The sequence below is a fragment of the Phaeacidiphilus oryzae TH49 genome (genome assembly GCF_000744815.1).
Classification (GTDB): domain Bacteria; phylum Actinomycetota; class Actinomycetes; order Streptomycetales; family Streptomycetaceae; genus Phaeacidiphilus; species Phaeacidiphilus oryzae.
Genome location: NZ_JQMQ01000004.1, coordinates 847,997 through 894,342, shown reverse-complemented (window position 1 = coordinate 894,342; position 46,346 = coordinate 847,997). Strand labels below are relative to the sequence as shown.

At 70.0% G+C, this 46,346-nt stretch carries 47 protein-coding genes and 3 pseudogenes (1 of these 50 cut by a window edge); 32 read left to right on the top strand and 18 right to left on the bottom strand.

Going from position 1 to position 46,346, the window contains the following annotated elements; all coding sequences use genetic code 11:
* Positions 1-388: 388 nt before the first annotated feature.
* The 3 genes from BS73_RS40275 to BS73_RS38080 all read right to left on the bottom strand — a co-directional run bounded on the left by BS73_RS40275 (position 389) and on the right by BS73_RS38080 (position 1,452).
* Complete coding sequence (locus BS73_RS40275) at positions 389-772, bottom strand: DUF6192 family protein (protein WP_051939309.1); 384 nt, start codon at positions 770-772, stop codon at positions 389-391.
* A complete protein-coding gene (locus tag BS73_RS40270) occupies positions 747-1,130 on the bottom strand; it encodes a DUF6192 family protein (RefSeq protein WP_161789641.1) in 384 nt (127 codons plus the stop codon). The genes BS73_RS40275 and BS73_RS40270 overlap by 26 nt, the downstream gene beginning before the upstream one ends.
* Before the next feature lie 184 nt (positions 1,131-1,314).
* Complete coding sequence (locus BS73_RS38080) at positions 1,315-1,452, bottom strand: hypothetical protein (RefSeq protein ID WP_161789639.1); 138 nt, start codon at positions 1,450-1,452, stop codon at positions 1,315-1,317.
* Positions 1,453-1,601: 149 nt separating this feature from the next.
* Here BS73_RS38080 and BS73_RS04275 point away from each other — a divergent pair, with 149 nt between their 5' ends.
* The 7 genes and pseudogenes from BS73_RS04275 to BS73_RS40625 all read left to right on the top strand — a co-directional run.
* A complete protein-coding gene (locus BS73_RS04275) occupies positions 1,602-1,982 on the top strand; it encodes a YybH family protein (protein WP_051939307.1) in 381 nt (126 codons plus the stop codon).
* A 176-nt stretch (positions 1,983-2,158) separates the two neighbouring features.
* Positions 2,159-2,961, top strand: a protein-coding gene (locus BS73_RS35845) for an IS5 family transposase (RefSeq protein WP_200886642.1) whose coding sequence is annotated in 2 segments (ribosomal slippage) — positions 2,159-2,491 and positions 2,494-2,961 — 801 coding nt in all. Because the reading frame shifts where the segments join, the coding sequence is not laid out codon by codon here.
* A gap of 1 nt (position 2,962) precedes the next feature.
* A complete protein-coding gene (locus BS73_RS38075; protein ID WP_161789637.1) occupies positions 2,963-3,124 on the top strand; it encodes an ATP-binding protein in 162 nt (53 codons plus the stop codon).
* 627 nt (positions 3,125-3,751) lie between these two features.
* Positions 3,752-4,276 (top strand): MarR family winged helix-turn-helix transcriptional regulator, encoded by a 525-nt coding sequence (locus BS73_RS35840; protein ID WP_200886623.1) that lies wholly within the window; start codon positions 3,752-3,754, stop codon positions 4,274-4,276.
* A 56-nt stretch (positions 4,277-4,332) separates the two neighbouring features.
* A complete protein-coding gene (locus tag BS73_RS04250; protein ID WP_084703786.1) occupies positions 4,333-6,138 on the top strand; it encodes a chloride channel protein in 1,806 nt (601 codons plus the stop codon).
* Between the two features lie 73 nt (positions 6,139-6,211).
* Positions 6,212-6,613, top strand: coding sequence for a hypothetical protein (locus BS73_RS37050; protein ID WP_152617502.1), 402 nt, complete (start codon positions 6,212-6,214; stop codon positions 6,611-6,613).
* 539 nt (positions 6,614-7,152) lie between these two features.
* Positions 7,153-7,254, top strand: a pseudogene (locus BS73_RS40625) (transposase); the annotation flags it as partial.
* A 7-nt stretch (positions 7,255-7,261) separates the two neighbouring features.
* Here the strand turns inward: BS73_RS40625 and BS73_RS04235 are convergent.
* The 4 genes from BS73_RS04235 to BS73_RS04220 all read right to left on the bottom strand — a co-directional run bounded on the left by BS73_RS04235 (position 7,262) and on the right by BS73_RS04220 (position 11,466).
* A complete protein-coding gene (locus BS73_RS04235) occupies positions 7,262-7,846 on the bottom strand; it encodes a dihydrofolate reductase family protein (RefSeq protein ID WP_037569817.1) in 585 nt (194 codons plus the stop codon).
* 649 nt (positions 7,847-8,495) lie between these two features.
* Positions 8,496-9,317 (bottom strand): hypothetical protein, encoded by an 822-nt coding sequence (locus BS73_RS04230; protein ID WP_037569265.1) that lies wholly within the window; start codon positions 9,315-9,317, stop codon positions 8,496-8,498.
* Between the two features lie 10 nt (positions 9,318-9,327).
* The gene (locus tag BS73_RS04225; RefSeq protein ID WP_051939304.1) at positions 9,328-10,731 is read right to left on the bottom strand and encodes an AbiJ-related protein; all 1,404 of its coding nucleotides are present in this window, start codon (positions 10,729-10,731) and stop codon (positions 9,328-9,330) included.
* A 75-nt stretch (positions 10,732-10,806) separates the two neighbouring features.
* Positions 10,807-11,466 carry a helix-turn-helix transcriptional regulator gene (locus BS73_RS04220; protein WP_037569264.1) on the bottom strand — a complete coding sequence of 220 codons (660 nt, stop codon included), beginning with the start codon at positions 11,464-11,466 and terminating at the stop codon, positions 10,807-10,809.
* A 1,091-nt stretch (positions 11,467-12,557) separates the two neighbouring features.
* Between BS73_RS04220 and BS73_RS04215 the strand changes: the two genes are divergently transcribed.
* Both BS73_RS04215 and BS73_RS04210 read left to right on the top strand, forming a co-directional pair.
* Entirely contained in the window at positions 12,558-12,752 is a 195-nt protein-coding gene (locus BS73_RS04215; protein ID WP_037569261.1) for a hypothetical protein, read from the top strand.
* 5 nt (positions 12,753-12,757) lie between these two features.
* Entirely contained in the window at positions 12,758-13,504 is a 747-nt protein-coding gene (locus BS73_RS04210) for a helix-turn-helix domain-containing protein (RefSeq protein WP_235215300.1), read from the top strand.
* 581 nt (positions 13,505-14,085) lie between these two features.
* Here the strand turns inward: BS73_RS04210 and BS73_RS04205 are convergent.
* The 5 genes from BS73_RS04205 to BS73_RS35825 form a co-directional block, all read right to left on the bottom strand.
* Positions 14,086-14,787, bottom strand: coding sequence for a hypothetical protein (locus tag BS73_RS04205; protein ID WP_051939303.1), 702 nt, complete (start codon positions 14,785-14,787; stop codon positions 14,086-14,088).
* Between the two features lie 205 nt (positions 14,788-14,992).
* Positions 14,993-15,295 carry a hypothetical protein gene (locus BS73_RS04200; RefSeq protein WP_152617501.1) on the bottom strand — a complete coding sequence of 101 codons (303 nt, stop codon included), beginning with the start codon at positions 15,293-15,295 and terminating at the stop codon, positions 14,993-14,995.
* The gene (locus tag BS73_RS04195) at positions 15,241-16,359 is read right to left on the bottom strand and encodes an AlbA family DNA-binding domain-containing protein (protein WP_084703753.1); all 1,119 of its coding nucleotides are present in this window, start codon (positions 16,357-16,359) and stop codon (positions 15,241-15,243) included. The genes BS73_RS04200 and BS73_RS04195 overlap by 55 nt, the downstream gene beginning before the upstream one ends.
* 658 nt (positions 16,360-17,017) lie before the next feature.
* Positions 17,018-17,779, bottom strand: coding sequence for a hypothetical protein (locus BS73_RS04185; RefSeq protein WP_037569253.1), 762 nt, complete (start codon positions 17,777-17,779; stop codon positions 17,018-17,020).
* Positions 17,776-18,282: a TNT domain-containing protein gene (locus BS73_RS35825; RefSeq protein ID WP_161789635.1), complete on the bottom strand. Its 507-nt coding sequence runs from the start codon at positions 18,280-18,282 to the stop codon at positions 17,776-17,778. The genes BS73_RS04185 and BS73_RS35825 overlap by 4 nt, the downstream gene beginning before the upstream one ends.
* A 575-nt stretch (positions 18,283-18,857) precedes the next feature.
* On the opposite strand from BS73_RS35825, the gene BS73_RS04175 reads away from it, so the two are divergent.
* The gene (locus BS73_RS04175; RefSeq protein WP_037569249.1) at positions 18,858-19,295 is read left to right on the top strand and encodes a hypothetical protein; all 438 of its coding nucleotides are present in this window, start codon (positions 18,858-18,860) and stop codon (positions 19,293-19,295) included.
* A gap of 232 nt (positions 19,296-19,527) precedes the next feature.
* Here the strand turns inward: BS73_RS04175 and BS73_RS04170 are convergent, their stop codons facing one another.
* Positions 19,528-20,367, bottom strand: coding sequence for a helix-turn-helix transcriptional regulator (locus tag BS73_RS04170; protein ID WP_037569811.1), 840 nt, complete (start codon positions 20,365-20,367; stop codon positions 19,528-19,530).
* Between the two features lie 203 nt (positions 20,368-20,570).
* On the opposite strand from BS73_RS04170, the gene BS73_RS04165 reads away from it, so the two are divergent.
* A complete protein-coding gene (locus BS73_RS04165) occupies positions 20,571-21,323 on the top strand; it encodes an SDR family NAD(P)-dependent oxidoreductase (RefSeq protein ID WP_037569247.1) in 753 nt (250 codons plus the stop codon).
* 901 nt (positions 21,324-22,224) lie between these two features.
* A protein-coding gene (locus BS73_RS04150) for an IS5 family transposase (protein WP_407674960.1) occupies positions 22,225-23,018 on the top strand; the annotation gives its coding sequence in 2 pieces (ribosomal slippage) (positions 22,225-22,567 and positions 22,567-23,018; 795 coding nt in all).
* 4 nt (positions 23,019-23,022) lie between these two features.
* Here the strand turns inward: BS73_RS04150 and BS73_RS04145 are convergent.
* Positions 23,023-23,751 (bottom strand): DUF2625 domain-containing protein, encoded by a 729-nt coding sequence (locus BS73_RS04145; protein WP_037569243.1) that lies wholly within the window; start codon positions 23,749-23,751, stop codon positions 23,023-23,025.
* Positions 23,752-23,975: 224 nt separating this feature from the next.
* Here BS73_RS04145 and BS73_RS04140 point away from each other — a divergent pair, with 224 nt between their 5' ends.
* On the top strand, positions 23,976-24,518 hold the full coding sequence (locus BS73_RS04140) for an MOSC domain-containing protein (protein ID WP_037569241.1): 543 nt from the start codon (positions 23,976-23,978) through the stop codon (positions 24,516-24,518).
* 222 nt (positions 24,519-24,740) lie between these two features.
* Here BS73_RS04140 and BS73_RS04135 read toward each other — a convergent pair whose 3' ends face one another.
* Positions 24,741-25,367, bottom strand: a complete 627-nt coding sequence (locus BS73_RS04135) for a TetR/AcrR family transcriptional regulator (protein ID WP_037569239.1) — start codon at positions 25,365-25,367, stop codon at positions 24,741-24,743.
* A 100-nt stretch (positions 25,368-25,467) separates the two neighbouring features.
* Between BS73_RS04135 and BS73_RS04130 the strand changes: the two genes are divergently transcribed.
* Positions 25,468-26,121 (top strand): CatB-related O-acetyltransferase, encoded by a 654-nt coding sequence (locus tag BS73_RS04130; RefSeq protein WP_037569237.1) that lies wholly within the window; start codon positions 25,468-25,470, stop codon positions 26,119-26,121.
* A gap of 189 nt (positions 26,122-26,310) precedes the next feature.
* On the opposite strand, the pseudogene BS73_RS38070 reads toward BS73_RS04130, so the two are convergent.
* A pseudogene (locus BS73_RS38070) lies at positions 26,311-26,643 on the bottom strand (transposase); the annotation flags it as partial.
* Positions 26,644-27,845: 1,202 nt separating this feature from the next.
* Between BS73_RS38070 and BS73_RS04110 the strand changes: the two are divergent.
* From BS73_RS04110 to BS73_RS04100, 3 genes are all read left to right on the top strand, one after another.
* Positions 27,846-28,184: an indolepyruvate ferredoxin oxidoreductase subunit alpha gene (locus tag BS73_RS04110; RefSeq protein ID WP_037569228.1), complete on the top strand. Its 339-nt coding sequence runs from the start codon at positions 27,846-27,848 to the stop codon at positions 28,182-28,184.
* Complete coding sequence (locus BS73_RS04105; RefSeq protein WP_051939299.1) at positions 28,181-29,149, top strand: amidohydrolase family protein; 969 nt, start codon at positions 28,181-28,183, stop codon at positions 29,147-29,149. Before BS73_RS04110 ends, BS73_RS04105 begins: the two co-directional genes overlap by 4 nt.
* Positions 29,150-29,292: 143 nt before the next feature.
* Positions 29,293-30,123 carry an IclR family transcriptional regulator gene (locus tag BS73_RS04100; protein WP_084703749.1) on the top strand — a complete coding sequence of 277 codons (831 nt, stop codon included), beginning with the start codon at positions 29,293-29,295 and terminating at the stop codon, positions 30,121-30,123.
* Between the two features lie 80 nt (positions 30,124-30,203).
* Here BS73_RS04100 and BS73_RS37045 read toward each other — a convergent pair whose 3' ends face one another.
* Positions 30,204-30,974, bottom strand: coding sequence for a 2-keto-4-pentenoate hydratase (locus BS73_RS37045; protein ID WP_051939297.1), 771 nt, complete (start codon positions 30,972-30,974; stop codon positions 30,204-30,206).
* Between the two features lie 455 nt (positions 30,975-31,429).
* Here BS73_RS37045 and BS73_RS04090 point away from each other — a divergent pair, with 455 nt between their 5' ends.
* The 11 genes and pseudogenes from BS73_RS04090 to BS73_RS04035 all read left to right on the top strand — a co-directional run bounded on the left by BS73_RS04090 (position 31,430) and on the right by BS73_RS04035 (position 42,691).
* Complete coding sequence (locus BS73_RS04090; protein ID WP_051939295.1) at positions 31,430-32,917, top strand: aldehyde dehydrogenase; 1,488 nt, start codon at positions 31,430-31,432, stop codon at positions 32,915-32,917.
* A 155-nt stretch (positions 32,918-33,072) separates the two neighbouring features.
* A complete protein-coding gene (locus BS73_RS04085) occupies positions 33,073-34,071 on the top strand; it encodes an NAD(P)/FAD-dependent oxidoreductase (RefSeq protein ID WP_037569227.1) in 999 nt (332 codons plus the stop codon).
* Positions 34,072-34,180: 109 nt separating this feature from the next.
* Positions 34,181-34,963 carry a 2-keto-4-pentenoate hydratase gene (locus BS73_RS04080; RefSeq protein WP_037569225.1) on the top strand — a complete coding sequence of 261 codons (783 nt, stop codon included), beginning with the start codon at positions 34,181-34,183 and terminating at the stop codon, positions 34,961-34,963.
* Between the two features lie 325 nt (positions 34,964-35,288).
* The gene (locus BS73_RS39170; protein WP_235215282.1) at positions 35,289-35,759 is read left to right on the top strand and encodes a 2-keto-4-pentenoate hydratase; all 471 of its coding nucleotides are present in this window, start codon (positions 35,289-35,291) and stop codon (positions 35,757-35,759) included.
* Positions 35,760-35,783: 24 nt separating this feature from the next.
* A pseudogene (locus tag BS73_RS04070) lies at positions 35,784-36,005 on the top strand (tautomerase family protein); the annotation flags it as partial.
* A complete protein-coding gene (locus tag BS73_RS04065; RefSeq protein ID WP_051939293.1) occupies positions 36,002-36,742 on the top strand; it encodes an alpha/beta fold hydrolase in 741 nt (246 codons plus the stop codon). The pseudogene BS73_RS04070 and the gene BS73_RS04065, both read left to right, overlap by 4 nt.
* The gene (locus BS73_RS04055) at positions 36,739-37,293 is read left to right on the top strand and encodes an aromatic-ring-hydroxylating dioxygenase subunit beta (RefSeq protein WP_051939291.1); all 555 of its coding nucleotides are present in this window, start codon (positions 36,739-36,741) and stop codon (positions 37,291-37,293) included. The genes BS73_RS04065 and BS73_RS04055 overlap by 4 nt, the downstream gene beginning before the upstream one ends.
* 33 nt (positions 37,294-37,326) lie before the next feature.
* Positions 37,327-38,607 carry an aromatic ring-hydroxylating oxygenase subunit alpha gene (locus tag BS73_RS04050; RefSeq protein ID WP_037569222.1) on the top strand — a complete coding sequence of 427 codons (1,281 nt, stop codon included), beginning with the start codon at positions 37,327-37,329 and terminating at the stop codon, positions 38,605-38,607.
* Positions 38,608-38,708: 101 nt separating this feature from the next.
* A complete protein-coding gene (locus BS73_RS04045; protein ID WP_037569220.1) occupies positions 38,709-39,773 on the top strand; it encodes a DODA-type extradiol aromatic ring-opening family dioxygenase in 1,065 nt (354 codons plus the stop codon).
* A 25-nt stretch (positions 39,774-39,798) separates the two neighbouring features.
* Positions 39,799-41,166 carry an aldehyde dehydrogenase family protein gene (locus tag BS73_RS04040; protein WP_037569219.1) on the top strand — a complete coding sequence of 456 codons (1,368 nt, stop codon included), beginning with the start codon at positions 39,799-39,801 and terminating at the stop codon, positions 41,164-41,166.
* 52 nt (positions 41,167-41,218) lie between these two features.
* Positions 41,219-42,691: an aldehyde dehydrogenase family protein gene (locus tag BS73_RS04035; protein ID WP_084703747.1), complete on the top strand. Its 1,473-nt coding sequence runs from the start codon at positions 41,219-41,221 to the stop codon at positions 42,689-42,691.
* A gap of 219 nt (positions 42,692-42,910) precedes the next feature.
* On the opposite strand, the gene BS73_RS04030 is transcribed toward BS73_RS04035, so the two are convergent.
* Positions 42,911-43,291 carry a winged helix-turn-helix transcriptional regulator gene (locus BS73_RS04030; RefSeq protein ID WP_037569218.1) on the bottom strand — a complete coding sequence of 127 codons (381 nt, stop codon included), beginning with the start codon at positions 43,289-43,291 and terminating at the stop codon, positions 42,911-42,913.
* Positions 43,292-43,437: 146 nt separating this feature from the next.
* On the opposite strand from BS73_RS04030, the gene BS73_RS04025 reads away from it, so the two are divergent.
* The 4 genes from BS73_RS04025 to BS73_RS04010 form a co-directional block, all read left to right on the top strand.
* Positions 43,438-44,766, top strand: a complete 1,329-nt coding sequence (locus BS73_RS04025) for an amidohydrolase family protein (protein WP_037569217.1) — start codon at positions 43,438-43,440, stop codon at positions 44,764-44,766.
* A 348-nt stretch (positions 44,767-45,114) separates the two neighbouring features.
* Positions 45,115-45,888, top strand: coding sequence for an SDR family oxidoreductase (locus BS73_RS04020; RefSeq protein WP_037569216.1), 774 nt, complete (start codon positions 45,115-45,117; stop codon positions 45,886-45,888).
* 76 nt (positions 45,889-45,964) lie between these two features.
* Positions 45,965-46,285 carry a nuclear transport factor 2 family protein gene (locus BS73_RS04015; RefSeq protein ID WP_037569215.1) on the top strand — a complete coding sequence of 107 codons (321 nt, stop codon included), beginning with the start codon at positions 45,965-45,967 and terminating at the stop codon, positions 46,283-46,285.
* Positions 46,286-46,339: 54 nt separating this feature from the next.
* A protein-coding gene (locus tag BS73_RS04010; protein ID WP_235215279.1) for a MerR family transcriptional regulator crosses the window boundary here: on the top strand, positions 46,340-46,346 show its beginning. 836 nt of this gene lie beyond the right edge of the window; the window shows 7 of its 843 coding nt (coding positions 1-7); it begins with the start codon at positions 46,340-46,342; the stop codon falls past the right edge of the window.

Genomic DNA, 46,346 nt, shown 5'->3' with positions numbered 1-46,346 from the left:
GACCAAGACCATCCCAGAGGGGTGGCCCATCCGCGAGGATGCGCCGGATCCGGGGATGTTCGTCTTCGAGCGGACTAGGCTGGGCGGGTCTCGCGTCGAGACCGTGGGCGGCCGAGTCCGCAAGAGCCGCACCTAGTCGCCCGAAGCCGGCGGCGGTCTAGCGTTCCCGGACCCCGAACCGGCGCGAGACCCCACACCCTTGGTACACAGCCCGGGCATGGGGTCTCACCTGCGCACGCTCCACCAGCCGAGGGCGTGACGTGCTCAGCCGGCGATCCGTCGCACCACGTGCACACCACACCCAACGAGCACGACCCGTGAACGTCACGTAGGTGTCATCAACCAGCCCACCGGCATCAGCGCCCGAAGAGCCACGGCTCGCGTCGCCTCAGCAGCGTGCTTCAACGCGCCAGGAAGAAAAACACCTACTAAGCCGGGCGACGTTCTCGTGCACGACCGCCCGCTCCTCGTCGGTGACCGTGCGCTCGACCAGGCCCGGAACGCTTCTGGCGGCGCTGGCCACGAATGCGTGGCAGGCCCCGACCAGGTCGAGGAACTCGATGGTGTGCTCGACCTGGCGGACCGCGGGGGCGATCGGGTGAGTGCGTTGGAAGTCCTCGTGGGCTTGCCGGCCCCGTTCGACCTGGGCCCGGTTGACCATCTGCCGGGCCCGGCCGTCCGTCAGCGCCTTGAACGCGACATGCGGGCGGTGCAGCAGGTCCGCGGCGGCCTGCGCGGCCACCTGCTCATCGTGGGCGAGCTCGCGGATCACCTGTGCCTTCGCCTGGGCGGGTACCTCCGCCGCGACCTGGGGGGCGGCGCAGGAGGTCGCGGGCCACCTGCGCGGCCACCTGGTCGTCGACCGCGAGCTCGTGGATGGCCTTGACCTTCTCCACCGGCGTCTCCGGGCGGCGGGCGCGGTAGTCGGCGCGGCGGGCCGCGCTGTCCGGTGTCCACCGTCTGCGGCCGGTCCGCTCGTCCAACGGCGGGGCGTCGATCGTCTCGAACCGCTCGGCGTCATCGCCGACCGCGGCCCAGGATGCGGTGGATGTAGAAGGGAATGTGCGTGCGCGTGCCCGCGGCCAGCGCGAGGCGGTCCACCGCCGGTCCTTGATCGTGTTGTAGGGCACGCCGATGTCCTCGGACAGGCGGTGCAGCGAGCGCAGCCAGGCGGCCCGTCGGGTCAGCGGGGAACCGCTGGACCTGCCCGGGCCGCAGATGTAGCAGCCTGCCTGGTGCGCATGGCTGCGGGACGAAATCAACCATGGCGGTTGCCTCACCGCCCCGTACGAGGAGCAGCTGGTGGAAGTCCGGTCAGCTCGCGGTGCGGGTGACCGACTCTTTCAGGCGGCGGCGCAGGGCGCCGTACGTCAGGACCTCGATGCCCAGCCACGGGCGGTCGGGGTTGCGGTAGGCGATGTCGATGACGTCGTGCTGTCCAACTTTGACCATGGCGAGTCCTGACTCTACCTCGCCGCGCGAGCCCCCTGGCGGGGATCGTGGAGGCATCGCCGTGCGCTGCCGGCCTGTGCCCCTGACGCACGCGGCGCGCTCGGACATCCCTGCCGCGACGGACACACACCAGGTAAGGACCCATCCCTGTGAAGACTGCGATCACTGATCCCGCACGGCTGCCCGGCGCGTTCGAGCAGGCCCTGAACGGCGGTGACGTCGAGGGCGTGCTGGCCTTGTTCGCCCCTGGGGCCACCATGCGCACGCCGGCCGGCGAGATCATCGTCGGCCATGAGGCACTGCGCCGGGAGATCAGCGGGACCATCGCCGCCCGTGGACGGCTCACCAACATCCCCCGGCATACCCTGGTCGGCGCCGGAACCGCGCTGCTGGTCACCGACTGGACCCTCGAAGTCACCGCCCCCGACGGCGAGCGTGTCGCCCCGACCGGCACCACCGCCAATGTCGCGTGCCGGGGCGCCGACGGCTGCTGGCGGTTCGCCGTGCTCAACCCCCGCGGCACGGCCTGAGCGCGAAACGCGCCGGCCCCCGGCCGGTGGTGGTCCGTCCCGTCAGCAGCGGCCGGACGGACCACCCGGGGTTCCGCGGCACCACTGGGGCTGCCAGGCACCGCTGCCGTCACCACCAGGGTGGTTAGAAAGTCATCTCATTTGGTGGGTTGGGTAGGCTGTCGGTCGTGGTGGGGATCGTTGAGCGGCTGGTGCCGGATGAGTTGTGGGAACTGTTCCAGCGGGTGGTCCCGGCGGCGCCGACGCGACCTCAGGGCGGGGGCCGGCGGCGGCATGGTGACCGGGAGGTGCTGGCCGCGATCGTGTTCGTGGCGACGTCGGGGTGCACCTGGCAGCAGCTCCCGTCGGCGTCGTTCGGGCCCTCCGGGGCGACGGCCCACCGCCGCTTCGCCGAGTGGTCCAAGGCCCGGGTGTGGGCCAAGCTGCACCGCCTGGTCCTGGACGAACTCGGCGCGCGCGGCGAGCTGGACTGGTCCCGGTGCGCGATCGACTCGGTGAACATGCCGACCCTGAAAAAAAAGGGGACCTGACGGGTCCGAATCCTGTGGATCGGGGCAAGTACGGCTCGAAGGTCCACTTGATCACCGACCGGGCCGGTCTGCCCCTGGCCGTCGCGATCTCGGCGGCGAACCTGCATGACAGCCAGGCCCTCATCCCCTTGGTCAAGGGCATCGCGCCGACCCGCTCCCGCCGCGGCCGAAGGCGCCGCAAACCACAGAAGCTGCACGCCGACAAGGGCTACGACTACGACCACCTGCGGCGATGGTTACGCCAACGAGGAATCACCCCGCGCATCGCCCGCAAGGGCGTCGAATCATCCCAACGACTCGGCCGCCACCGATGGCCCGTCGAACGCACCATGGCCTGGCTCGCCGGCTGCCGCCGCCTCCACCGCCGCTACGAACGCAAAGCCGACCACTTCCCGGCCTTCACCAGCATCGCCTGCACCCTCATCTGCTACCGCAGACTCACCAAATGAGATGACTTCTAAGCGGTTGGAGGACTTCGACTTCGACAAGAACCCGAACGTCACCCCGGAGGTCGTCGCCGACCTCAAATCGCCCGGCTGGGTCCGCGACGGCCGGCCCCTGGTGCTGATCGGAGGGAAGGGCCAGGTAATCCGGGTCGTTCATGCCTGCTAGGTCCGCGGTGAGCACGCGGCGGGCCTGTTGCCACATTTCTTGGCTCCAGCCCGGGCCTGTCGGGCCGCCGCCGGCCGCTGCGGCGGGAGCCAGTCTCCGGCCCAGCGGAAAGTCCCAGGCAGCCAACGTCTCAGCGCGATCCCAGCTGGGTCGGCGCATGTCCGCGGTCCCTCGGCGCGCTTTCAGCTGCTGGCCTTGCCGGGGACTGGATCGCCGCTGTTGCGGGGCAAATGGGCCAGGGCTGCGGTGAGTGACCCGCGCTGGGCTGCTGAGAGCTCACCGAGGCGTGCCGTCTGGGGTACTCGGGCGAGCGCTAGAAGGTCGTGTGCAGCCCACCAACCGACGCCGGGCAGCGCGCGCAGGAGTGCCCCAGTCTCCATGGTGGCCGCTGCCTCCTCGCCGTGGGCAGCGGCCAGGAGAGCTCGGGTCACCGCTGGGGTGCCGTCGGCCGCGATGCGGGCGAGAAGCATCTCCTGGGCGCGGTGGATGCCGGTTGGCGGGGGCGTGAAGTCACGGCTGCACGGCATGGGCGCTCACCTTCCGTAGGGCATCGGGATGCGACCGGAACTTGCATTGATAGCTAAACACTACTGCTAAGCAAGTATTGTCGCATGCAATACTCATGCCATGGAGAGCATGCGGCCAGACCCCATCCCGACCGAGTCGGCAGCGTCACCACGGTCGACGCCCGACTCCGCACAGGTCCAAGTGTTCCAACAGGCGACCCGCGATCTCATCGGTATCGCTCTGCGCAGCCTGGAAGAGGCGGGTGACGGCGTCCCCCTGTCCCAGATGCGTCTCCTTCTCGCCCTGTGGGACCTGGGACGATGCCCCTCATCGCAAGTAGCCGCTGCCCTGGGCCTGGCGGCATCGTCCGTCACGCGCCTCGCGGACCGCTTGGCCGCCTCCGGCTTGCTGGAACGCGGCAGCCTCCCGGACAGCCGTCGCGTCGTAACCCTGGAGCTGACCGCACTCGGCCGTGAGCAGGTCGCACGAGTCCTGGAATGGCGTGAGCAGGAGCTGAAGCGCGTTCTGGGTGCTCTGAGTCCTCAGCAACGGGCAGCAACCGCCGATGGCCTGCGCTGCCTGCATCGCGCGGTGGCTGGTGACGCCGGGGCATCCCCGTTCGCCGCCGGGCCGGTGCCGCTGTGAGCGTGGAGCATCAGCAGCGTGCACCGCACCTGGGCGACTTCACGGTCCAGCCGCGCATGCTGAAGATCACGGCTTGGGCGCTGCCGGTCGGTGGTGCGGGCGCGCTCGCTGCCCTCGGTCTGCTTCGGCTGATCGGCCTGGTCACCAACCTGGTCTTCTACCAGCGCTGGAGCACCGCAATGATCGCCCCGGGGCGGGTGCACCACCCCTGGTGGCTCGTGCTGGGCGCGCCGATGGCCGGCGGGCTGATCGTCGGCCTCATGGCCCGCTTCGGGTCGGAGAAGATACGTGGCCACGGTATGCCCGAAGCCATCGAGTCGATCCTGACAGGCGGCAGCACCGTGCAGCCCAAGGTGGCCGTCCTCAAGCCGGTCTCGGCCGCGGTCAGCATCGGCACCGGCGGGCCGTTCGGCGCCGAGGGGCCGATCATCATGACCGGCGGGGCGATCGGCTCGATCCTCGCCCAGCTTCTCCATCTGACCGCGGACGAACGCAAGACCCTGCTTGTCTCGGGGGCCACGGCCGGGATGGCAGCCACCTTCAACTCCCCGCTCGCTGCCGTGCTGCTGGCGGTGGAATTGCTCCTGTTCGAATGGCGGCCGCGCAGCTTCGTCCCGGTCGTGGCGGCTGCGGCGGTGGCGACCATCTGTCGTGGGTTCCTGCTCGGCCGCGCTCCCGTGTTCCAGGTCACCCTCCCACCCACCGGTTTGCATCTGCCCCCACAGGTGGAGATCCTTGCCGCGGTGTGCGGGCTGAGCGGCGGCGCTTTGGCGGCGGCAGCGACATGGCTGGTGTATCGCTCGGAGGACGCTTTCGCCCGGCTTCCTATCCACTGGATGTGGTGGCCGGCTATCGGTGGCGCCGTCATCGGACTCGGCGGAATGATCCAGCCCCGCGCCCTCGGGGTCGGCTACGACGTGATCGACCAGCTCCTGACCGGCCACGCCACAACCGGGCTGATTGCTGGCATCCTCGTCGTCAAGACCCTCATCTGGGCGCTCTCCCTGGGGTCGGGCACCTCCGGCGGCGTACTGGCTCCCGTCTTCATGATCGGAGGTGCACTCGGTGCCGCTGAGGGCATGTTCTTCCCTCATGTGATGGGCGGATTCTGGGCCATGCTAGGCCTGGCTGCAGTGGTCGGCGGGGTGATGCGTTCCCCCCTGACCGGGGTGGTCTTCACGCTCGAACTCACGCACGCATGGGCCGCGCTGCTCCCCGTACTGATTGCCTCCACCGGCGCCTACGCGCTTTCCGCCCTCATTCTCAAGCGCTCCGTGCTGACCGAGAAGATCGCCCGCCGCGGCCTCCACCTGACCCGGGAGTACTCCACCGACCCGCTGGAGACGTTCTTTGTCCATGAGGTCATGCGACCCGCAACCGTCCTGGGCGAGGACAGGCCGATCGACCGGGCCCTGCTGGACCGCCTGAGCAAGGTCGGCGCAGCCGCCCGGCTGATCCCGGTCACGCGGCTCGACGGCACGCCAGTCGCCTTCACGACCGCACACGATCTGACGGAATATCACGCCAGTCACCCAGAGAAGGGACGGGTGACCGACGCCGCCCGCCCGCTCCAACTCGCCCTCGCCCCGCACGACACCCTGCGAGAGGTCGCCTACCGCTTCGCCGAACTCGGCCTGAGCAGCGCCCCGGTCCTCGCTCCTGCCGATCGCCCCCGTGTGGTCGGTGTCATCACCCTCCCCGACCTCCTGCACGCCCGCCTGCACGACCTCACCGAAGAACACCGCCGCCAACGCCTCATCCCGCGCCGCCAGCACACACCCACCCCGCGCCCGGCGTCCACCGACGCGGCCCCAGCCCGACCCGGGCGGGCAGACTCTGCAGATCTACCCGACCCGGCCTAGGCCACCACGCGTCGATGCCGTTCAGCATCGACATGCACTCGCGGCCCTCTCCCACCGAACTGGAGCACCCCGAATGCCGACCGGTTCCCGCAGCCTGGCAACCCAATTGCGCACCGCCCAGCTCCTCGGCGACTGCGACATCCTCGTTGCCTTGATTCACCCTCGCGTGCACTGGCATCGCCCAGGAGCCACTACGGGCATCCGCGGCAGCCGTGACGAAGCCGCCCGATGCCTCCTGGCCGCCCCGACGACAGGAGTGACGGTGGAGGAGACCTTCGCTTTTCCTGCCGCCGTGGTGCTCGCGCTGCGACCGTCCCAAGATTGCGCCGACGATGTCGTCGTCTACCGGGTCTATCACCACAATCTCGCCCTGGTCACCGCCATCCACGACTACAGCGGTCGCGCGAACGCTCTGAAAGCTGCCGAGCAGGGGTCGTCGTACGCCTGCTACGGCGCCCTGCGAGCAGGCGGCTGACCACCAATGGCCCGTGGCAAATCCCTTCGCCCTGAGAGAGCTAGACCTGTCCGGGGGTGCTCGCGCTGCGCGCGCGGCCGCGCGCGCTCCTGTTCCCCCAGGGCCTCCTCGGCCGCTTGCAGAGCCTGAGTATGCAGCTCACTCAGCAGCGGATTGCTCAGCACCCGGCGCCGGTCCAGTTGGCGAAAGAGGGCGGCCCTGCGATGGCGGCCTTCTGCGACGGCGGTCCAGGCGACCGAGTCGAGCGCGGGCCCGAGGTTGAGGACTCCCTTACGCAAGTCGTGGAGCTCGATCGAGCGGTGGTCGGTCCGCTCGGCTGCCTCAACGTCCCCGCCGGCGACCAGGTGCGCGAGCAGGGTTGCCAGGCCCCAACCGAATCTCGCTCCGGCGAACAGGTCTTTCTCATGGGAGCGCCGCGCTCATTCTTACGCAGTGTCTCACTCCAGGCCTCCCCATAGACGGCAATTCAGCCGAAGAGTGGGTTCCCGCCATCGACAGTTTGATGAGAAATTCTGAGTAGGTGTTTTTCTTCCTGGCGCAAGGAGCAGGGCAGCATGATCCGCCGCTACATCATCTGGCGAAACAAGCACACCCAGGACGAGCGCCTACGCGAGGTCGTCAACAGGGCGAACGTCGCCTGATACGGCACTAGCGGCGGGTGTAGTGCGCGATGATCACGCCTTTGGGGGTAGCTACGCTGCCGGTCAGATCGAACTCGGTCAGCGGGGCGGGGCCGTCGAACAGCCGCAGGCCGCTGCCCAGGGTCAGCGGGTGGATCAGCAGCATGTACTGGTCGATCAGCCCAGCGGCGTGCAGGCTCTGGACCAGGGTGGCGCTGCCATTGATCGACAGGTCGTTGCCCGGCTGGGCCTTCAGCTCGGCCACCACCTCGGCCGCCTCACCTCGCAGCAGGACCGAGTTCTCCCAGGCGCCGGCATCCGGCAGTGTCCTGGACACCACATACTTCCTGGCCGCGTTCATGTGCTTGGTGAACGGGTTGCCGTCAGCCCGGCGCCCCCACGCGGTGATGAAGTCCTCCCAGGTCCGGCGGCCGAAGAGCATGTCCCCGGGCTTGCCCATCTCCTTGGCGAGCTCACGCCCCATGACCTCGTCGTTGTACTGCGGCCCCCACCCACCGTGCACAAAGCCGTTACGGGTGTCCTCGTCCGGACGTCCGAGCCCCTGCACGACGCCATCGAGGGTGACGAACATCCTGGCCGTGATCGAACGCATCGACTCTTCCTTCCACGCCTTGGCCATCAGAGCAGCCCGGGTCGTCTGCGGCTCCGCCGTCCGGAAAACCGCTGCACCCAAGCAGACCGGCAGGTCCCACGAAAATCATCGGCCTCCGGCGAGTTCGGTACGGGAACGGCCCGCCGTCAGCAGGGCGAACGTTGCCTGATGCGGCACTAGACCAAGACCATCCCAGAGGGGTGACCCATCCGCGATGATGCGCCGGATCCGGGGATGTTCGTCTTCGAGCGGACTAGGCTGGGCGGGTCTCGCGTCGAGACCGTGGGCGGCCGAGTCCGCAGGGGCCGCACCTAGTCGCCCGAAGCCAGCGGCGGTCTAGCGTTCCCGGACCCCGAACCGGCGCGAGACCCCACACCCTTGGTACACAACCCGGGCATGGGGTCTCACCTGCGCACGCTCTGCACCGTGATCTCCACCGCAACCGCCTCTCCTCCGGGAGACTACGGTGGCCTCGCCTTGATCATCATCCCGGGTTCGACTCGGTTGCCTGCTCTCGTTTCTCACCGACCTTTGGGGACGGTCCGAGGCCGGACTGCTCTCCGTTCTCGGCTACAGCCGCGCTCCGAATTCACCTACGCAGCCACCAGGATCCGCGAATGCGCGGGGCCGCACACACGGGCGGCCCTGCTCACATCTCGTCGAAGAGGAACTTGCCGACCACGCCATCGCCCTGAAAAGAGCTCAGGTTCATCGTGATCGGTTGGAGCGCCACCTCGTCCGCAGTGGGCTGGGCAGCGAGCGCCGTACGGTCCTGCGGGTGGCCGACGATGAAGAGCGGGGCAGCCGACCAGGTCACCCCGTTCAGCCAGCGCACCCAGTTTGGGCGCAGCACCCGGTGGTCGAAGCCGCCTGCGGGGCCGAGCCAGGCGACCGCGGACAGCCGGGAGTTCAGCGGCAGATACAGCGCGCGCCGGCCCTGGGCGTCCCGGCGCAGCTGCGGGACGTAGCTCCAGGCGCGATCGTTCAGAATGAATCGGGGCGCCTCTGGGGGGCTGTGCAGGATCCGCCAGCGCCATGTTTCGATTAGTTCCAGTCCGTTGGCGAGGGCCTCCAGTCGGACCATGTGCACCGCGTCGCCGGAGACAGCCGGCTGGCCCGCCTCGAGCCGCCACCGGTTGATCGCTTCTTGGAAGTCTGGGTGCCGCACCCCGGCCATCGCCGCGTACACCACCAGCCAGGAGCGGTCCTCCGCCGTGTCCGTGCCGCGCTGCAGTCGGCCTACCGCGCCCGGGAGCCTTGGTTCGACGACGTCCCATACCGCGTCGACGACGTCGGGGTCACCGCCCGGCGCGGGGGCCTGCAGCCGGTACATCTTCGAGCGCCAGCCGATGGCCTCGGCCTTGGTCCCCCGTGCCGTGTCCCATTCCTTCCGCCGCCACCAGACTTCCGCATCCCGCAGCCCCGGCCGGCCGGAGACATCGCCGAAGCCGCCGATCAGCGCGGCGGGCACGAAGTGCTGCCTACTTCCGGACATCGCGTTCCCGCTGTTCGTGGTGGGCCCGGGCGCAGGCCACGTCGTAGAGGTCGAAGAGGCGGGTGAAGAACTCGCGCAGGAGCGGGCGGGCGTGGTCGGGGTTCGTCAGTTCGGTGGAACTGAAGCGGAAGACGTCGTAGCCGCTGAGCCTCAGCTCGCGGTCCCCGCGTACGCCGGCGGTGTACTTCTGGCCGTCGGCGTAGTGGTGGGCTCCGTCGACCTCGAGGACGACGCGTCGGCCGTGCGGCAGGAGGAGCAGGTAGTCCATCCGGTGGTGCAGGAGGGCGTCGGGGCCGCGCTGGGCCACGGTCTTGGGGTCCCAGTGCAGCCAGACCTCCGGCAGGAGGGCGGGAAGCCGGGGGACGCGGGGGCCGTGGAGCTCGTGGTAGATGAGGAAGAGGGCGCGTTGCGGGGAGGTGCGAAGGCTGGGCATGGACTCCAGCAGGCGGGTGTAGAGCGTGGCTTTGACCTCTTCTTCGTCGCTGGTGCCGCTGGTGTGCTGCCACCAGTCCTGCAGGTCGTGCCAGGTCAGGCCTTCCGGGCCGATCGGGCGGTCGTAGACCAGGACTTCATCCGCGCCCTGGAGGACCTCGATGTTGTTGTCGAGGGCGTCGAGGAAGCGGATGTCCGGCTTGCGGGGTGAGGCGAAGATCAGGTTCTTCGGTCGGCGGCGCGGCCGCGTGCCGACCGGGAGGAGCTGGAAGTGGGGGTAGCCGTCGCGCACGCCAGTCTGCTCCAGGCGGAGGCCGGCCTGGAGCAGTGTCGGGTTGGCGGCCTGGACGATCCGGGTCTGGGCCGAGACGTCGGGGACGTTCTGGGAGGAGACGAGTCCTTCGAGGAAGCCGCTGAAGCGGGCATGCGCTGTCCCGAAGGCGCCCAGGTGCTCGAAGAGGTCCTCGGTCGTCCAGTCCTGCGGGTTGCGGAAGACGTGCTGGGTGATCCGGTCCCGCAGGCTGCGCGCCATGGGTCCCGCCCATCCCGCGAGGGGATCGCCGTCGAGGATCCACCACTGCTCCAGGAGGTGTTCGAAGCGGTCGGGGCGGTAGATGAGGAGTCCCAGGTCGAGCGCGCGCGAGAGGTCCCGCCGGACCCGGCCGGGTATCTCCATCGTGGGGAGCGTGGCCCACAGGGCGTTCTCCACGGCGAACAGGTCAGCCCTGGAGATGGAAGTGGGGCGGGCGTCGAGGATGCGCTGGGCGACCTGGGGCAGGTCCACATCCCGCAGCCCCGCCAAGCTGGCGCTCAGGCGTTCCCACTTGGTCCCCTCGGCGGGCAGGGGCGGCAGGGCGAGTTGCGGGCACAGCGCGGTCAACTCGCGGTGCGTGCAGGTGTGGAGGCCTCGCACGGCCGCCTCGACCGCCTGCCGCAGCTCCACCACATCCGTCGCCACGACTGGAGTCTGGCAGAGAGCGCCGACACCCGCCCCCCGCTTGCCCGGCCGCCCCGGTCGCTGCTGCTCGCGCGATCAGGGGTGCTGAGAGACCTTGCACATGGGGCCCGGGCGGATCGCGCCGTCCTCAAGGCGTTCCAGGTGCCCTGCCTTGGCCAGCCGCGTAACCGCCTTGGAGACAGTGCCCTTGGAGAGCCCAGAGCCCTTTACGACGTCCCGGTGGCGCACGGGCCGACCGGCAGTCGCCACGATCTCGAGAACCAGGGCGTCGCTGCGGCGGGAAGCGAGAGCGATCTCGTTCCAGGCCGGCCCGCCCGATTCCGCGGTCCCCATCGCGGCCTGCCCAGCGCGGGCGTGCGGCAGGTGTTGTTGCTCGGCGTGCTGTTCCTCGCGCCAGCGCTCGATGGTGCCCGCTCCGATGCCGGTCATCCGGTGCACCACCGAGACCGGCACCCGCGCGCCCTCGCCCACCGTGACGTACGTCCTGAGCTGCCGAATCGTCTCCCATTCGGCTTCCTGCTGCTGCCGGCGGATGGAGCCGAAAGCGGCCAGCACGCTGCTACGCAGCGCGGAGGCCACGTTGAACAGCTCATCCGTGCTGTAGCCGTCCACGTGCCAGCCCAGGTCCCGCATCCGCTCGGCCAGCAGGCGCAGCCCGCCTGCGACTCCTTCGGCCTGCCGGGCCAGGGCCACCGTCCCTGCGGCCCGGCCCACCGCCGCCTCTTCCTTGCTCATGCCACCGATCTCAGCACCGCCAGAGATCTACCACGCGGACCGACGCACCGGCATCAACGCGGCCATGAGCAGCGGCCCGGACGAATCGAACAAGACCGCGAAGAAGGCCCCGAGAGGAGCGGCCAGCCCCCGGCCTTCAACCACCGGCGTCGGCTGCGGCCCTGAGCGCCGGGATCGGGTCCGGCGTGTGGCGGCGGGCATCGGTCAACCAGGCTGGCGTGTCGCACGTGTCTGGCGGCTTCTGAACACCCCAGATAACCGGGGCCCCGGGTGGCGCGGAGCGCGGGGAGACGGGAGCGCGGGCCTTTTCCCGGTGCCGCGCTGAGCGTGGACAGGGGCGGCGGGTGAAGCTACTGGCGTGGAAGTATCGTCCACCACTCAGTCCGCCGCCGCGGCCGTCGCTTTGATCACGCCGAATGGGTGGCTTCCCTGGCCGGACGCGTTGCGGGGCAGCGCTGCTCATCACCGCTGCCCCGCCCGCTGGTTGCGGTCCTGCTTGCGGAGGCGCGCTGCTTCCGTTCGTCGCCAGTTGTCCTGACCTGCTGCTCGTTCTGTCCTGGGCGGAAGGCGGCCGGCGGGCGTTGTGATGCGGTCGCGGTGGGCGGGGTGGAAGTGGGGGGCGGTTCGGGCCGGACCCCGAACCGCCCTGGTGGCGTAACCCGAGCGGAACCGTTGCTATAGGGAGTCGCGCCTTGCCCGAGGGCTGTGACCAGCATGGAGGCATCCCGGGCGGTGGTGAACCGGGAAACGGCAACTGCGCTTGAAACGTCGGTGGGCAACATACCCGCCGTCGTGACCTGTGGGTTTCTAGAGGGGGTGGGCGTTGCCCGGCAATGGCGTGGCGTTGGGTCCGCAACACGACTGCTGGTGCCGGAAGTTGCCGAAGGGTACTCCCGGTCGGCGCTCCGGTCTGGGGAAACCGTGTTGAACGCGTCCTGGGGTGTTACCTGCGCTGGCATGTGCCCCCTGGCCATGCGCGGGATGCTCCAGGCTGTCCCTCGTCCAGCCCAGCGGCGGGCCGGCCGGACACCGGTCGCCGCGGTCTCGATGACCCGGGCGGAACCGAAGTCCGCTATGAGCAAGGAGTCGTGATGACCCGTCACCTAGCGGGCGGCGAGGGGCTGCGCACCATGCGCGTCCTCGTCGTCTTGATGGTACTGCTGGTGCTGCAGTGGCACAGCACCCGCTTCCCGGCCGCCGTCACCGCCGCGGGGATGGCCCTGTTGTTGCGGGCTGCCGCCCCTGCCCCCGCGCGGCTGCTCCGGCTGAGGACGGCGCCGCGGTGAGCACCATGTTGGTGCGGGGGGACCGCCGACATACCCATCGCCTGGTCGCAGACTTCGCCCGGGATCTCAAGGGCTTGAAGGCGACGTGCGGGCTGTCGCTGCGCGCGCTGGCCCCGCGGGCCGGCTACTCACCCGGCGCCCTGTCGAAGGCGACGGCGGGCGACCGGCTGCCGAGCCTGACGATGACCAAGCAGTACGTGCAGGCATGCGGGGGCGACGTCGGCCATTGGGTGGACCGGTGGCGCTATGTCCACGACCGGCTCGAGGCGGTCGACCGCGCCGCGCAGCACGCAGAGGCCACCGTCGAACCGCTGGAGCGAACCGACCTTACCGGGGCGCTGATCGACCTCCCCGCTCCGGAGAGTCCCCGAGCCCGCTTCGCGGTCTACCTGCGGGCGCTGTACGAGCAGCAGTCCCTGCCGATGGATCGGATCACGATCAGCAGCGGGGTGCCGATGCGTGAGCTGGTGGGCTGGATGAACGACCAGCCGCTGCCCCGCACGTGGGGGCCCGTGGGTAAGGTCCTGGAGGCCTTCGGCTCCGGGCAGGGGGAGGTCAAGGCCCTGCGCGACTTGTACGACATGGCGATCGCGCCGGCTAAGAAGCAGTCGAGGCGGGTGAGCGTCGACGTCAGGTTCGGCGGTGAGCTCCTCGTCCGGATCGACACCCCGGCACTGGTACTGCTCGGCATCACCCTGCTGGCCATCATCGCGGCCGGCGTCCTCACCGGGAACCTGCTGGCCCCCACCTGACCTGCAGGCCGCGGGGTGCCCCGGTCGGTCGCGACAACCAGCCGCGGCCGACCGGGGCGCCCCGCCCGCCGTCTATGGTCCCCGACGATGAGGGGCGGCCTTCGAGTACCCGGCCCAGCAGCCGTGTCACTCCGCCGCGGCGTCGTCGGCGAGGATGAGGCGGTAGACCGCCCGCACGGCCGTCTCGTAATAGCCCGGCGGCGCGGTCTCGTCCCCTTCAAGGTCATACACAGCCACCGGGCCAACTCCTCACTACTCCACTGGCCCAGACCGCTCGGCAAGGAAAACTCAGTCACAGGCAGAGCTCCTCATCGGTATCGGGCGGCGTTGGAGCACGGCCGGGCACACACCCGAGCGCAGTCGCGGGGCCGCCACCGAGCAGCCGGCGGACCGAACCGGCGTTCGCCCGGGACTGCAGCGGGCGCGGCTGGACGAGAGCGCCAGCTGGTCGACGACCACACGGCGCCGACTACTGATCGCGGGTCACGGCATGGCACGGGACCAACTCCCCTCGGTTTGCAGCCTCTTGGGCTAGTTCTGCCGCTTGCTCCCGCGGAGGGCCCTGTTCGATCGGCTCGGGGTCAGCCTCCGGACTTGGCTGTGGTGCCGGTGGCCGCCGGCGGGAGGCCGAGTTTCTGGTCGGCGGTGGCCCAGTCGGTGGCGATGGCCTTCTGGGCGGCGGCCAGCGGGACGTGGCCGGAGCACACCGCGGTGTGCAGCTGCTCCTCGAGGGCGTCCTTGGGGTTGTTCACGCCCGCACCGGCCTGATGTCCCGGAGAAGGCGGCTCCACCCACAGGTTGCGCGGGTCGTTCGGGTCGCCGCCCAGGGACAGGGGGACCAGGTGGTCGTACTCGGCGTCGTGCGGGCTGCCCGTGTAGGCGTAGGAGCGGGCGTTGGCGCGCTTCTCCGCCCCGGTGACCGCCGCGGGCGGGCGGATGGTAGAGGTGTAGCCGCCCGGCCGGCAGATCGTGGTCCGCAGCGTGCCGGTGGTGACGGCCGGGGACAGGGCTCCGGGCGTGCACGCCGGATCCGGCAGCGGCTGTCCGTGGTCCGCGCGGTAGTGGCAGGTACCGGGGGCGGGTTGACGCTGGACGGTGTAGGTGGGCTGCGGCCCCGGACCCATGGCCAGCGCGGGACGGGCCACCGCCGCATCCCCGGCCGGGCCGGCCTGCGCGTCCGCGTCCCCGGAGGCGGAATGGGTGGCGGCGGAGCAGCCGGCGCTCAGCAGCAACGCAGCAGCAGCGGCGGCCCGGGCGATACGGGAGACCCTGCGGGACCTCATCGCTTGACAGCGAGTCACATTTCGCATGCAAGCACCGTATCCCTCACATTCCGCCTGTATCCGGCGGGAAGAATCGATTCCCCCTGGAGCATGGCGGCACCACGGGTGTTGACCACGAAGGACGCGATGCGGACGCCCCAACCGGCTGGGAGAAGAGCGCCGCCCTGCGCTTGAGAGGCAGCGTCAGGAGCGGGGCAGCCGTCGCTCACGGGCCGGCGCAAGGGACCTGGTTCATCTCGGCCCAGCGGCTCATGAGCTCGCGGAAATCGGCGGGCCACTGGGCGAGTTGGACCGTTCCGTCGTGGCTGATCTGGGTGCATTCAGCGATACCGAATGCCTGAAAGAGCTCGCCGGCGAGCGCCGAGGTGGCCTGGGCCAGGCCGGTGCCGCCGTCCGCGAGCTCGTCGAGCAGCACGGCCGCCTCGGCATGGGCGTACGCGCTGGTCTGGGTGCTCAGTTCGAGGAACCAGCCGGTTCGGTCGAGGCGGTCAAGGCGGTAGCGGGGCATCGGGTGCATCTGGGGTCTGGCGGGCCCATGCGGATGCTGGTGGGGGCTTCCACCAGGCAGGCCTTCGCCAGGGCCGTTCCGGTGGCGCCGCAGCGGTCGCGTGCGTGCTGGCCGAGCAGGTGGAGCGCCCCGAGCAGCAGGTGGACGATCGCGCCGGGGTCGCTGTAGTGGAACTCCTCGCCATTCTGGTTGCGCTGGTTGCGCTGGGGTTGGCCGGCGAATGATCCGGCGCCGTCGCGGTGCAGCTGCCCGTAGTACTGCTGGGTGGCCCGGGAGTCGCTGAGCGGGATGAGGCGGCGGGCGCCGATCCGCACATCGTGGAAGACGCGGCCACCCTGACCCGGGAGCGAGGTGTTCAGCAGGGTGTGCTTGTGCCGCTCGTAGCTGTCCTGAGTGATCTCCATGGTGCCGGGAGCCTCGGGTACGACGGTGACGATGAGGTGGGCGATGTTGCTTGCCGGCAACGCGGCCAAGAGCTCGGCCTCGACCTCGTCCCGGCGCTGGTCGCGGGCGGCGGCCGCACGGAGCCGGTCGTAGTAGGCGGTGGCGACATCGGTCTCGGTCATCCAGGTCGTTTTGCTGCCCGAGCGGCGCGGGTAACGCAGGGTGTTCTCGCTCGCCCTGACCGGCGCAATGGTGATGGCGTGCGGGTGCAGGCCGGTCCTGGGCACCGCGATCAGCAGGAACCCGCGGCCGGGACTCTCCGGGTTGTGCACGGCGCGCATTTCGAACGGCACCGGCGGCGACGTCCAGCGCGAGGCGACCTGCTGCAGATGACGCATGTGCCCGTCGGACAGATCGGCGTCGGTGACGCGACGCGGGATGCCCTGGGTTTCGGTCATGCCGACGAGGAGCACTCCCCCGCGATGGTTGGCGAAGGCGACAAGGTCTTTCGCGAACTCCTCCTTGCCCGCCTCGTCCTTGGCCGTGATCTCGCGCTTGTAGTCCAGTTCCTCGTCCTCGGCCGCCTCGGTGTTGGCCACCAGGCCGGCGAGATCGGCATAGGTCACCGCGCTCAGGCGAGCGCCGAGCAGCTCCTCCAGGCGACGCGAACGAAACATCATGACCGCAGGCTAAGCCGCATCGACGCCGCGACACGCCGACCTGAGCCGACGGCCCCACGAAGCGGCTGACGCAGCTCGGCACCGGCATGCCTGAGCTGATAGAACCGAAGGCTTCAGCGCCGAGGCTGACTGATCGTCACGTCCGACGTCCGTCGCGGTGACGCGCATCAGCGCACCCGCGCCCAGGCCCGCCCCCAGGTGCCCGTGCAGTTCCTGGACCGACCGACACACACCGCCCGCCCGGGGCGGGCGGATGAGGTGAGGGCGCGCCACCGCCCGTATGCGGATGGTCCACGGGCGGACGGCGGGCAGCTCTTGGCCGGCGCTGCCCCGCGAGATGGCTCCCTAATCCGGGTGGTCCGCATCGAGGTCGGTGAGGCCCAGCCGGACCATGTTCGACATCGGCTGGGTCGTTGAGGGTTACTGCCCTGTTGGTTTCCGGTTGATCTCAATGACCGGCATCAACGTGGCCCGAGCGGGGATGCCGATCTACCGGGGAGTCGGCCCGGCGGGAGTAGAGACGTCGGTGATTCACTCCAGCGGCTGGTCAAGGGCAGCCTGGCCGTCGTTCACGGCGGCTCTTTCGTCGTCCGTCAGGGGGATGGCCGTGAGCATCTTCTGCAGGTGTGCGCGCCCGCTCGGCTTGTGAATCGGGTGCTCAGCGCCCCGGGTCCGGCCACGGTGACGGCGGGATGGGGCGTTGTTCGCGGTTCCAGCGGGCGGCTTCGAGTTGGCCACGCCATTGGGCCGATGTGGGGCGGTCCGCGACGCCGTGCGCGGTGGCCGAGTTGAACAGGAAGGTGCAGGCCTCGGCTTCGGTCAGCCCCACGGCCAGATAGTGGCCGCCGCCCCCGCGTTCGCCGCTCCAGGCGATCCACCACCTTCCGTCCGGGCACGGCGCCGCGAGGGTGCAGTTGTCCCGGTTGACAGGGTCGATGCCCCCTATCCGCAGCCCGCCGCGGCTGCCGGCCTCGCGCAGCGCCTGGTCGAGTTCCACGGCAGTCATCGCGGGTTGGTCCTGCGCCTCGCGGCGCTGCCAGATGCGATGCCAGTGCTCGCGCACCCGCGCCGCCTCGGGCCAGGTCCGGTCGGCGTGCGCCCGGTTCTCGGCGCGTCGCGCCTCGAATTCGGCCGCCCAGGCGACCTTCTCCACGGCGAACGGCTCCGGGCGCGTCATCTCCCGATAGAAGACCTCGCAGGCTTCCTCCTCCGTGCCGAAGGTGCGCAGGCGGGAGTAGGTGCCGTAGGTGGCATCGGCTCCCCCGAGCACATACCACTCGCCGGCGCGGGAGCGCAGCAGCGCGATCCCTCCGTGGTCCGGGCCCGGCCCGGCCGGGTTCCACGGCTCGCCCTCCAGCCGATAAACGGCGTCGTCGACTCCGGCGGTGCGCAAGGCCGGCCGCAGCTCGGTGATTCTCACTCCACCTCCTTGAGGAAGCCGTTGCTGAGCAGCCATTGGACGTTCATGGCGTGCGTACCGTCGGTCCTGAAGATACCCGGGAGCTTGTACCGGGTTCCCCGACCGGGCCGGCCGAAGCCGGGCGACACCTCGCTGCCCATGATGTCGCCATCTGCCAGTCCGTGTGCTTCCGCGTAGGCATCCGCGTCGGCCGACGTCCAGTCCTTGGTCCATCGGTACACGTGGTACCCGTCGTGGAGGTTGGTCGGGGGTAGGGCCCGCTCGGCGGAGGCGAGCCGGTCGGCCACGGGGGGCTGTCGCAGCGAAGGAAGCAGGCAGCCGGCTTGTGCGGAGAGTTCATGCAGATCGGCCGATGTGCAATGTACTACCATGAGGAGCTTGGCCACCGTGGACAGAAAGCGGAATTGGAAGGATTCGAGCCTGTGGGCCGGGCTTCTTGCAATAGGTTCGGGCTCGGCGCTCGCATTCGGCAATCCGGATGGGGTGGCCAGAGTTCTGCTCACGGGTGGAACCATCTCACTGGCATACTTCTGGGGTCGGGATTCCCTGCGAAGGCGATAGGCGGAGACGACCCGTGCCCCGGAGGCATCGACCAGATACCAGCGGAATCAAACTCCCCGGAGAACTCTCTCAGCGGCCAGGAATCCCCGGTGCGCCTCACTATAGATCTGGTACCCCGGCCGCCTATCCAAATTCCATGTGGCCTTTTCGGCGGATGAAGACATGCTTATCTCTGTGCCAGGACCCCCCAAAGGCGAAGCCCTGCTCCGTTGGATCGCCCGCGAGATCGAACATGTCGGAGGCACGACGTCGATCGACCTCTATGTAGACGAGGAACTCGCCGACCCCCGCAAGATTTCAGCATTCTCAGAACTGAGATCACAAGCGATGAGCGGCGGCCCCCAAGGGCGCGCCCGAGATCGATTCGTGGCTCATCCACTGGACCTGTCGCGGGAGCGGGACGTGCAGGCATTTTCCCTGCTCGCAACAGATGTGATCTACCTGGAATCAATCCACAAGGGAAGAGTCCTCTTCGCCTCCGGCTCCCCGAACGACTGGGTCGAATTCAATCGCTTTGGTGCCGCTCGGCCACGCCTTGGTACCGAGCGGCCAGCACGCCGAGGCGGAGGAATACCTGCGCGCAGCCCTCGCCGAGGGACAGCACAAGGCCCCCTTCGCCTACGCGCTGCTCCTGGCCGACACCGGTCGCCAGCGGGCGGCCATCCCCCACTACCAGGCCGCCGCCCGGGAGGAGGGAGAAGTCCACGCGTATCTCAATCTCGCGCTGATCCACGACGACCTGGACGAGGAGGACGAGCGCGCCGAGCAGTGGTATGTCAGTCCCGTCGAGCACGGGGACCCCCAGGCACTGGTGGAGTATGCCGACTTCCTCCAACGCTGCGACCGGCCGGCTGAGATCCCCGGCTTGCCCACGCGGTGCCCGAACATCGAGCTGACGGCCAGTCAGCAGACAGACCCGGCCCTGCTCGCCGACGCAGGAGCAAACCGAGCCTGAACCAGCCCCGAGAACGGCGATAGCACACCGTGCGCTCGGCGGTGTTCCACACTTCCAGGTGCTGGGACCGGGCGGCCCAAGCACAGTCCACCCCAACGGGGACCTTCCAGATTCCTGCCTCGACGGCCGCGACACCCCCGGACCACCTCGAGCCCGAGCCCACTGCGGGCACCGAGTCCGTCCAGGACCAAGGCGGTGGAGCTTGGCCCGTACCCGGGCCTCGGCCCCATCGTCACAGGGGCGTTGCCCGGCGCAGCAGGCGGTCGATGTTCTCGCGGCTGCGTGTGTCGGTGGGGGTCTGGACGACGAGGCGGACGCCGGGGTGGTCGGTCAGTTCCATGCCGGTGGCACGCAGGCTCACTTCGCCGATCCCCGTGATGCCGTAGCGCTTGTCGCACAGGCGCGGTGGAGCGACGTCGTGCCTGGCCCAGAGCCGAGAAAAAAGCGGGCTGGCGGTGCACAGACGGGCGACGAGGTCCTGCCATCGCGGGTCGCCCGCGTTCTGGCTGTAGCGATAACGGAACCCTGCCACGGCCTCGGGCGCCTGCTCGTCGCGGTTGACGATGCGGTGCTGCCCCTCCGGGGCCGCGAAGAGGTGCCACAGGGTGTTGCGCTCGCCGGGCGGAGCACTGACCACAGCGGGGTGCAGGGCCGCGTATGCGCGGTTCCAGCGCAGCACGTCGGTGCGGGCGTCGACCACCATGGCGGGCAACGGGTCCAGGGCTCCCAGGACGGTGTCGAGGTGGCCGGGGAGCTCGGTCGGCGGATCCCTGACGACCGCGGGCTGAGGGACCTCGGCCAGACGGTAGAGGTGGTCGCGCTCGGCGGCATCCAGAAACAGCGTGCGGGCCACCGCGTCGAGCACCTGGGAGCTGACGTTGATCGGCCGCCCCTGCTCCAGCCACGTGTACCAGGTGATGCCGACACCGGCCAGCTGGGCGACCTCCTCGCGGCGCAGTCCGGGGGTGCGGCGACGGCCCCCCGGGCGTATGCCGGCTTCCTCGGGCGAGACCCGCGCGCGTCGTGAGCGCAGGAACTCCCGTAGTTCGGTCCGGTTCGCGGTGGGCGGCACAGGCCCACTGTGCCAGAGCCGGGAGGCGTCGGCCTGGTGCTGCCAGTACCAGTATCCGCAGGCTTCTGGAACCGGTGTCCGCACCAGGCGCAGGCTCGCTCCACCTGCGTCCCTCAGGACGTTCCCGGGGACGTCATCCACGACGCTCCCCTAGGATGGCCACCCGGAGGGACGGATGAACGGATGAACGGACGACGAGTGCGATGAGCAGCGCGTTTCGCAACAAGGTCGCGGTCGTGACGGGCGGGAGTGCCGGTATCGGCCACGCCACCGCGCGGAAGATCGCCGAAGGGGGCGGCACCGTCTACATCACGGGCCGGGACCAGGACGCCGTGACCGCGGCGGCCGCGGACATACCGGGCGATGCCGTCGGGGTGCGGGCCGACTCGCGCTCCGCCGACGACCTCGACCGGCTCTTCGCACAGGTGAAACGGCGCAGCGGCCGGCTGGACGCACTGGTCGTCAACGCGGCGGCGATCGCGACCGCACCGCTGGGAACCATCACCGAGGACCACATCAGGTCCGTCTTCGACGTCAACATCACCGGCACGATCATGACCGTCCAGAAGGCGCTGCCGCTGCTGGCGGACGGTGGCGCCATCGTCCTCACCGGTTCGATGGCCGCGCACAAGGCGTCACGCGGGCGGAGTCTCTACGCGGCCTCCAAGGCCGGGGTCCGCGCCCTCGCCCGCACCTGGGCCCTTGAACTGACCCCACGCGGGATCCGGGTCAACGTGGTGAGCCCGGGCCCGACGGAGACCCCCGGTATCGCCCAGCTGGCCGCCACCACCGAGGAACGACAGGCGCTCATCGCCACAATGGGCGCCGGGACCCCGATGACCCGGGCCGGCACCGCCGAAGAGGCCGCCGCCGTCATCGCCTTCGTCGCCTCCGACGCAGCCTCCCACGTCAACGGCGCCGACTACCACGTCGACGGCGGCTACGGGCAGGTCTGACACCCCCACCGGGCGCCGCCACGAACCACCCGGACACGACCCAACGCCAGCGAGAGGGCGCTGACGCGGTCCTCGAACTCGCGGCGGGCACTGCGCCGGGCCCGCACCACCGCGCCCCCCCTGGTTCATGACGGCGGTGAGCAGTTCCCCGCCGGGTCCCATCCCATCACTGGACCGGGAAGAGCGCGCAGGTCGTACTCGGCTCCGGCCACCGCGACGCTCGCGAGGTCCACCACCGCCAGGAGCTCGGCGCCATTCCACGCCTGGTCGGCGTCGTGGAAGTCGCCGTGGACGAGAACGGCCGGCCGGTGGTCGCCTGCACTGCGCCGGCCCAGCCGCACCAGCGAACGACCGCCTCCCGCTGTCCCGGCGAGATGCACCGCAGGCCCTTCTGGCGCAGCACCCCAGGCCTGGCCGGCGGCAGTACGGGCCTTGGGGAGTGGGGCGCCGGCGGTCTCTCGTTCACCGCGGCCCGCGCGTACTCCGGGGCCGCCGATGGGGTGTTGCAGGCCGGCTGGAACCGCGCCGGCCGGCGGCCGGCCCGATCCCGGTCGATGGAGTCGATGGAGTCGATGATCTCGAACAGGGACGTGTCGGGCACCGGCCGTGTGACCTGGAGAGCCGGACCGGTACTGCCGGCCACGACCTCGGGCCGGAACGGCACACCCGGTGCCCGCGACAGGGCCTCGATGACTGCGGCTTCCCGCGCCAGGAGCAGCGCGGCAGGACGGGACCACGCGACCACGCGGCCCTCCACGCAGTACTGCTCGCCGACCGCCGTGTCGAGAGGGTCCCACTGCTCGTCGCCCTCCAGCTGTGGCGCGTCCGCCACCGCGCGCGGAGCAGGCCGGCGAGTAAGAGGCCATCTCATTTGGATCAGTACTCTGCGGTCGTGACGATCGTGGAGCGGTTGGTTCCTGATGGACTGTGGGAGTTGTTCCAGCGTGTGGTGCCGCTGGCGCCGACGCGCCCGCAAGGTGGAGGACGGCGGCGCTATGGGGATCGGGAGGTCCTGGCCGCGATCATGTTCGTGGCGACGTCCGGCTGTACATGGCGGCAGTTGCCGCCGTGTTTCGGGCCTTCCGGTCCCACCGCGCATCGGCGCTTCTCCGAGTGGAGCAAGGCCCGGGTGTGGGCGAAGCTGCACCGCCTGGTCCTCGCCGAACTCGGCGCCCGAGGGAGTCTGGACTGGTCGCGGTGCGCGATCGACTCAGTGAACATGCGGGCCTTGAAAGGGGGGAGCTGACGGGTCCGAATCCTGTGGATCGGGGCAAGTTGGGCTCGAAGATCCACTTGATTACGGAGCGCACCGGTCTGCCCCTCTCGATCGGCATCTCCGCCGCGAACACTCACGACAGCCAGGGCCTCGAACCGCTCGTACGCGGCATTCCGCCCATCCGCTCTCGCCGCGGACCCCGCCGGCGGCGACCCGCCAAGCTGCATGCGGACAAGGGTTACGACTACGACCACCTGCGCCGATGGCTCCGCACCCGCAATATCACCCCGCGCATCGCCCGCAGAGGCGTCGAGTCCTCCCAGCGGCTGGGGCGTCACCGTTGGACCGTCGAGCGCACCGTCTCCTGGCTCGCCGGATGCCGTCGACTGCACCGCCGCTACGAACGGAAGGCCGAGCACTTCCTTGCCTTCGCCGGCATCGCCGCCATGCTCATCTGCTTCCGGCGTCTGGACCGGTGAGGATTCACGCAGCCCCGAGAAACCCCGGATCGACGCCGTCGAACTGCAGGCACGAGTCGCGATTCATGCCCAAGAGCTCGGCCATCGGTACCGCGCGGCGGCTGGTCGTCGCAAGGTCGCGGCGACCTTCAGCCGACCAGAGCGGCGGAAAGCACGACAGCCCCTGGCGAACCGTCAGCGCGGAGACCTCACTGCGCCAGCCGTCCCATCGGAGGTTTTCGTAGAACTGCTCAAGCCCTCCAGACAGAATCCAGGACAGCCATGCCGAATGGCCAGCTCCGAGGGCCTCCCATCTGAGCGAGTCAGGGGCAAAGTAGACGATCTCACCCGGATCGCCGGGCCGACCGGCGTGGGCGGGCTCACCCCCGTTGAGGGCGAACACCCCGCCCAGGACATCGTGTGCGATCACGAGGCCCGCCTCGACCCGCCAGCCTGAATCAAACGCTTGTGGCATAGCGTTGATCCCGGCCAGGCTCGGCGGGCATCTCGGCCCGACGTCACGCGGACTGCCGAAGATCCGCAGCCATCCGCCGTCCACGAGCAGACCACCGCAATTCAGCACGATGCCGCCCAAGAAAGAGCGCGCCGAGACCTGCAACTGCAGCAGAGAGGCGCGGCCCATCTCGGCATCGACGGGCAGCACCTCGACGGCCACCTCGCTGGCAGACAGCTCCTCAAGGAGAAGCGGCCAGGCTGGATCGGCGATGTTGATCAAATCATTGACGTCGCGCATCCCCGCATCGTCGCATCCGCAACCGCAGGTCCCACCCATCGGGTCACCTGCGCTCGATCAACCAATCGAGATGACGTCTAAGAGCCGGCCAGGGTGCTCGCTCCAGCGCCCGTGGGCGCTGGGTTGCCTACAGCCTGCCCTGCGAATGATCGCAGGGTGCTGTGCGCTGAGCGCCGCAGGCTAGGCTCGTGGCGAATCATCGCTATCGAGCAGGGGGTCTGTGGATGAGCGGGACGGTCGTAGCGGTCAGCAGCAACAGCGCGTACGCGTTCACCAAGCCCAACCGGGCCGGCATCATGCTGCTCGCCGGGCTCGGCGTGGAAGGGGACGTGCATGCCGGCGTCACGGTCAAACACCGCTCACGCGTCGCGCAGGACCCCACCCAGCCGAACCTGCGCCAGGTCCACCTGATCCACGAGGAACTCTTCACCGAAGTCGGCAGGGAGGGATTCAGCGTGGCGCCGGGCGAACTCGGCGAGAACATCACCACGAGCGGCATCGACCTGCTCGGCCTGCCCGTCGGGACGCTGCTGCGCATCGGCGGCGACGCGATCGTGGAGGTCACCGGTCTGCGCAATCCCTGCCTGCAGATCGACAACTTCCAGGACGGCCTGCTGAAGAGGGTCGTCGGCCGGGACGAGGCCGGGAACGTCGTCCGCAAGGCCGGGATCATGGGCGTCGTGCGCGCGAGCGGCGGGGTGCGTCCCGGCGACACGATCGCAGTGGAGCTCCCCGCCGAGCCACATCGCCCCCTCGACCGGGTCTGACCCCCTGCCCGAGCAGGCACTCACGTGTCGACGGCCGCCCCCCGCCCCGGTGTCGACCCGGTCGCCCGGCACAGCCGGCCCCCGCTGGCCGCCGCAAGGCTCGGGCTTCCGGAGCCTGCCGGGTGGAGGTGCTCGCTGGGGCCCGGGCTAGCGCCTACCGGAGCGCGATCGGTGTTCCGGCGCGCTCTTGACCGTGCTCGCGTCCGCTCCCCGCCTCCTCGATCACACGCTGGCTTTCCGACGGACGCGGAAGGCACCCGCGGCAGCCGCCAGGACGGCCGCCTCCGCGGCTCGTTCCGGCAGGCGCGGGTCCGGATCGGCACGCAGGAGGACCAGCTGGTGGTAGAGCGGCGCCGTAGCGGCGATCAGCAGGCTCCGCGCGTCCGTGTGCTGGGCGGGCGGTTCACCGCGCTCGACGGCGCGCTCGAGGAGGATCTCGCACTGGGCGTACCGGTCCATCCACAGCCGGCTCTGAGCCCGCGCGGCCTGCTCGGAGTGGAACGAGGCGGCCATCAGGGCGACGGCGAGCGAGGGCCGTAGGACCAGCGACTCCTGGATCTCCTGGTTGAGGGCCGTCAGATCGCCGAGCAGCGAGCCGGTGTCCGGCGGCTGCCACTCGATTTCGCCGGCGGCCTCGATCACGTCGACGAGCAGGCCGCCGACGTCGCGCCAACGCCGGTAGACCGTGGCGCGGTGCACCCCGGCCCGCGTCGCCACCCCCTCCATCGTGAGACCTTCGTGACCGCCTGCGGCGAGTTCGGCGCGCACCGCATCGAGAACCCGGGCGCGGATACGGGCGGTGCGACCGCCCGGGCGGCGGCCCGTCGTCGTGTCCAGTGGGTCGGTCATCGCCAATCCAGTATCCGGTTGATCAAGGCGGCAGCGCTGTGCCAGCATCCTAACGCGACAGTTGTCGCCCTAGGGCCGCCAGAGAGGAACCGCCTCCGCGATGCCACCCCTCCCCCCCGACCCCACCGTGCTCCACCCCATGCCCGAGCACCCGCGCGTGGTCCTGCTCAAGCCGCTGGTGAAGTCGCCGCTGATCGAGGTCGGCGACTTCACCTACTACGACGATCCGGACGACCCGACCGCGTTCCAGACGCGCAACGTCCTGTACCACTACGGTCCCGAGCGGCTCGTCATCGGCAAGTACTGCGCGCTGGGCAGCGGCACCCGGTTCATCATGAACGGCGCCAACCACCGCATGGACGGTCCCTCCACCTTCCCGTTCCCCATCATGGGAGGCTCCTGGGCCAAGCACTCCGACCTGATCACCGGCCTGCCCGGCCGGGGCGACACGGTCGTCGGCAACGACGTGTGGTTCGGACACGGCGCCACGCTCATGCCCGGCCTACGCATCGGCCACGGCGCGATCATCGCCGCCGGCGCCGTGGTCACCCGCGACGTCCCCGACTACGGCATCGTCGCCGGCAACCCCGCCCGCCTCATCCGCACCCGCTACGACCCAGCGGACATCGCCCGACTCCTCACCGTGGCCTGGTGGGACTGGCCCATCCAGCACATCACCCGACACATACGCACGATCATGTCCGGCACCATCGACGACCTCGAGGAGGCCGCCACGCACAGCAACCACCCCTGACACCGACCCCCACCCGCATCCGACCCGCACCGGCGCGCGCCTGACCGAGCAGCCGCAGACCACAACCGGCCAGGAAACCCCCACCGCCCCCTCAGCGCACTGGAGGAAACCCGGCAGACTGAACCGCCCGCCCCGTGTCGAATAGAGACTTGATGTGCCCCGGGTTCCGTGGAGTCGAGCTGCGTGATTCTAGGCTACTGGCATGGCAGTTGGGGATCGGAGTTCGTTCTCGATCGGGGTGAGCATGCCGAGCGCGGAGTGGCGGCGCTGGCGGTTGTGGAAGATCTCCAGGTACTCGAAGATCGCGTTGGCGAGTTCGAGGCGGGTGCGCCACTTGCGGCGGTTGAGGAGTTCGGTCTGCATCCGGCCCCAGAAGGATTCGATCATGGCGTTGTCGTAGCAGTCGCCGATCGTTCCCATCGAGGGGACCAGGCCGGACGCCTTGGCGCGTTCGGTGATGGCCCAGGAGGTGAACTGGACCCCGTGGTCGGAGTGGATCACCGTCTGAGTGGTCGGCTGCCGGTTGGCCTGGCGCTGGAGCCGGAGAATCCTCGTCCGAGGCCGAGGCCCTGGCAGAGGAGGGCTCGAAGAGGGCGGAACGCACGCAAGGCACTGTTGAAGAAGCCGGTAACGTGGCTGGGCAACCGCATACTCACGTCTCACCTGACATCCCAAGCGCGGATCCCGTGACTTCCGGTGCCGTGGTAGCCGTGGCCGGCTTCGATATGGTGAAGAGGGCTTGATGAGATGGGCACGGAAAACGGAGGAGGGCGGCGAAATGAGTCGAGCACGAGTGAGTGCCCGAGAAATCGTTGAACAGTACGGGCGGGACGGGCTGCTGTCCCCTCCCAGTGTCGCCTCTGCCGAATTCGGGGTCTTCGACCGGGTGGTCCCGTGGACAATTCTGCTCATGGCGGCCGGCCTCGTGGCACACGAGGCCCCGGCCCTGGTCGAACGCGTCAGGAATTCGGGGAACGAGGTGCTGGCCAAGGTCCTTAAGGGCGACGATTTCCCTTGGCGCTCTGGCTCTGGCTGACAGCGGCGCAGAGTTCAGCTGGAGACCGTCCGGGCCTGCTTCCACTTGTTCACGCAGCGCTCGACCGCGTTGCGGCGCCGGTGCTGGGATCGGTCGAACGCTGGAGGGCGGACAGCGGACCGGCCGCGGCAGTGGCGGTTGGGCCGCTGGTCCTCGGGATGCGCGATGGGCGCTTTGATCCCGCGTCGCCGCAGCAGGGCCCGGTTGGCGGCCGAGGAGTAGGCCTTGTCGCCGCGCACCCGATCCGGGCGCGAGCCGGGCCGTCCCCCCCGCGCTGCCCCGCCTGATGCGCAGCGCCGCCGGTACCGGCGCGGACCTCGGGCTGTTCCCGGGTTGGCCGGGCGAGGTCAGCCAGACCGACGGGCGGGCCAGGTCGTCCGACAGCAGAGGGACGCGGCACGCGATGCGCGGCGCGGCTCGGCACGGCTCGGCTCGGCACGGCGCGGACAGGTGAATGGACCGATGTGATTGCTGACCATGGCGGTCTCGCCGAAAGTGGGCGTTGATCTGAGCCGACGAAGGAGTAGGCGATGGAGCCGCTATCCGTACGACATGACTTTCCTCTCTCGCCTGCCGCCGCCCGGAACTAGCTCGAAGCGCGCATCGGCCGAGCTGTACTGCGGACGGGTTCTCGCGCATACGGCGGGCTTTCCGTCCTGGCGGACTTCGAAATTCGAGGAGAAATATCATGCCTTTCTACATCGGCGAGGCCTGTGTAGACGAGATGGACAAGTCCTGCACCGAGGAGTGTCCCGTGGACTGCATTTACGAGGGAGAGCGGAAGCTCTATATCAATCCCAGTGAATGCATCGACTGCGGTGCCTGCGAGACGGTCTGCCCGGTGGAGGCGATCTCGTCCACTCTGCGCGGCACGCCCGGCGCCGAGTGGGTGGCCGACAACGCGGCGTTCTTCGCGGAGCCCCTGCCGGGCCGTGCCGAGGCGCTCGGCAATCCGGGGGGCTCGCGCCGTACCGGCGCCCTCGGCGTCGACACCGCCAAGGTCGCTGCCCTGGAGAGCCGCGCATGAGGACCATCGACACCCACACCCACATCGTGCCGTCAGGTCTGACGGCGCCGGACCATGACGGACGCTGGCCCGTGGTGGTCGAGCGGGACGAAGGTTCGGCGGACGTGCTGATCGCCGGACGGGTCTTTCGCACGGTGCCCCGCACGGCCTACGACCTGGAGCATCGCGCCGGGCAGCTGGCGCCGGATCACGTCCAGGTGCTCTCCCCCATGCCGGAACTCTTCTCCTACTGGGGCAGGCCGGAGGCGGCAGCCGAGTACTGCACGTCGGTGAACGAGTGGATCGCCGCAGGGGTGAACGAGTTCCGGCACGCCTTCCGGGGCTTCGGCATCGCCGCGATGCAGGACCCTGAGGTCGCCTGCGGTCAGCTGTCGCAGATCGCCGCCCTGGGGCTGCCCGGTGTGGAAATCGGCAGCAACATCGCGGGGGTCCCCCTCCACGACAAGCGGTACGTCGAGTTCTTCGATGAAGCGGCCCGCCTGGGGCTGGTGGTTTTCGTCCACGCCTTCCATCCGCCGGGGATCGGTACGTTCACCGATCCGATGGCCGGGAACGGTGTGACCTTCCCCAACGAGATCGGTCAGGCTGTCGGTGGCCTCATAGCCGAAGGGGTGCTGGAACGCTTCAGCGATCTGAGGATCCTGGCGTCACACGGCGGCGGCTCGCTTGTCAGTCTGTTGCCCCGGCTGCAGTTCATCGCGGAGAACTACGAGCGGGCCCGGGCCCGGATGCCGCGCGATCCGGCCGATTACGCGCGGAAGATCTTTTACGACATCCTCGTGTTCTCCGCCCCTCTGCTGGGCCTGCTGCTGGACACCGTGGGCGCCGGCCGGGTCGTCGTCGGCTCCGACAAGCCGTTCATGAACCATGATCCAGTGACGCTTCTTGATTCCTTCCCCCATCTGGGATCCGCCACGATCGAATCAATCCGGTGGGGCAACGCCGCACGCCTGCTCGGCCTGTGATCGCAACGCCGGACAGACCCTATCGCCCTGCGCCACCGCTCCTGCTTATCCTCGAAAGACACCGTTCGGCAGCCCCGACCGTTTCCGGCTGAGCGGGGGTCGGAGAGGTCCAGCACCTTGCGCGGCCCGAAAGAGAGGCGTCCATGCGAGTCAGCGACCAGGAAGAAGATCGGTCCGTCATCGGACGTGTCATGGCCATCTTGGACGCGGTGGCCGCGGAGCCCGGTGAGGTGGGACTGAGCGAGCTCGCACGACGAACGGGCATCAAGAAGGCGACGGTGCACCGAGTGGCCACCGAACTCGTCGAGCGCAGGATGCTGGACCGCGGCGCCTACGGCTACCGCCTGGGTTTTCGCACCTTCGAGCTCGGGCACAGCGTTCAAGTCTCCCGGCTGCTGCGGAACCTGGCGCTGCCCTATATGGAAGACCTCTACGAGATCAGTCACGAGATCGTGCAGCTGGCCGTGCTGGACGGCGCGGAGATCGTGTATCTGGAGAAGATCACCGGGCACCGCAGCTACCAGGCTCCTTCGGGCGTCGGCGAGCGGTACCCCGCCCATTGCAGCGCGCTCGGGAAAGCCATCATCGCCTTCAGCTCCGACGCCGTCCTGGATCGGATCCTGGCCGCCGGACTGCCCAAGCGCACCCCGCGTACCATCACCGATCCCGCGCTCTTTCGCGAGGAGCTCCGGCTCGTGCGTGACAGCGGCGTCGCCTTCGACCGCGAGGAGGGCCATCGGGAGGTGTCCTGCGTCGCCGCGCCGGTGCTCAACTCGGAGGGGCTGCCGATCGTTGCTCTGTCGATCACCGGCCCCTCGTACCGCATGGGGCTTCCGCGGCTGGCGACCGCGGTACGTGAAGCCGCCGTCGCCCTGGCCCGTGTGGTCAACGCCCACGCCACTCTTCAGGCGCTGCCCCGCCGCCACCAGCGGCGCGCGGAGGAACTCCAACGACCTTGCGCCGACGGCGAGTAGCCGCGCCGGCCCGGCCGGGCGACTTCCGTCCAGGCCGGGCGTGGCGTGCACCGCCGGCAGGCCGGCCACGCGACGAGCGCTCAGCCCCGGACATCGCCGCGTGTGGCGTTGCGGGTATGAGGCAGTCGCCGGACGCCCACCCTGCACCCGGACGGGAACTCCGCCTCCACCACGTCGCCCGGGGCCAGTTCCACGGCCGAGGTCAGCCCACCGGTGATCACCAGCATCCCCGCCTCCAACCCGGCACCTTCCTGGTGAAGTCGGTGGACGAGCCATACCAGCGAGTCGATCGGGTTTCCGGAGGCGGCTGCGGCCGCCGAGGTCGCCACCATCACCCCGTTGCGGTGGAGGACGACGCCGGTGTTCACCAAGCCGTGCCGCAAGGCCGGCAGACGCGGGCCGACGACGACTTGCGCCGCCGACGAGCCGTCCGCGGTGTTGTCCTCGGCGGTGAACCGGTAGCCGGCCCATAGGGAGTCGACCACCTCAAGGCAGGCCACCGCATGCTTCACCGCGTTCAACGCGTCAGGGCGGGTGATCCGGCCGGCCAGCGGCAGGCCCAGGACGAGCCCGACTTCCGGCTCGACACGGGGCTGCAGCAGAGCAGGGTCCGTGGCGCTGTCGTTGGGCACCAGCATCCGGTCGGTGAGGGGACCGTAGTTGGGCGCAGCGACGCCCATCTGCTCCCGCATCGGCTTGGAGGTGTATCCGAGCTTGAACCCGGCGGGCTTCTCGCCCTCGCGCAGGCGACTCTCGTTCACCTTCCGCTGGATCCGGTAGGCGTCACGCAGGTCGAGCGGCTCCCTGTCGGAGATCGGATCCAGCAACACCCGCCTGCGACGGGCCGCCACGAGCCGCGCCGCCCGTTCCTCGGCCCAACTGTCCTCTCGTGCCGCGCCGGCGGCCGGGACAGCGGGCGCCGCGGGGGTTGTACGTCTTGCAGAAGCCATGGCGTTCACTGACTCTCTTCACTCGCCCTTCCAGGGATGGCATGCCCAGCCTGCGCACCCAAGGGACCGTCGGGAAGGCCGGCGGTCCAGGCAGTGAACCGATGACCTTGTTCCGACTCGCCCGCTCCCGGAAGGTGAGGCAACGCAGCGCGGAGGATCAGCACGGGTTCGCAACGCATCTCGCGTGCATCGGACTTCGGGGGCCGCGCTGTGGGACATCCAGGGAGCGCCGATCGGATCTGCTCGCCGTGCTCCGGCACCTGGATCCCCGGCCCCGCCGCACCGATCACCGCACCGATCACCGCACGTATCCCCGGCCGGCAGCACGGGACGCCGCCGCCGACCACGCGGGTGCAATGCCGCGCCCGCCGTTCTCAGGAGAAGACCCTGTGGTGGAGACAACGGAGTCGCTATACCTCGACGGGCGCTGGGCAGCGCCCCTGAATAACCGTCAGCCGGAGCAGACCACCCTGGTGTGCCCCAGTACGGAGGAGAGCCTGGGCACCGTCGCGCTGGCTGCCCCGGCAGATGTGGACGCCGCCGTCCGAGCCGCGCGCGGAGCCTTCGACGCACCCGACGGCTGGGCTCATTGGGAGCCGCGGCAACGGGGCGACGCCCTGGACCGGCTCGCCGACGCGTTGCAGCGCCGCAGCGAGCACATCGCCAGTGCCGTCTCATCCCAAAACGGAATGCCCATCAGCGTCTCCCGCCAGATCGAGTCGGGGCTGACCGGCGCGATCGTCCGGTACTACGCGGAGCTGGCCCGCACCACGCCGACGGAGGAGACCCGCCCCCATCTGGTCGCCGGCACCACGACGGTGCGGAGGGAACCCGTCGGTGTGGTGGCGGCGATACCGCCGTCGAACTTCCCGCAAAGCCTCGCCGCCACCAAGTACGCTCCCGCGCTGGCGGCGGGCTGCAGCGTGATCCTCAAGCCCTCGCCCAGCACTCTCCTTGACGCCTTCCACCTGATGGACGCCGCCGCGGAGGCCGGGTTGCCGCCCGGAGTCCTCAACCTCCTCCCGACATCCGCGGACACCGCCGCCTACCTGGTGGGCCATCCCGGAATCGACGCCGTCGCCTTCACCGGTTCCACCACCGTGGGCCGGCGCATCGCCGGGATCTGCGCACCGCTGCTCCGCCCGCTCACGCTCGAACTGGGCGGGAAGTCCGCCGCGATCGTCCTCGACGACGCCGACCTGGACCTGGCCACCATGGGCGAGCGACTGTTCCAGGCCACCTTCCTGAACAACGGCCAGACCTGTTTCCTCAGCACGCGCATCCTGGCCCCCCGGTCCCGGTACGACCAGGTCGTGGGGGTCTTCGCCGACCTTGCCTCCTCGCTGCGCATCGGCCACGCGCTGGCGGCCGATACCCAGGTGGGGCCCGTGATCAGCCGGGCCCAGCGGGATCGGGTGGAGAGCTGCATCGAACAGGCCAAGGCCGAGGGGGCCCGTCTCGTCGCCGGTGGCGGCCGCCCGCCGGGGCTGGACAAGGGCTGGTTCGTCGAACCGACGGTCTTCGCCGATGTCGACAACCGCAGCCGGGTGGCCCGGGAGGAGATCTTCGGACCGGTGCTGTGCGTCATCCCCTACGACGATGAGGACGAGGCTGTCCGCATCGCCAACGACTCCCCCTACGGTCTGGCCGGCACGGTCTGGAGCGCCGACCCCGACCGCGCGCACACCATTGCCCGGCGTATCCGCACGGGCTCCGTCGGCATCAACGGCTACCTCCCCGATCCGGGAGCGCCGTTCGGCGGGGTGAAGCACAGCGGCATCGGCCGGGAGCTCGGCCCGCAGGCCATGGCCTGGTACCAGGAGCCGAAGTCCATCTTCCACTGAGAACCACGGCGCGGCTGCGCCCTTCCCCGCCGGCGGCCGCGGAGCGTCTCCCATGGCGACGCGCGGCAACGGCCCACCCAATGGATCGACCGCGTTGTCCCGGTGGGCATCCGCTCGGAACTCTGACGTGACAGCAACGAAGCTAGGAGTGCGTGATGGCTGACCCTTCCGCCCGGGACCGCGAGGTCGATCTCGTCATCGTCGGTGCGGGACCCGCCGGGCTGTTCGCCGCCTACTACGGAGGATTTCGCGGACTGCGCGTGGCCGTGGTCGATTCGCTCCCCCAGCCGGGCGGGCAGGTCATGGCGATGTACCCGGAGAAGCCCATCTACGACGTCGCGGGCTTCCCCTCGGTGCGCGGTCGGGACCTCATCGACGGCCTGACGCGTCAGGCCGCGCCGTTCGAGCCCGTCTATCTCCTCGGGCAGCAGGCGACCGAACTGCACCGCGGCGACGGCGGATCGCTGACGCTGGCCACCTCGGCGGGCGAACGCGTCACCTGCCGCGCCGTGATCCTCACAGCGGGGGTGGGTACCTTCACCCCGCGCCGGCTGCCGGCCGGCGCCTCCTACGAGGACCGCGGCCTGATGTACTTCGTGCCGCGCCCGCAAGACCTCGCCGACCAGGACGTCGTCATCGTGGGCGGCGGGGACAGCGCGGTGGACTGGGCCCTGCTCCTCGACGGCGTGGCCAGGTCGGTCACCCTGGTGCACCGCCGGGCCCGCTTCCGCGCCCACGAACACAGCGTCGCCCGGATGACCGCCTCGCCGTCCATAGAGGTGCTGACCGACCACGAGATCGTGGAAGCCGGCGGGAGAGACAGGCTGGAACACGTACGAGTCGCCGACAAGCAGGGCAACGAACGCCTGCTCAAGTGCCAGAGCCTGGTCGCCGCTCTCGGCTTCGTCGCCGATCTGGGCCCCCTTGCCCAGTGGGGCGTCCAACTGCGCGACCGGCACATCCTGGTGGACACCACCATGGCGACCAACCTGCCGGGGGTCTTCGCCGCCGGTGACGTGACCGAGTACCCGGGCAAGGTCCGGCTGATCGCCGTGGGCTTCGGCGAGGCGGCCACCGCCGTGAACAACGCCATGACGCTGATCGACCCTGGAGCCTCCCTCTTTCCCGGACACTCCACCGACCAGCCCCGTTAGCCCGCTCCCCCGCCGGTGCGGCACCGCTGTGCCATGCCGACACCGACACCGGTCCATCCGGTGGACCGACTGCATTGTTCCTGCTCACAGCCCTGGAGAGACTCCCAGCATGCATAAGAACCAGCTACAGGAGGCCGCCCGCCGGCTCACCGAAGCCGAGCGGGACCGCCGGCCCATCAAGCCGCTCACCCAGACCTACGACGGTCTGGACATCCCGGCCGCGTACGCGGTGCAGCGCCTGGTGATCGCCGACCGCGTCGCCGGCGGCGCCAAGGCGCGCGGCCACAAGGTGGGCCTGACGGCCGGCGTCATGCGCGAACAGTTCGGGGTCTCAGAACCCGACTACGGGGTGCTGCTCGACGACATGTTCCTCCTCGAAGGCACCGAGATTCCCGCGGGCAGCCTCCTGGCACCCCGTGTGGAGCCCGAACTCGCCTTCGTGCTCGACCGGCCGCTGAGCGGCCCGGGAGTGACCGTGGCCGATGTGCTGCGAGCCACCGCGTTCGTGGCACCGAGCCTGGAGATCATCGACTCCCGGATCCAGGACTGGGAGATCACCGTCTACGACTCCATCGCGGACAACGCCTCCTCGGCCCGCGTGGTGCTGGGCGGTACGGCCACCGACCTCGGCGACATCGACCCCCGGCTGCTCGGGGTGGTGCTGCGCCGTAACGGCGAGATCGCCGAGACCGGCGCCACCGGCGCCGCCCTGGGCAACCCCGTCTCGGCGGTTGCCTGGCTGGCCAACAAGCTGGGCGAGTTCGACGTCACCCTCGAGGAGGGAGCCGTCGTGCTTCCCGGCAGCTGCACCCGTGCCCTGCCGGTCTCCCCCGGCGACCACGTACGCGCGGACTTCGGACAGATCGGCTCGGTGGGAGTGGTGTTCGCATGAGCAGCGATCCGCAGGACGGGACGACCGCGGTGGACATCGAGGACCTGGCCGCACGCCTGATCGCCGCCGAGGACGCGCGAACCGACATCCTGCCGCTGAGCCAGGACGCGGAGTTGAGCGTCGAGGATGCCTACCGGGTCCAGAGCGAGGTGCTGCGGACCAAGGAGGGCCGCGGCGAGCGGATCATCGGCGGCAAGCTCGGTCTGACCTCACGGGCCAAACAGATCGACATGAACGTGGACAACCCCCTGTACGCGTTCGTCACCTCGGGGATGCTGCACGACGCCACGACGCCGGTGGACCTGTCCGGGCTGATCCACCCCGGGTGGAACCGGAGATCGTCTTCGTCCTCAAGGAGGAACTGGCGGGCCCGGGCATCACCGCTGGTGACGTCCTGGACGCGACCTCTTCGGTCTGCGCCGGCCTGGAGATCATCGACAGCCGCTACCAGGCGTTCAAGTTCACCCTCCAGGACGCGGTCGCCGACAACGCCTCCTCCGCGCTGTTCGTCCTCGGCAATGAGTTCGTCGATCCTCCCAAGGACCTCTCCCTGCTGGGCTGTGTCCTGGAGGTCAACGGCAAGCAGGTGGCCACCGCGGCCGGCGCCGCGGTCTGCGGCGATCCCGCTCAGGCCGTGGCGTGGATGGCCAATGCGGCCGGCCGGCGCGGGGGCTCACTCAAGCCCGGATGGCTGGTGCTGTCGGGAGGTCTGACCGCCGCGGTGCCGCTGCGGTCCGGCGACTGCATCAGTGCCGACTTCGCCCGTCTGGGCAGCGTCAGCGTGCGCGCCCGGTAACCGGGGCTCTCAGAAAGGACTCGATCAATGCCGTTCATCCAGATCACCATGGCCAAGGGCCGCACCGCGGACCAGAAGCGAGACCTGCTGCACGAGGTGTCCGCGGCCGCTGCGCGTGCCACCGGCACCCCGGAGGCCGCGGTGCGCGTGTGGCTCGTCGAGGTCGATGCGGGCGAGGTCATCGCCGGGGGCACGATCCTGGCCGACAAGCAGGCTGCCGCGGCCGCCGACCGGACCACGTCATGAGGACGTTCGTCCTGGTGCACGGCGCCTGGCACGGCGCCTGGTGCTGGGAGCGTGTGCTGCCTGAACTTCGGGCGCGCGGCCACCGGGCCGTCGCCGTGGAGTTGCCCTCGGACGACCCGGCGGCAGACAGCGAGGAGTATCTGCGGGCCATCGACGACTGCGTCGACGACCCGGGCTCCACGGTCCTGGTCGCGCACTCGATGGCGGGTTTGATCGCCCCCGCGTACGCCGAACGGCGTCCGGTGGGTGAACTGGTGCTGCTGTCCTGTCTCTTGCCGCTTCCCGGAGCCAGCTGGCGGGAGCAGCTGTCCACCTCCCGGCCCATGGCCGAGGAGTTCTACCGCGACTTCCTGCCGCACCAGCTCAAGGACGATCGTGGCCGCAGCTTCTGGGCCCCGGAGGTCGCCGCGGACCTCTTCTACCACGACTGCGCGCCCGAGGACGCAGCCGAGGCGGCGTCCCGGCTGCGGCCACAGGCCGCCACGGTGCTGAGCGAGGAGACTCCCTGGAGGGGGGAGGTCCCCTCGCCGACCCGGTACATCGTGTGCGAGGCGGACCGGGCCGTCCGCGGTGACTGGGCGGCTCAGGCCGCCAGGGCCCGCTTCGGCGCACACGTCTCCCACCTCCACACCTCCCACTCCCCCTTCTGGTCCCGTCCCGCCACGCTGGCCGAACTGCTCACGGCCGAACACCAGGGCCGCGAATACGCGCAGGCATCCGAGGAGTCGACGCAGTGAACCCCAACGGCCTCACGCCCGCGACGATCGGGCACGCCACTCCCGCCGACGCCGTCAGGGTCCGCGACAGCGTGGTCATCAGTGCCGTCTCCCAGTTCCTCTTCGACGAGGCCGCACTGCTGGACGAGTGGCGCCTGGACGAGTGGCTGGGCCTCTTCCATCCGGACGCCGTCTACCTCATCCCCACGCCGGAAGATCTCAGCACCGACCCGGCGACCACCCTGCACCTGGTGCACGACTCCATGAACACCCTCGCCGGCCGAGTCGACCGGCTCAAGAGCAAGCACGCCCATGCCGAGAGCCCCCGCTCCCGAACCCGCCGCCACATCACCAACGTCCGCGTCTGGCAGGCCCCGGACGGCCTTGAGGCGCGCAGCGTCTTCCAGGTCACCCGGGTCCGCGGCGGAGTCGTCGACCGCTACGCCGGCGTCTACGAGCACCTGCTCGTCCCGGCTGCCGGCAGCGACCTGCCGTGGCTGATCAAGCGCCGTCGGGTGGCCCTCGACCACAGCATCGAATCGGCAGGGGGGCAGCTGAGTGTGCTGCTGTGACCTGTCCCGTCCGCACCAAGGGAGGCGTCGACCATGACCCCCAGCACCGACTCGCCCCACACCTCCGCCAAGGAGTGGGTGGTCGAAGACGTCGCGGCGGGCACGTTCCGCGTCGACCGGACCACACTGATCGACGAGGCCGTCTTCGAGCGCGAGATGGCGACGGTGTTCGGCCGATGCTGGCTCTACGTGGGCCACGAGTCGGAGATCCCCAAGCCCGGCGATTTCAAGGCACGCGATGTCGGCAACCGGCCGCTGATCTTCTGGCACGGCCACGACGGGGCCAAGCGGGTGCTGTACAACTCCTGCCGCCACCGCGGCGCGCTGGTGTGCCGCGTCCCCGAGGGCAACGCCCGCGGCATGAGCTGCTTCTACCACGCCTGGACCTACAACAGCACCGGCGCTCTGAACGGCGTACCCGGCGGCGAGGGATACGGAGAGCACTTCGACCGGGCCGCCATGGGTCTCCTCTCGCCGCCCAAGGTCGACAGCTACCGCGGGTTCTACTTCGTCTGCTTCGACCCCGGCGCCGTCGACCTCAGGACGTATCTGGCCGGAGCGGCCGACTACCTCGACCTGGTCGCCGACCAGGCCGATGACCTGGAGGTCGTGCCCGGCGCCCACGAATACTCCATGGACGCCAACTGGAAGCTGTTCGTGGAGAACAGCCTGGACGGCTACCACCTGCTGCCGCTGCACAAGACGTACTTCACCTACCTCGAAGAGCGAGAAGGCAACACCCTCGACCGCGAGGACACCACCGAGGCGCTGGATCTGGGCAACGGCCATGCGGTCATCTGCGTCCACGGCCCGTGGGCGCGTCCCGTGGCCCGCTGGACCCCGGCCCTCGGCGAGCACAACCGCCCGCAGGTCGAGGCGAAGTACCAGGAACTGGTGGAACGTCACGGCCCCGAGCGCGCGCGGATGATCGGGCTCACCGACCGCAACCTGCTGGTGTTCCCCAACCTGATCATCAACGACATCATGGGCGTCGTCGTCCGCACGATCACCCCTACCTCGGCGGGACACACCAGGATCCACCAGTGGTCCCTGGCGACCGCGGGCGAGGACCCGGACCTGCGCGCCCGGCGGCTGGACAGCTACATCGCCTTCCAGGGCCCCGCGGGCCTGGCCACCCCCGACGACCTCGAGGCCTGCGAGGCCTGCCAGGCCGGACTGCGTACCGCCCCGGACGTGACCTGGTCGGACATCTCCCGCGGGATGCACCGCGAGCACGCCGGACAGCCCAGCCTGGCCAGTGACGAGCTGCAGATGCGCGCGTTCTGGCGGCACTGGCGGTCCCTGCTGGACTGACCCGCCACGCCATCCCGAGCGGGCCGGGCGACTTACCGGCCCACCCGCTCCTCCTCCCCGGCCCAGCGCCGCGGCAGCACCACCGAAGAAAGGTGAAGACCATGGCAGAAGTCCTCGGTCTCGGAGTGACCCACTACCCGCCGCTGAGCGGCACGAACGACAACCTGACCCGCGTCTTCCAACGCGCGCTGGCGGATCCCCGGCTCCCCGAAGAGCTCCGCGACCCCGCCAACTGGCCCGCACCGGCGCGTGCGGAGTGGGCCTCCGACGAGGGACGGCAGGCCGGCCTCCGCCACCGGGAGGCTCTGGTGGCCCAGTTCGCCAGGGCACGGCAGGCGCTGGACGAGTTCGATCCCGAGGTCGTGGTGATCTGGGGCGACGACCAGTACGAGAACTTCCGCGAGGACATCGTCCCGCCCTATTCCGTGCTCGCCTACGACGACCTCACGGTCCGGCCCTGGGAGCACTCGGCCGAGTCCAACGTCATGGGTGACCACAACGTGTGGAACGAGCCCAAGGACCACGAGATCCGGGTCAGGGGCCACCGCGAGGCGGCCAAGCACTTCACCACTGCCCTCCTAGAGCAGAACATCGACGTCTCCTACGCCTACAAGCCGCTGCACCACCCGGGCTTCCCGCACGCCTTCCTCAACACCGTCCTGTATCTCGACTACGAGCGGCGGGGCTTCGACTACCCCGTCGTCGCCTTCCCCATCAACTGCTACGGCCGCCGGGTGATCAGCTACCAGGGCAACATCAGCGCCCTCGGCGACATCCGCGAACTGGACCCGCCGAGCCCCTCGCCGGCCCGCGTCATGGAGGTGGGCGCGGCCGTCGCCCGCGCCGCGGCGGAAAGCCCCTGGCGCGTCGCCCTGATCGCCTCCTCCAGCTGGTCCCACAGCTTCCTCGTGGAGTCCACCCACCACCTCTTCCCCGACACCGCCGCCGACCAGCGGCTGTACCGGGCGCTGGTCGACGGCGACCTGGACGAGTGGCGGTCCACCGGCCTCGCCCAGGCGGAGGCCGCCGGCCAGCAGGAACTCCTCAACTGGTGGGCCCTGCTGGGCGCCATGGGCGAACTGGGCCGCACCAGGCCGACCTGGTCGGAGTTCGTGGGGTCGCACCTGTTCGTGTCCGACAAGGTCTTCGCGGCCTACCGGCCGTGAACCACCAGCACCCGAGGAGTTGCCCGTGACCACCGTGCGCAGTACCAATCCGCACGATCCCAGCGAGACGGTCGCCGAGGTCCCGGCGACCCCGACCGGCCGGTTTCCGGCGCTGCTTGAGCTCGCGGGCGGTGCAGGCCGCGCGTGGGCCGGCACCGCCGCCCCGCAGCGAGCCGTCGCTCTCACCCGTGCCGCGGACGACATCGCCGCCGAGGCCGGCCGGCTCGCCGACCTGATCTCCCGCGAGGTCGGCAAGCCCATCACCGAGGCCCGGGGGGAGGTGGTCCGCGCGGAGCGGACCTTCCGCTACTTCGCGCAGACCGCGCTGTTCCCCGAGGGCGACGTGCTGCCGGGCGGCGAGGCCCGGACCCTGACCTTCACCCGGTCACGGCCGCGGGGCGTGGTGGGTCTGATCACGCCGTGGAACTTCCCCTTGGCGATTCCCGCGTGGAAGCTGGCACCGGCTCTGGCGTACGGCAACGCGGTCGTCCTCAAGCCCTCCGCACAGGCCGTCGGTACCGCTGAGGCCCTGGCCGAGATCCTCAACCGGCACCTCCCCCCGGGCGTGCTGGTGCTCGCGGTCGGGCCGGGTACCGGGGTCCTCGTGGCCGAGTCAGCTGCCATCAGCGCCGTATCGTTCACGGGCTCGACCGAGGTGGGCCGCCAGGTGGCGGCGGCTGTCAGCGCGCGCGGCTGTATCGCCCAGGCGGAGATGGGCGGCCAGAACCCCACGGTGGTGCTGGCTGATGCGGACGTGGACGGGGCGATCGCCGGCATCGTGGGTTCGGCGTTCGCCTACGCGGGACAGAAGTGCACCGCCACAAGCCGCATCATCGTCCACGAAGACGTGTACGAGCACACCCGCGACGCCCTGGTCGAAGCGGTGCGGGCGCTCGTCGTCCTCGACCCGTCCGACCCGAAGTGCCAGGTCGGTCCGGTGATCGACGAGGCCGCCCGGGACAGCGCCCTGGCCGCCGTGGCAGCCAGCAGCGGGCGGATCCTGACGGGCGGGACGAAACCCGACGTCCCCGGGTCCTACCTGGAACCGACGCTCGTCGAGGTCTCGGACGCCGACGACGTCCTCGCCACCGACGAGGTCTTCGCTCCTGTCACCGCCCTGCTGCGTGCCCGGTCCGTCCGGCACGCCGTCGAGCTGGCGAACGCCACGCCCTACGGCCTGTCCGCCTCCCTCTACACCCGCGACCTGACCGCGGCTCTTACCCACACCCGCGACCTGGCGGCCGGGATGATCCGGGTCAACGCCCCCACCACCGGACTCGACCACTGGGCGCCGTTCGGCGGCACCAAGGAGTCCAGCTTCGGGCCCCGGGAACAGGGCCTGGCAGCCCGGCAGTTCTACACCGAATCCACCACGGTGGCCGTCAGCCCCTGACCCGTCGAACCGCTGTCGTGGCGCCGCATGGTCGGCTCCTTCACGCCGGCCCATGCGCGCCCCCTGGACGAGGCCGTTGCCCTCGGACGCACAGGGTCCGGAAGCGCGGCGCGCCACTGGGCACCCCCACAGGTCGTGCCGTGCGCACATCACGAGAGGAAGCACCACCGTGCTTGAGCTGAACGAGATTCGGCGCATCTTCCAGGCCCAGCGCGATCACCGCCGCGTCATGCGGCACACGACCGCCGCGGAGCGCGTCGAGCGCCTGGAGCGCCTGCGCGCTGAGATTCTCAAGCGGCAGGAGGAGATCGGTCGGGCCATCCACCAGGACCTGGGCCGGCCGGCCGACAACCGGGACGAGATCCAGACGGTCATGGGCAACCTCGACAAGGTACGGGACGAGCTCGCCGACTGGATGGCGCCGCTGTCCGTTGAGAAGTCACCGGCCACGCCCGCCGCGGAACGCGTCTTCGTCACGTACCAACCCCGCGGCGTGGTGCTGCTCTTCGGCACCTGGGACTTCCCGATCGGGATGTTCTTCTCCCCCCTGATCCAGGCGATCGCCGCGGGAAACGTGGTGCTGGCCAAGACCAGCTCCATGGCGCCGGCGACGGGCGATGTGATCGAGCAGATCGTCCGCGCGGTGTTCGACGAGCGGGAGGTCGCGGTCTTCAACGACGGTGACGTCCGCACCCCGAACGGTGTGCGCAGCACCCACGACGTACTGCTCGACCTGCCCGTCGATCACATCTTCCTCACCGGCAGCCCCCGCGTCGGGAAGATCATCGTGGAGAGGGCCGCCCAGCACATGGCCTCGTTCACCCTGGAGCTGGGCGGCAAGAGCCCGGCCATCGTGGACCGCACGATCGATCTGGACCTGGTCGCTCAGGCGTTCCTGGGCGGCAAGATCTACAACCATGGCCAGACCTGCCTGTCGGTCGACTACGTATGGGTTCCCGAAGACCTGCGTGGTGCCTTCGTCGGCACCTACGTCGCCGCGGTCAAGAAGGCCTACTACGACGAGACCGGCGAGTTCCAGTGGCAGAGGGACGGCCGCTTCGTCGACAGGCGCAACTACGAGCGCGTCAAGGGCTACCTCGACGAAGCCGTCGAGCGCGGCGCGACCGTCGCCTTCGGTGGCAGAACCGACGCGGACCACCTGGTCATCGAGCCGACCGTGCTCCTGGACGTCCCCAAGGACACCCGGATCATCCAGGAGGAGATCTTCGGGCCCATCCTGCCGGTCCTGACCTACACGGACGAGGAGGAGATCTTCGCCCACTCCGACTCGCTCGGGAAGCCGCTGGGCTTCTCCGTCTACTCCACAGACGACGCGTTCATCCAGCGGATGCTGGACAACACCACCTCCGGCGGCGTCACCATCAACGGCCACGCCGTGCACTGGGCCGAGGAGAACCTCCCGTTCGGGGGCGTGAATTCCTCCGGCTACGGCCGCTACCACGGCGTGTGGGGCTTCCGCGAACTGTCCAACGCCCGCTCCGTCTTCCACGTCGCTGTCGGCTGAGCGCGGTGAGAACGGGTGGGCAGTCATCAGGTCGGGCTGTCCACCCCGGTCATCGCGCCCCCACAGCGCGCAGTCGGGACCTAACCAGCGCGCTCCGCCGCCGGGACGGCTCGGCGGCCTGAGCACCACTGCCCGATCAGGCACACGGGGCGCACAGCGGCGGCGCGAAACCGGGCGCTGGTCTCTCTCGACCGGCTGTCCACCCGCAGGGGCACCCCGTCACTGCTCGGCGCGAGAGGGGGCGGCAGCGTCGTACTCCTCGCGGTCGCGGCGGATCTCGTCGAGGTTCGCCTCGGTCCAGGAGACCAGCTCGGCAAGGATGCCGTGGAGGCTGCGTCCGCGTTCGGTCAGCGCGTACTCGACGCGGGGCGGCACGGTGGGCTCCACGGTGCGGCTGATCAGGCCGTCGCGCTCGAGGCGACGCACCGTGGTGCTCAGCATCCGCTGGGTGATGCCGTTCACCGCCCGTCGCAGCGCGTTGAAGCGGAGCGGGCCGTCATCGAGCCGGCAGATGACGGTCACCGACCACTTGTCGCCGATGCGGTCCATCACATCGCGCAACAGCTCGTCACGGTCGGAGCGTTCGCCCGACTCGACCATCGCTGGCGGGGCCACCTGGTACCTCCCGTGATACCTGGGCAGTTCAAAGTGCTCACTTGTCGCACTCGCACGGTGGTTGCCACCCTATACCGGTATCCGTTGTATACCGACTAGAGAGGGAAGCCGTCGTGCCAGACACTCCCCCCGTGCCCCGCCCCCTCCTGATCCGAGGCGGTCACGTCCTGTTCCCGGACGGGACGAGCCGGATCGCCGACGTCCTGCTCCGGGATGGGCGCATCGCCGGCATCGGCGACGCTGTCGGCGCTGCCGCCGCTGTCGGCGACGAGGAGATCATCGATGCCGGAGACCAGCTGGTGATGCCGGGCCTGGTGGACACCCACCGGCACATGTGGCTGGGAAGCCTGTCGGCCAGCTCCAGCGACGTGACGCTGTTTGCGTACGCGCGGCAGGTGAACGAGGAACTCGGCGACGGATTCACCGCCGAGGACGTGTATGCGGGCGTGCTGTGGGGCGCGGTGCAAGCGATCAACGCCGGGGTCACCACCGTCGCCGACTGGGCCCACAACCTGGGATCCGACGCGGACATCGACGCCAACCTGCGGGCTCTGCACGACAGCGGCATCCGGGCCCGGCTGTACTTCGGCGGCAAGGCCAGTTCCAGCGGGGACTACTCCCGCTACCAGGCGCAGACCCGGCGCCTGCAGGCCGCCCACGCGGCGCGCCAGCACAACAACGGCCGCATCGCACTCGGGCTCGCCCTGCGGGGCCCGTCCATGGCGACACCGGCGGAGAACGCGGAGGAGTTCGGGCTCGCTCGCGAACTGGGGCTGCCGATCTCCCTCCACGCCGGGATGGCGGGCCTGCCCGGCGCGGTCGACCAGCTCGGGCACCAGGGCCTTCTCGGACCCGACGTGAACTATGTCCACGCCAACGAGTTCACCGAGCAGGAATGGAGGCAGGTCGCGGAATCGGGCGGGAGCGTGTCGGCCACCCCGAGCGTCGACATGACCATGGGTCTGGGCACCCACCCCGCCGTGGGCGCCGCACTGGCCAGCGGTGTGCCGGTCGGCCTGGGCGCCGACACGGTCGCCTACGGACCCAGCGACCTGTTCACACAGATGCGCCTGGCGCTGGCCGCCGAGCGGTCCCGGGCCAATGCGGAACCCATCGCCCGGGGCGAGATGCCCGCCGAACTGCGGCACGGTCACCTTGCCATGCTGGACCTGGCCACGCGCGGGGGCGCCCGGGTGCTCGGCTTCGCCGACCAGGTCGGCGAGATCGCAGTCGGCCGGCAGGCCGACCTCATCACCCTCGACCTGTCCACCCCGCATCTGGACAGCTTCGACAACCCCGTACTCGCGGCGTTCCTCGGCGCCGGGCCACGCGACGTCGACACCGTCATCGTCGGCGGACGAATCCTCAAGCGGCGGGGCACCCTCACCCGCGGCCTCCTGGAGAAGGCACGCCAGGAGGTGAGCCGTTCGCGGGCCCGTATCCGCGAGCGGTCGCTGTGACCGCAAGCCGTACGCCCCGGCTCGGCCTTCGTGCCGACCACGGCCACGGCGGCCTCGGGCGCCCCCGCATCCCGGGCCGGCCTGGCCGTCGGACTGGTGACCTCCAGCCGGCAGATCCGGGCCGCACTCGGCCTGGCGGTGACGACCACACTCGCGGGACATGCCGGATCGGGCGCCGGGGGCGGGGGCGGGGGCGGGCGCCGGGGGCGGGGGCGGATCGGCGCTGCGGGTCGCCTCCGGCGTTCCGGCCGCAGGCCTCGTACTCGGAGGAGCTCTGGGACACCGTAGGCAGGACACGGCCTCGGCCATCTTGACCCTCCCCCCGCGGGAGGGTCCAAGGTCGCAGCCATGAGCAGCAATGATCTCGATGGACGTCGCGCCGTGGTGGCGGGCGGCAGCAAGGGAACCGGGCTGGCGACAGCACGCCGGCTCCGAGACGCCGGGGCGGAGGTGGTCACCATCGCCCGTACGCCGCCGGAGACAGCCGACCCCCGCTTCGTCCAGGCCGACCTGAGCACCCCCGAGGGCGTCGCGTCGGCGGCCGCGGCAGTGGCCGAGCTCCTGGGTGTCCCGGACATCCTGGTGGATGTCGTGGGCGGCTCCCGCGCCCCGGCCGGCGGGTACGCGGCTCTGGACGACGGAGCGTGGGCGCAGGAGCTTGCCCTCAACTTGTTCTCGGCGGTCCGGCTGGATCGCGCGCTGGTCCCCGGGATGACCTCACGCGGATCGGGCGCCGTGGTGCACGTGACCTCGATCCAGCGCCGGATGCCGCTGCACGACTCGACGCTGGCGTACGCGGCGGCCAAGAGTGCCCTGGCCGCCTACAGCAAAGGCCTGGCGAACGAGCTCGCGCCGAGAGGTGTCCGGGTCAACTCGGTCGCCCCCGGCTTCATCCGCACCGACGGTGCCGAGCTCCTCCTCGCCCGCCGGATGAGCGAGGGCGGCATCTCCCGCGAGGCCGCTCTCGAGGACCTGATGCAGGTCCTCGGCGGTATCCCGCTGGGGCGGCCCGCCGAGCCGGAAGAGGTGGCCAAGCTGATCGCCTTCCTGGTCTCGGACCGGGCGAGTGCGGTCACCGGCGCCGAACACGTCATCGACGGCGGCACCATCCGCACCCTCTGAGCCGAGCCGACCCTCTGAGCCGCCCCTCGGAGCCGGCCCTCTGAGCCGACCCCGCACCTCACCATTGGAGAAGAACATGCAGGACGTCCAGGAGTTCGCCGAAGAGTACTTCGCCGCGGCGATCGCCCCCGACCGCGAGCGCTACTTCGCGCTCTTCGACGACGACATCGTCATCCACGACGACGGTCACAGCTATCACGGGCTTACCGCCGTACGCCGCTGGCGCACCGCCGTCCCGCCGGTGCGCTACCACCTTCGCGGAGTCACCGGGACGGCCGCCACGTGTCAGGCCGTCGCGGAGGTCTCCGGCGACTTCCCCGGCAGCCCGGTCACCCTCCGCTTCACCTTCGAACGCGACGCACAGGGGAGGATCACACTGTTGGACATCACACCCTGAAGCCAGGCCCCAGCCGGTCCGGAAATGTACGACGACGAGGAGGAGGATGGCGTGGTGGAGC

What these genes read in the sequence shown, in the direction of transcription:
- BS73_RS04110 (WP_037569228.1), top strand. Translation starts at nt 27,846, where the DNA reads ATGCCTTTCTACATCGGCGAGGCCTGTGTAGACGAGATGGACAAGTCC.
- BS73_RS04200 (WP_152617501.1), bottom strand. Translation starts at nt 15,295, where the DNA reads ATGCCCCGCTACCGCCTTGACCGCCTCGACCGAACCGGCTGGTTCCTC.
- BS73_RS35840 (WP_200886623.1), top strand. Translation starts at nt 3,752, where the DNA reads ATGGAGAGCATGCGGCCAGACCCCATCCCGACCGAGTCGGCAGCGTCA.
- BS73_RS04090 (WP_051939295.1), top strand. Translation starts at nt 31,430, where the DNA reads ATGCCGCGCCCGCCGTTCTCAGGAGAAGACCCTGTGGTGGAGACAACG.
- BS73_RS04130 (WP_037569237.1), top strand. Translation starts at nt 25,468, where the DNA reads ATGCCACCCCTCCCCCCCGACCCCACCGTGCTCCACCCCATGCCCGAG.
- BS73_RS04015 (WP_037569215.1), top strand. Translation starts at nt 45,965, where the DNA reads ATGCAGGACGTCCAGGAGTTCGCCGAAGAGTACTTCGCCGCGGCGATC.
- BS73_RS04020 (WP_037569216.1), top strand. Translation starts at nt 45,115, where the DNA reads ATGAGCAGCAATGATCTCGATGGACGTCGCGCCGTGGTGGCGGGCGGC.
- BS73_RS04165 (WP_037569247.1), top strand. Translation starts at nt 20,571, where the DNA reads ATGAGCAGCGCGTTTCGCAACAAGGTCGCGGTCGTGACGGGCGGGAGT.
- BS73_RS04030 (WP_037569218.1), bottom strand. Translation starts at nt 43,291, where the DNA reads ATGGTCGAGTCGGGCGAACGCTCCGACCGTGACGAGCTGTTGCGCGAT.
- BS73_RS04080 (WP_037569225.1), top strand. Translation starts at nt 34,181, where the DNA reads ATGCATAAGAACCAGCTACAGGAGGCCGCCCGCCGGCTCACCGAAGCC.
- BS73_RS04135 (WP_037569239.1), bottom strand. Translation starts at nt 25,367, where the DNA reads ATGACCGACCCACTGGACACGACGACGGGCCGCCGCCCGGGCGGTCGC.
- BS73_RS04085 (WP_037569227.1), top strand. Translation starts at nt 33,073, where the DNA reads ATGGCTGACCCTTCCGCCCGGGACCGCGAGGTCGATCTCGTCATCGTC.
- BS73_RS04105 (WP_051939299.1), top strand. Translation starts at nt 28,181, where the DNA reads ATGAGGACCATCGACACCCACACCCACATCGTGCCGTCAGGTCTGACG.
- BS73_RS38080 (WP_161789639.1), bottom strand. Translation starts at nt 1,452, where the DNA reads ATGGTCAAAGTTGGACAGCACGACGTCATCGACATCGCCTACCGCAAC.
- BS73_RS38075 (WP_161789637.1), top strand. Translation starts at nt 2,963, where the DNA reads ATGACTTCTAAGCGGTTGGAGGACTTCGACTTCGACAAGAACCCGAAC.
- BS73_RS04145 (WP_037569243.1), bottom strand. Translation starts at nt 23,751, where the DNA reads ATGCGCGACGTCAATGATTTGATCAACATCGCCGATCCAGCCTGGCCG.
- BS73_RS04205 (WP_051939303.1), bottom strand. Translation starts at nt 14,787, where the DNA reads ATGAGGTCCCGCAGGGTCTCCCGTATCGCCCGGGCCGCCGCTGCTGCT.
- BS73_RS04210 (WP_235215300.1), top strand. Translation starts at nt 12,758, where the DNA reads ATGTTGGTGCGGGGGGACCGCCGACATACCCATCGCCTGGTCGCAGAC.
- BS73_RS04215 (WP_037569261.1), top strand. Translation starts at nt 12,558, where the DNA reads ATGACCCGTCACCTAGCGGGCGGCGAGGGGCTGCGCACCATGCGCGTC.
- BS73_RS04045 (WP_037569220.1), top strand. Translation starts at nt 38,709, where the DNA reads ATGGCAGAAGTCCTCGGTCTCGGAGTGACCCACTACCCGCCGCTGAGC.
- BS73_RS04250 (WP_084703786.1), top strand. Translation starts at nt 4,333, where the DNA reads ATGCTGAAGATCACGGCTTGGGCGCTGCCGGTCGGTGGTGCGGGCGCG.
- BS73_RS04050 (WP_037569222.1), top strand. Translation starts at nt 37,327, where the DNA reads ATGACCCCCAGCACCGACTCGCCCCACACCTCCGCCAAGGAGTGGGTG.
- BS73_RS04195 (WP_084703753.1), bottom strand. Translation starts at nt 16,359, where the DNA reads ATGATGTTTCGTTCGCGTCGCCTGGAGGAGCTGCTCGGCGCTCGCCTG.
- BS73_RS37050 (WP_152617502.1), top strand. Translation starts at nt 6,212, where the DNA reads ATGCCGACCGGTTCCCGCAGCCTGGCAACCCAATTGCGCACCGCCCAG.
- BS73_RS04140 (WP_037569241.1), top strand. Translation starts at nt 23,976, where the DNA reads ATGAGCGGGACGGTCGTAGCGGTCAGCAGCAACAGCGCGTACGCGTTC.
- BS73_RS04235 (WP_037569817.1), bottom strand. Translation starts at nt 7,846, where the DNA reads ATGCGTTCGATCACGGCCAGGATGTTCGTCACCCTCGATGGCGTCGTG.
- BS73_RS04065 (WP_051939293.1), top strand. Translation starts at nt 36,002, where the DNA reads ATGAGGACGTTCGTCCTGGTGCACGGCGCCTGGCACGGCGCCTGGTGC.
- BS73_RS04220 (WP_037569264.1), bottom strand. Translation starts at nt 11,466, where the DNA reads ATGAGCAAGGAAGAGGCGGCGGTGGGCCGGGCCGCAGGGACGGTGGCC.
- BS73_RS04100 (WP_084703749.1), top strand. Translation starts at nt 29,293, where the DNA reads ATGCGAGTCAGCGACCAGGAAGAAGATCGGTCCGTCATCGGACGTGTC.
- BS73_RS04035 (WP_084703747.1), top strand. Translation starts at nt 41,219, where the DNA reads ATGCGCGCCCCCTGGACGAGGCCGTTGCCCTCGGACGCACAGGGTCCG.